This is a genomic window from Acinetobacter sp. WCHAc060042, assembly GCF_003231195.1.
GTDB lineage: Bacteria > Pseudomonadota > Gammaproteobacteria > Pseudomonadales > Moraxellaceae > Acinetobacter.
In genome coordinates, this window is the sequence record NZ_QKVN01000004.1 from 57,672 (window position 1) to 115,342 (window position 57,671).

At 39.2% G+C, this 57,671-nt stretch carries 55 protein-coding genes and 1 other RNA gene (1 of these 56 only partly in view); 21 read left to right on the forward strand and 35 right to left on the reverse strand.

Annotated features, from left to right (window positions below):
- Positions 1–114 precede the first annotated feature (114 nt).
- Both DPG01_RS02865 and DPG01_RS02870 read left to right on the forward strand, forming a co-directional pair.
- A complete protein-coding gene (locus DPG01_RS02865) occupies positions 115–654 on the forward strand; it encodes a PadR family transcriptional regulator (protein WP_086208224.1) in 540 nt (179 codons plus the stop codon).
- Between the two features lie 21 nt (positions 655–675).
- Entirely contained in the window at positions 676–1,587 is a 912-nt protein-coding gene (locus DPG01_RS02870; protein WP_110974128.1) for an alpha/beta fold hydrolase, read from the forward strand.
- A gap of 157 nt (positions 1,588–1,744) precedes the next feature.
- On the opposite strand, the gene DPG01_RS02875 is transcribed toward DPG01_RS02870, so the two are convergent.
- Genes DPG01_RS02875 through DPG01_RS02885 form a run of 3 tightly spaced genes read right to left on the reverse strand, consistent with a single transcriptional unit; the run spans position 1,745 to position 3,755 of the window.
- Positions 1,745–2,524 carry a glutathione S-transferase N-terminal domain-containing protein gene (locus DPG01_RS02875; protein WP_110974129.1) on the reverse strand — a complete coding sequence of 260 codons (780 nt, stop codon included), beginning with the start codon at positions 2,522–2,524 and terminating at the stop codon, positions 1,745–1,747.
- A 44-nt stretch (positions 2,525–2,568) separates the two neighbouring features.
- Positions 2,569–3,081 carry a ribonuclease E activity regulator RraA gene (rraA, locus tag DPG01_RS02880; protein WP_086207595.1) on the reverse strand — a complete coding sequence of 171 codons (513 nt, stop codon included), beginning with the start codon at positions 3,079–3,081 and terminating at the stop codon, positions 2,569–2,571.
- A gap of 8 nt (positions 3,082–3,089) precedes the next feature.
- Positions 3,090–3,755: a nucleoside-diphosphate sugar epimerase gene (locus DPG01_RS02885; RefSeq protein ID WP_110974130.1), complete on the reverse strand. Its 666-nt coding sequence runs from the start codon at positions 3,753–3,755 to the stop codon at positions 3,090–3,092.
- A gap of 213 nt (positions 3,756–3,968) precedes the next feature.
- Between DPG01_RS02885 and rpsT the strand changes: the two genes are divergently transcribed.
- Positions 3,969–4,235, forward strand: coding sequence for a 30S ribosomal protein S20 (rpsT, locus tag DPG01_RS02890; RefSeq protein WP_086207597.1), 267 nt, complete (start codon positions 3,969–3,971; stop codon positions 4,233–4,235).
- Between the two features lie 236 nt (positions 4,236–4,471).
- On the opposite strand, the gene DPG01_RS02895 is transcribed toward rpsT, so the two are convergent.
- Positions 4,472–7,108 carry a M66 family metalloprotease gene (locus tag DPG01_RS02895; RefSeq protein WP_110974131.1) on the reverse strand — a complete coding sequence of 879 codons (2,637 nt, stop codon included), beginning with the start codon at positions 7,106–7,108 and terminating at the stop codon, positions 4,472–4,474.
- A 464-nt stretch (positions 7,109–7,572) separates the two neighbouring features.
- Here DPG01_RS02895 and DPG01_RS02900 point away from each other — a divergent pair, with 464 nt between their 5' ends.
- Positions 7,573–8,013, forward strand: coding sequence for a hypothetical protein (locus DPG01_RS02900; protein ID WP_086208226.1), 441 nt, complete (start codon positions 7,573–7,575; stop codon positions 8,011–8,013).
- Between the two features lie 140 nt (positions 8,014–8,153).
- Here DPG01_RS02900 and DPG01_RS02905 read toward each other — a convergent pair whose 3' ends face one another.
- From DPG01_RS02905 to DPG01_RS02925, 5 genes are all read right to left on the reverse strand, one after another.
- Positions 8,154–8,885: a histidine phosphatase family protein gene (locus DPG01_RS02905; RefSeq protein WP_110974132.1), complete on the reverse strand. Its 732-nt coding sequence runs from the start codon at positions 8,883–8,885 to the stop codon at positions 8,154–8,156.
- A gap of 54 nt (positions 8,886–8,939) precedes the next feature.
- A complete protein-coding gene (locus DPG01_RS02910; protein WP_086207599.1) occupies positions 8,940–9,794 on the reverse strand; it encodes a 3'(2'),5'-bisphosphate nucleotidase CysQ family protein in 855 nt (284 codons plus the stop codon).
- Positions 9,795–10,210: 416 nt separating this feature from the next.
- Positions 10,211–10,447, reverse strand: coding sequence for a hypothetical protein (locus DPG01_RS02915; protein ID WP_086207600.1), 237 nt, complete (start codon positions 10,445–10,447; stop codon positions 10,211–10,213).
- 310 nt (positions 10,448–10,757) lie between these two features.
- A complete protein-coding gene (locus DPG01_RS02920) occupies positions 10,758–11,003 on the reverse strand; it encodes a hypothetical protein (protein ID WP_086207601.1) in 246 nt (81 codons plus the stop codon).
- Positions 11,004–11,228: 225 nt separating this feature from the next.
- Positions 11,229–11,822: a LysE family translocator gene (locus DPG01_RS02925; RefSeq protein ID WP_086207602.1), complete on the reverse strand. Its 594-nt coding sequence runs from the start codon at positions 11,820–11,822 to the stop codon at positions 11,229–11,231.
- 1,145 nt (positions 11,823–12,967) lie between these two features.
- Here DPG01_RS02925 and DPG01_RS02940 point away from each other — a divergent pair.
- Entirely contained in the window at positions 12,968–13,495 is a 528-nt protein-coding gene (locus tag DPG01_RS02940) for a GNAT family N-acetyltransferase (RefSeq protein ID WP_110974134.1), read from the forward strand.
- A 69-nt stretch (positions 13,496–13,564) separates the two neighbouring features.
- A complete protein-coding gene (locus DPG01_RS02945) occupies positions 13,565–14,209 on the forward strand; it encodes a GNAT family N-acetyltransferase (protein WP_162622318.1) in 645 nt (214 codons plus the stop codon).
- 203 nt (positions 14,210–14,412) lie between these two features.
- Here DPG01_RS02945 and DPG01_RS02950 read toward each other — a convergent pair whose 3' ends face one another.
- Positions 14,413–14,790 (reverse strand): MerR family transcriptional regulator, encoded by a 378-nt coding sequence (locus DPG01_RS02950; RefSeq protein WP_110974136.1) that lies wholly within the window; start codon positions 14,788–14,790, stop codon positions 14,413–14,415.
- A 95-nt stretch (positions 14,791–14,885) separates the two neighbouring features.
- Here DPG01_RS02950 and DPG01_RS02955 point away from each other — a divergent pair, with 95 nt between their 5' ends.
- From DPG01_RS02955 to DPG01_RS02975, 5 genes are all read left to right on the forward strand, one after another.
- Positions 14,886–15,965 (forward strand): SDR family oxidoreductase, encoded by a 1,080-nt coding sequence (locus DPG01_RS02955; protein WP_110974137.1) that lies wholly within the window; start codon positions 14,886–14,888, stop codon positions 15,963–15,965.
- A gap of 463 nt (positions 15,966–16,428) precedes the next feature.
- On the forward strand, positions 16,429–17,103 hold the full coding sequence (locus DPG01_RS02960; protein WP_086207607.1) for an HAD-IA family hydrolase: 675 nt from the start codon (positions 16,429–16,431) through the stop codon (positions 17,101–17,103).
- On the forward strand, positions 17,096–17,539 hold the full coding sequence (locus DPG01_RS02965; RefSeq protein ID WP_110974138.1) for an RNA-binding S4 domain-containing protein: 444 nt from the start codon (positions 17,096–17,098) through the stop codon (positions 17,537–17,539). Before DPG01_RS02960 ends, DPG01_RS02965 begins: the two co-directional genes overlap by 8 nt.
- A 114-nt stretch (positions 17,540–17,653) precedes the next feature.
- A complete protein-coding gene (gene recA, locus DPG01_RS02970; RefSeq protein ID WP_086207609.1) occupies positions 17,654–18,697 on the forward strand; it encodes a recombinase RecA in 1,044 nt (347 codons plus the stop codon).
- A gap of 108 nt (positions 18,698–18,805) precedes the next feature.
- Complete coding sequence (locus tag DPG01_RS02975; RefSeq protein ID WP_110974139.1) at positions 18,806–19,411, forward strand: regulatory protein RecX; 606 nt, start codon at positions 18,806–18,808, stop codon at positions 19,409–19,411.
- Positions 19,412–19,911: 500 nt separating this feature from the next.
- Here DPG01_RS02975 and ffs read toward each other — a convergent pair.
- Positions 19,912–20,008, reverse strand: an RNA gene (gene ffs, locus DPG01_RS02980) — signal recognition particle sRNA small type.
- A 274-nt stretch (positions 20,009–20,282) separates the two neighbouring features.
- Between ffs and DPG01_RS02985 the strand changes: the two genes are divergently transcribed.
- Entirely contained in the window at positions 20,283–21,137 is an 855-nt protein-coding gene (locus DPG01_RS02985) for a tetratricopeptide repeat protein (protein WP_110974140.1), read from the forward strand.
- 59 nt (positions 21,138–21,196) lie between these two features.
- On the opposite strand, the gene lpxA is transcribed toward DPG01_RS02985, so the two are convergent.
- From lpxA to rimO, 12 genes are all read right to left on the reverse strand, one after another.
- Positions 21,197–21,985, reverse strand: coding sequence for an acyl-ACP--UDP-N-acetylglucosamine O-acyltransferase (gene lpxA, locus DPG01_RS02990; protein ID WP_110974141.1), 789 nt, complete (start codon positions 21,983–21,985; stop codon positions 21,197–21,199).
- Positions 21,982–22,467, reverse strand: coding sequence for a 3-hydroxyacyl-ACP dehydratase FabZ (gene fabZ, locus DPG01_RS02995; protein ID WP_162900230.1), 486 nt, complete (start codon positions 22,465–22,467; stop codon positions 21,982–21,984). Before fabZ ends, lpxA begins: the two co-directional genes overlap by 4 nt.
- Positions 22,468–22,474: 7 nt before the next feature.
- The gene (gene lpxD, locus DPG01_RS03000) at positions 22,475–23,542 is read right to left on the reverse strand and encodes a UDP-3-O-(3-hydroxymyristoyl)glucosamine N-acyltransferase (protein WP_110974142.1); all 1,068 of its coding nucleotides are present in this window, start codon (positions 23,540–23,542) and stop codon (positions 22,475–22,477) included.
- Between the two features lie 4 nt (positions 23,543–23,546).
- Complete coding sequence (locus tag DPG01_RS03005; protein WP_110974143.1) at positions 23,547–24,041, reverse strand: OmpH family outer membrane protein; 495 nt, start codon at positions 24,039–24,041, stop codon at positions 23,547–23,549.
- 36 nt (positions 24,042–24,077) lie between these two features.
- Positions 24,078–26,552: an outer membrane protein assembly factor BamA gene (gene bamA / locus DPG01_RS03010; RefSeq protein WP_110974144.1), complete on the reverse strand. Its 2,475-nt coding sequence runs from the start codon at positions 26,550–26,552 to the stop codon at positions 24,078–24,080.
- A 45-nt stretch (positions 26,553–26,597) separates the two neighbouring features.
- Positions 26,598–27,953: an RIP metalloprotease RseP gene (rseP, locus tag DPG01_RS03015; protein ID WP_110974145.1), complete on the reverse strand. Its 1,356-nt coding sequence runs from the start codon at positions 27,951–27,953 to the stop codon at positions 26,598–26,600.
- Positions 27,954–27,955: 2 nt separating this feature from the next.
- Positions 27,956–29,152, reverse strand: coding sequence for a 1-deoxy-D-xylulose-5-phosphate reductoisomerase (gene ispC, locus DPG01_RS03020; protein ID WP_110974146.1), 1,197 nt, complete (start codon positions 29,150–29,152; stop codon positions 27,956–27,958).
- Entirely contained in the window at positions 29,153–29,977 is an 825-nt protein-coding gene (locus tag DPG01_RS03025; RefSeq protein ID WP_086207619.1) for a phosphatidate cytidylyltransferase, read from the reverse strand. It lies immediately after the preceding gene.
- On the reverse strand, positions 29,978–30,733 hold the full coding sequence (gene uppS / locus DPG01_RS03030; RefSeq protein ID WP_086207620.1) for a polyprenyl diphosphate synthase: 756 nt from the start codon (positions 30,731–30,733) through the stop codon (positions 29,978–29,980).
- 8 nt (positions 30,734–30,741) lie between these two features.
- Entirely contained in the window at positions 30,742–31,296 is a 555-nt protein-coding gene (gene frr, locus DPG01_RS03035) for a ribosome recycling factor (RefSeq protein WP_086207621.1), read from the reverse strand.
- Between the two features lie 79 nt (positions 31,297–31,375).
- A complete protein-coding gene (gene pyrH / locus DPG01_RS03040; protein ID WP_086207622.1) occupies positions 31,376–32,104 on the reverse strand; it encodes a UMP kinase in 729 nt (242 codons plus the stop codon).
- A 43-nt stretch (positions 32,105–32,147) separates the two neighbouring features.
- Positions 32,148–33,491: a 30S ribosomal protein S12 methylthiotransferase RimO gene (rimO, locus tag DPG01_RS03045; RefSeq protein ID WP_086207623.1), complete on the reverse strand. Its 1,344-nt coding sequence runs from the start codon at positions 33,489–33,491 to the stop codon at positions 32,148–32,150.
- A gap of 351 nt (positions 33,492–33,842) precedes the next feature.
- Between rimO and glnL the strand changes: the two genes are divergently transcribed.
- Together glnL and glnG are read left to right on the forward strand one after the other, a co-directional pair.
- On the forward strand, positions 33,843–34,952 hold the full coding sequence (glnL, locus tag DPG01_RS03050) for a nitrogen regulation protein NR(II) (protein ID WP_004696555.1): 1,110 nt from the start codon (positions 33,843–33,845) through the stop codon (positions 34,950–34,952).
- Complete coding sequence (glnG, locus tag DPG01_RS03055) at positions 34,939–36,420, forward strand: nitrogen regulation protein NR(I) (protein WP_086207624.1); 1,482 nt, start codon at positions 34,939–34,941, stop codon at positions 36,418–36,420. The genes glnL and glnG overlap by 14 nt, the downstream gene beginning before the upstream one ends.
- Before the next feature lie 54 nt (positions 36,421–36,474).
- On the opposite strand, the gene DPG01_RS03060 is transcribed toward glnG, so the two are convergent.
- A complete protein-coding gene (locus DPG01_RS03060; protein WP_086207625.1) occupies positions 36,475–36,801 on the reverse strand; it encodes a hypothetical protein in 327 nt (108 codons plus the stop codon).
- A gap of 62 nt (positions 36,802–36,863) precedes the next feature.
- Between DPG01_RS03060 and DPG01_RS03065 the strand changes: the two genes are divergently transcribed.
- Both DPG01_RS03065 and DPG01_RS03070 read left to right on the forward strand, forming a co-directional pair.
- The gene (locus tag DPG01_RS03065; RefSeq protein WP_086207626.1) at positions 36,864–37,307 is read left to right on the forward strand and encodes a phosphohydrolase; all 444 of its coding nucleotides are present in this window, start codon (positions 36,864–36,866) and stop codon (positions 37,305–37,307) included.
- A gap of 101 nt (positions 37,308–37,408) precedes the next feature.
- On the forward strand, positions 37,409–38,317 hold the full coding sequence (locus tag DPG01_RS03070; RefSeq protein WP_086207627.1) for a LysR family transcriptional regulator: 909 nt from the start codon (positions 37,409–37,411) through the stop codon (positions 38,315–38,317).
- 308 nt (positions 38,318–38,625) lie between these two features.
- Here the strand turns inward: DPG01_RS03070 and map are convergent, their stop codons facing one another.
- Entirely contained in the window at positions 38,626–39,420 is a 795-nt protein-coding gene (map, locus tag DPG01_RS03075) for a type I methionyl aminopeptidase (RefSeq protein WP_086207628.1), read from the reverse strand.
- A 350-nt stretch (positions 39,421–39,770) separates the two neighbouring features.
- Here map and brnQ point away from each other — a divergent pair, with 350 nt between their 5' ends.
- Together brnQ and DPG01_RS03085 are read left to right on the forward strand one after the other, a co-directional pair.
- Positions 39,771–41,057, forward strand: a complete 1,287-nt coding sequence (gene brnQ / locus DPG01_RS03080) for a branched-chain amino acid transport system II carrier protein (RefSeq protein ID WP_110974147.1) — start codon at positions 39,771–39,773, stop codon at positions 41,055–41,057.
- Positions 41,058–41,550: 493 nt separating this feature from the next.
- Complete coding sequence (locus tag DPG01_RS03085) at positions 41,551–41,787, forward strand: hypothetical protein (protein ID WP_086207630.1); 237 nt, start codon at positions 41,551–41,553, stop codon at positions 41,785–41,787.
- Between the two features lie 63 nt (positions 41,788–41,850).
- On the opposite strand, the gene DPG01_RS03090 is transcribed toward DPG01_RS03085, so the two are convergent.
- On the reverse strand, positions 41,851–42,309 hold the full coding sequence (locus tag DPG01_RS03090) for a hypothetical protein (protein ID WP_086207631.1): 459 nt from the start codon (positions 42,307–42,309) through the stop codon (positions 41,851–41,853).
- A gap of 123 nt (positions 42,310–42,432) precedes the next feature.
- On the opposite strand from DPG01_RS03090, the gene DPG01_RS03095 reads away from it, so the two are divergent.
- The 3 genes from DPG01_RS03095 to DPG01_RS03105 all read left to right on the forward strand — a co-directional run bounded on the left by DPG01_RS03095 (position 42,433) and on the right by DPG01_RS03105 (position 45,576).
- The gene (locus DPG01_RS03095) at positions 42,433–43,290 is read left to right on the forward strand and encodes an alpha/beta fold hydrolase (RefSeq protein ID WP_110974148.1); all 858 of its coding nucleotides are present in this window, start codon (positions 42,433–42,435) and stop codon (positions 43,288–43,290) included.
- Positions 43,291–43,509: 219 nt separating this feature from the next.
- On the forward strand, positions 43,510–44,874 hold the full coding sequence (locus DPG01_RS03100; protein WP_110974149.1) for an amino acid permease: 1,365 nt from the start codon (positions 43,510–43,512) through the stop codon (positions 44,872–44,874).
- A gap of 216 nt (positions 44,875–45,090) precedes the next feature.
- Positions 45,091–45,576 (forward strand): Lrp/AsnC family transcriptional regulator, encoded by a 486-nt coding sequence (locus DPG01_RS03105; RefSeq protein ID WP_086207634.1) that lies wholly within the window; start codon positions 45,091–45,093, stop codon positions 45,574–45,576.
- A gap of 174 nt (positions 45,577–45,750) precedes the next feature.
- On the opposite strand, the gene DPG01_RS03110 is transcribed toward DPG01_RS03105, so the two are convergent.
- The 9 genes from DPG01_RS03110 to DPG01_RS03150 form a co-directional block, all read right to left on the reverse strand.
- Complete coding sequence (locus tag DPG01_RS03110) at positions 45,751–45,972, reverse strand: hypothetical protein (protein WP_110974150.1); 222 nt, start codon at positions 45,970–45,972, stop codon at positions 45,751–45,753.
- Positions 45,973–46,123: 151 nt separating this feature from the next.
- Entirely contained in the window at positions 46,124–47,395 is a 1,272-nt protein-coding gene (locus tag DPG01_RS03115) for a PD-(D/E)XK nuclease family protein (RefSeq protein ID WP_110974151.1), read from the reverse strand.
- 72 nt (positions 47,396–47,467) lie between these two features.
- Positions 47,468–50,107 carry a bifunctional aconitate hydratase 2/2-methylisocitrate dehydratase gene (locus tag DPG01_RS03120; protein WP_110974152.1) on the reverse strand — a complete coding sequence of 880 codons (2,640 nt, stop codon included), beginning with the start codon at positions 50,105–50,107 and terminating at the stop codon, positions 47,468–47,470.
- Positions 50,108–50,400: 293 nt separating this feature from the next.
- Positions 50,401–50,670, reverse strand: a complete 270-nt coding sequence (locus DPG01_RS03125; RefSeq protein ID WP_086207637.1) for a hypothetical protein — start codon at positions 50,668–50,670, stop codon at positions 50,401–50,403.
- 119 nt (positions 50,671–50,789) lie between these two features.
- Positions 50,790–51,149, reverse strand: coding sequence for a hypothetical protein (locus tag DPG01_RS03130; protein WP_086207638.1), 360 nt, complete (start codon positions 51,147–51,149; stop codon positions 50,790–50,792).
- A 107-nt stretch (positions 51,150–51,256) separates the two neighbouring features.
- Complete coding sequence (locus DPG01_RS03135; RefSeq protein WP_110974153.1) at positions 51,257–51,691, reverse strand: I78 family peptidase inhibitor; 435 nt, start codon at positions 51,689–51,691, stop codon at positions 51,257–51,259.
- A 144-nt stretch (positions 51,692–51,835) separates the two neighbouring features.
- The gene (locus tag DPG01_RS03140) at positions 51,836–52,039 is read right to left on the reverse strand and encodes a hypothetical protein (protein WP_086207640.1); all 204 of its coding nucleotides are present in this window, start codon (positions 52,037–52,039) and stop codon (positions 51,836–51,838) included.
- Positions 52,040–52,237: 198 nt separating this feature from the next.
- Positions 52,238–56,752: a translocation/assembly module TamB domain-containing protein gene (locus DPG01_RS03145; RefSeq protein WP_110974154.1), complete on the reverse strand. Its 4,515-nt coding sequence runs from the start codon at positions 56,750–56,752 to the stop codon at positions 52,238–52,240.
- Between the two features lie 24 nt (positions 56,753–56,776).
- A protein-coding gene (locus tag DPG01_RS03150; protein WP_110974155.1) for an autotransporter assembly complex protein TamA crosses the window boundary here: on the reverse strand, positions 56,777–57,671 show its end. Its footprint extends 1,859 nt past the window's final position; only the last 895 of its 2,754 coding nucleotides appear in the window; its start codon lies off the right edge, out of view; its stop codon occupies positions 56,777–56,779.

A 57,671-nucleotide genomic window follows, 5' to 3' on the forward strand; every position in this document is an offset into this window, starting at 1 on the left:
AACTATTTAATGCAACAAGTTGCATACTTTTTATCTTTATAATCGAGATTTGTTTTTTATGCAACATGTTGCATAATGACTCTACGTCCATTTTATTTGCGAAATATTACCAAAATGTCATTAGCTCATGTTTTATTGACCAGTTTGATTGAAAAACCAAGTACAGGCATTGAGTTAGCACGTCGCTTTGACCGTTCAATGGGCTTCTTTTGGAATGCAACACATCAACAAATTTATAGAGAACTCAGCGCTATGCAGAGCAAAGGCTGGATCTCAACCATAGAAGAAGATGGTGCAACGTCTAGAAAAAAAACCTATCAAGTTGAACAACTTGGACGCACAGAATTGGCAGATTGGTTGGTAAAACAAAGTCCACCTGCTCAACTAAGAGAAGAAGTCATGGTGAGACTTCGTGTTGAAGCTCAGTTAGGTGGTAATGCTGTCTTACCTGAGCTGGAACGCCATTTAGCTCTACATAAAGAAAAATTACAGATTTACCAAACGATTTTTGCTAAAGATTTTGGGCAGGCAGATCCTCATGATCGAACCTTGTATATTCATAAAATGATCTTACAACTTGGGATCAATTTAGAGGTCGGCTGGATTGAATGGTTAGAAACCATTATTCCCACGCTTAAAACATTTGAAAAATAAAAATCATACAAAGGATTGACCATGCCACACTATACGATGCCCGATGGTGAAAAACTCTATGTTCGCGAATTTGGACAAGGCGAGCCTGTACTCGTACTTTCTGGTTTAGGCATGCAAAGCTGGCAATGGCTCCCTTTTTTATTTCAACATCGGAAAAAATATCGTTTTTATATTCCCGATTGGCGTGGCTTTGGTGGTTCAGCACAGTGTCGAATTCCAAAACTAGACGCTATCTCTAGCCATTGGCAAGATTTAAATTGTTTTTTAGAACAACAAACACATCATCAATTTCGTGTTATTGCCTATTCTATGGGGGCCACCACAGCTATGCATGGCCTGCAATACGGTCACTTTCAAAAACATGTACATAGTTATCTACACATTGACCAAACCCCTAAAATTTGCGTAGATGCAGAATGGTCACATGGTCTATTTGCAGAAAAACATAAAGATTTTAAAACCATCTTACAAAACATTACGGAACTTTTGGCACAAAATACTCAGTACAATTTGGTCTCTGAACTAAAGCCAACGACTCGCACACAACTGGTCGACTACTGGTTCGCGTTTATGCAACTGCAAGCCAAGCCATCTCGAAGCACAGTTTTATTTCAAAAAGCTTTTCAACAACCACGCTTACAGAAGTTTATGCTTCCTATTCAGCGTTTAGACTATATGGCTTGGTACATCCATAATTATCTTTACCATCAAGAAGATTATCGTCTCGCGCTGAGTCAGATTGACCGTCCCACCACATTCTTTATAGGTGAGATGTCTAAGCTCTATCCTTCGCAAGGACAAAAACTGATTGCATCAAGCGTACCTTATGCCAAAACAGTGATCTTCAAAAAGTCAGGGCACACACCGCTGTTAAGCGAACCGCTCAAATTTTCCAAAGAAATTATACGTTTCCTCAAAGCTGCGGATATTTAAATGTATATCGTATTATCAGTCAAATGATAAATATTTTTATAACAGCTGAAGATAAATACAATTAATCATTCCATTGTAATGACAAAAAAATCAGATCAACCTGATAAAACATCAATGCTTAGAAATCAAAAGAGGCATCTCTTTGAGATGCCTCTTTTTATGCTGCATAGGTCTGCTTGAGATAAGCAACAATATCCGCTGACTCAAACAATGCCGTGCCTGTATTCGGATCGACGAGATAAGGCACTTGAATATCACGCCCCATCACTTGCACAACTTGCTCACGCTTTCCACCTGCAAGTGGGACATATTTGCCTGGCTTTAAGCGTAGTACGGCAGGACCTTGATCTTGCCAACGTTCTTTCGGCACATTATTAAATTTAAATGCTAACTCCAGTTCAGTCAGCAAACCCCGCACAACACGTGTATATGGACTGGCTTCAAATCCCCACAGTTGAAGCAATTGTTCAGGTGCGGCACGATTTTTAATTTTTTTATTCAACCAAACACCACGCGCGCCATTTACCAACGTGCCCACATAAGCGACATAAGGTGTTTTAGGATAATGTGCATACTTTTTCGGCGTGTTACCACTTCGACCATACTGTGCAAATAAATAGTGAATGATGTCTTCTGACTCGTACAACTTGGTATCTGTATTTTCATCCACCAAAAATGGAAACTGAGTCTTACCACCTAACTGTTTCACTAGGGGACGATATTTAGTACCACCCTTAGGACATGGATAGACTTCATAATCCAAATTGAGCAAAGTCAAGACTTCACGCACACGGCGACAGTATGGCGAACCTTCAAATTCATAGAGCTTTAAAGCTTGCTCTGGTTGTTTAGGATACGGCGTTCCCGTTACACCACGCCCACCTTGAGTCAGTCCCGAAAAAAGAGCTTGAATCACTTTAATTTGATGCTTCACCATAATGTACGTCCCTATGTTGTATTCAGGTCACCATGAAAAAGTTTTTATACTTCTACTAATTTTTCTTTTGAAATCACAATACCGTTATTATCTGCATAGATATAGTCACCTGATTGAATGCTGACTCCACCAAAATGCAAGTCAATATCTACCTCACCTACACCTTTACGCTGACTTTTTTGCGGGATAGCTGCTAAGGCATGTACACCCAAGTCTAATTCAGCAATGGCGTCAACATCACGCACACAACCATAAATCACCACACCATTCCAATGATTTTTCACAGCCGATTCAGCAATCAAGTCCCCCATCAATGCGCAGCGCATCGAAGCTCCACCATCAACAACCAACACCTTACCTGCCCCTTCAGTTGCGAGAAGCTCTTTCACACGAGAGTTATCTTCAAAGCATTTCACTGTCACGACCTGACCCGCAAAGGTTTTGCGTGCGCCATAACTTTGAAAGAACTTACCATCCATGGATGGCGTTACCACTTGTAAATCAAGCTCAGGATGATCATCCAATAAATCACATGTCACAAATGCTGTCGTCACCACACTTCCCCTCATTTTGTCTTTTGTATGCGTAAATTATCATAGATTTCAAATTTATTGGTCTGCGTTTGAGCAGCCTCCACCATAGTATGAGCCACTTGCTCTGCTGTCACTGGCTTATATTTAAAATGATTCGGTATAAAGTGCGAAAGTTTCAAATAGCCTTTTTGGAAAATATCTTCAAGTAAACGATTTTCACTACGTTGGCCAATCAATAAAGACGGTTGTAATATACTTACTTTATCTAGCCCAAGCCCCCGAATCGTATCTTCAAGCTCGCCTTTGACTCGGTTATAGAACAGTTTTGAATTTGCTTGTGCACCTAAAGCACTAATCAACAAATAATGCGTTTTGGTTAAAACAAATAATTCAGCAAAATGCGCATTCACTACATAGTCTATGGCATAGAAATTTTCTTTAGAGCCTGCTTTTTTCAGTGTTGTGCCCAAACAACTAAAAGCATGACTAAAGCCTTGTACATCCTCATGGTTTAGCAAGAGAAAGTCATCCAGCTCAAGTTGCTGTACTTTATCGTACCGATCGAGCTCAACATTATGTCTTCTAACTACCGCTAAAATTTTGCTACAATCTTCGAGTTGCTGTAATTGTTGAATCAGGTTTAAACCCACTAAACCTGTTGCTCCAATCACAATCGCTTGTTCTATATTTTGTGTCATTTTTATACAAACTCCCATGTAGATGGCTAATCTTAACGTTTCTTTAAAATTTTTATGTATCTTAAATATGGTCAAGGCATGTCAAGACTTGACTTCATGGCGTATATTAATCAAAATATGGCACTTGTTTACGGGCTGGTGATTGTTCTTCTGATGTGGTTTTCAGTTTGAATTTCAGCCCGCCCAGACCAATTTAATTCAAGGAGTGCACGAGTGGCAAACTCTGCTCAAGCTAAAAAACGTGCTCGTCAAAACGTTAAAGCACGCAAACACAACGCTAGCTTACGTTCTATGGTTCGTACATACATCAAACGTACAGTAGCTGCTATCGCTGCTGGTGATCATGCAGTTGCTTCTGAAGCATACAAAACTGCTGTACCAGTAATTGATCGTATGGCTGATAAAGGTATCATCCATAAGAACAAAGCTGCTCGTCATAAGAGCCGTTTAAATGCACAAGTTAAAGCTTTAGCTAACTAATTTATGCATTAAAAAAAGCCCTTTTTAAAGGGCTTTTTTTGTATCTAATTTTCCCTACGGCCGCTCATATCACTTTTGATGCATGTATCTGATACATAAACCTGTCTATTTGTTCTATAGAAATAGAACATCACAGTTATTCAAACCCATCCAAATATTAACTTACAAAAAAAGCTCCCTGCCGAGAGCTCTCTTTTAATTTCACTTTAAAATACATTACCCACTTAACAACGTACTTAATTCACAGATCCAGTTTTTAAGTGTTTCACTAAAATACCAATATTTTTTGAGCTTGCTCCAGCCAAAATCAAACTTGTATTTTGGTTCAGCATCGTCCACCTTTGATTATTATTACCAGAGCAACTGTATCGAATTGCAATTTGACGATTATTCACCAAATTACCAGTATTCAAATCTAGGCATTGTCCAGCTTGCTTAATGGCAGAAGTCGATACATCCATTGACCACACTTGTGCTAAGTTATTCTTCACACACTCCGTGAGAGTTACTTTTGCACTCCCTCCATTGCCTGTTAAACACTGCCCGATTATAGCCTTATTATGAATACGACCTAAGCCATCATAAACCCATTGTTCCGTATCATCACCCACACAGCTCGATGGCCCACTAATATAAACATCTATATTCTGGCCAGATGTCAGCTCGGTTTTTAAGCAGTTTTTATTGTTTTTCAATAATGCACTTTGCTCAAGCGGGTTATCTTGTTGCAAGCCTAATTTCACAACAAAAGCATTCATTGCATCAACAGCTGCAGATACCTCTTTGGCTAAATCGTCATAGTAGACATTTATCCAACGGTTTAAACGCATCAATTTGTTTTCTTGCTCTTCATAACGCACCAATTGCTGTTGAGCAGCTACGCTCATTTCATTCTTATAAGACTTATAAGCTTGATAAAGCATTAAACCATTTGGAGATAAAACAATCATATTGTTTGTCGCTTGGTTAAGTAGCTCTTGTTCAAGCAGAGGCAACTCTAAATCACGTAAGGCTTTATAGCCTTGAGCCTTTCCAATTTTTACCGCAGGCGTAATCGCCGTAGCATATTGTGGAATCACAATGGTTGATAATAATTTTGCCTCCGCATTGGCTTGCTTACAGTATAAATCAACTTTTTGTGGCTGCTCCGCAAGCGCTAAGTTGACATGCAATTTATTGGCATTACTGCCTAAACGTGTCGGGGCTAGAGCGATATTGGTCACTGTCTTTGGATACTGTACATTTAACCAACATGCAGCCTGACCCAACGCCGTGTTGGCTACAGGTAAATCATAGACATTACCCCAGTTTGAGCGTGCTGCTGGATATAATAATCCAACTTGGGCTACCGGATCGTAACCACCTAAAATGGTCAATACAGGTTCGCCAAAGATTCGTGGACGTAGATAGTTTTGCTTTGGCTGATACCAAACAGGGGCAGTAGAATCTGGCATGATTGGCTGTGCCACATCCATCTGACGTGTGACTTCATTCCACTTTTTATAACCTGTAGGCGAGCTCTTATCCCAAACATAACGGTTAAAGTGTGGTTGAATTTTCAAGTAGGTACTATAACCCGTATAGTGGGTATAGCGTGAAACTGAGCTTGATGCATAACCACCAGACATGGCATCTCGACTATGTGGATATAAAGCCAAGAAGTTCGCAATTCCTGTGGAAGCCGCCCATAAGTCCTTGCTATTCCAAATCAAATTACCCCGCATCATATTCCGATACGGAATATAGCCCCAGCCACTGTCAGCATGATGAGAAGTCCAAAACTGATTCTCACCTTCCTGCCCTGGATAATGTCCAAGTCCATAATGATGCCCTATTTCATGGCTAAATTCGTTGCCAACCGAATCATATAAGGTCAGCATGCCATTCCCCCCACTTAAACCATGAGTACTTTCACCATTGGCATATTTCCCACGACTATGATGTGCAACCACCGTTTGAGTTAACTGAGGCTGACTTTGGCTAGCCATTGAGGCACTGGTGACACCCCAATTCGCCAAATTTATTCCTACACTAAAAGTCGATTTACCAACATTTTCACGCATGTCACCTTCATACACACCACCTTGATCCGCACTTGCTGTATTGTAAATAGTTCCATCCGCAATCATGACCCGATCAAGCTGAATATCATCATATTTTGCAATAGTCATTTCAGCAGCAGGGATTGTTTGGAAGTAATCCGAACCTGCACGTACTGGATCATTCAACATATAGTGCCCTGTAGCGACAGGCGGTGCAGTTAGCATCCCGATACGAATATTGTTTAAGACCAACTCTCCTGGAGAGGCAAAATCAATTTTATCTTGCGTAATTTGTCCTTGACGGCCAGTAGAGTCTTTCAGCTGAATACTCAACCCTGGACGAATTTCATCCCAATTGAGTCGCGCACTCCATGCACGCTGACTATATTGCACTCGAGCCCGATCATCAGTATTGGTCTGATCCGATGCAGGAATCTGTGTTGGGTCATCCAGCTCAATGGTTCTTAACCATTGGTTATTCATATAAATATCTGCTTTCAGACTCTCAATTTTCCCCATAGCATCATTTGGCGTAACTAACAACAACGCTTCTTTTTCCATCGTTAGACGTGGCATTTTTTTACTTTCATTGCCATTTGGATCAACCACATGACTCTGACCGAATTGCAACATAGCCTCAAAACTACCAGTTAAATCGTTACGGATTACGCGTGTATTCGCGTTTGCATCGTAATCAAAATAACCCAAGGTATTTGTGTCTGAAACATCATGTGTAGGCTCAGCATAAGGTGTTACGACAGGTGCTGTGGAATCTTCAACTCCTTTATCCCCATCATCATGACCACCGCCACCACCACATGCTACGAGCATCAGCGTCACAACACAGAGGCTTAACTTACAATATATAAACCCATTCGCACTTTTCACAACTTTCCCCCAAAATCATCACAAAAAAACTTTAATTTTTAAAATTTAAACATATAAATCAAAAACTTAATTATTAAACCTGATTTGGCGTTTATATTCAATTCACATCATCTGTTACATAGTGACGAATATTTTCAACTCTGGAAAATGCAAGTCCGAAAAATATAAATTATGTGATACAGCTTAAATTTATAAAAAAGAATGCTGAACGTTACAGCTAGATTCTCAGCAATTTAGTAGAAAGTTTTTATCAATCAATTTTAAAAATTTGAATCTTTTTTTAGCAGCCTGACTTGTCGGCCTCATTTTCAGATTCGTAGCGATTAAAAACATAATTCCATAAAAATAATATGGTATTCTGTTTTCCTACAATGAAACCAGATAAAACCTGCACCTGGGGGAATAAAATGATCAGCAAATTTCTGCCAACACTTGAAAAGTTTCAACCTACAGAACAACAATATATTGACTATTTTAATACCAAAGGTGAAAAAGATGTTCTCGCCAAAGTAATTTCAAATATGCGTGGTACTGCTGAAATTCAAGCCTCACAAGGGGTCGATGCATGGCTAGGTTATGGTGTGTATTTACCAGCCATTGAACGTATTTTTGCTTTGCACCAAGGCGAGACTGAAGCTGAATTTTATGCGCGTACACAATACCCTGTCGATGTTGTGAATGCATACACGCTTGCCAATCATGAAATTGCAACACTCATTGCTGCAGATAAATACAGTCGAATGCATCAGCAAACTGTGGCAGTTAATACTTCTTTATGGCCGTTGAATGATGAAGGACTAAGTATCGACTTACATGACTTCCCTAACCGACTGAAAGCAAAAATTTAGTTTTTTACACGACAGTACATGCTTTGATTAGCATGATAATAGCTTGCCATCTCGTTGATTATTTTCAATATTAAATTTAATAAAATCAATGAGATGCAATGAATAAGCAACAAAAATATCTATGTTTTTAAACCCCAAACTTAAAGCTGCTGAAACTCTTGAATATTCAGCTCATGAATTTCACCGCGCCAAATCCATTTTAATTTAGATTCCAAAAACACATCGCCCTCAAACCAGACAAATAGACCTTCCATCATTTTTGGCCAATCTTCTTTGGTTACTATAGTACGCCCCGAAATCACTGCCAAAATTGCAGCTAAGATCGTATCGTGGCTAACAGCAAGGCTCAAACCATAAGGGGTGCTCGGATGAGTGTTATATATGAGTTCCAAGACATCAACCACACCATGAATCGGATGCTTCATACCTGGCAAGGCATTATTAACAAAACTATTAATAAAACCCAATGCGCCTTGCCGCTGAAAATAAGGACCTGCTTGTTTAATGTCTAACACAAAGCTTCCGGGTTCAACCAATAAACCCTGCTCAATAATTTCTATGCGGTGAGTATTCGGTTCAAGCGTTTGCGCATCTGCCCCCTGAATCATTAACGCAGCAGTATCAATACAACGCTGAATTGGGCTAGAAATACAGTGTTGAATAACTCGGTCAGTATTATCAATTAAATATGAGCCCCAAGCTTCAGCCAAATCACGCCCTTGATGGGTCAATTGTAAATCATAGCCTGCAAGACCCTGACCAGTGACAACTTCACGAATAGAATGACGTGTAAATAACGTCACCGGCGTTTTTGCATCGGGCAATAAGTCGATGGCTTTCAGCATACTAGGCGGGAGCAAGTCTAAGGCCATAATCAACAACAACTCAATAATTCAAAAAACACTATAGCACGCTTAATTTTTAGCTCAAGCCAATGAAGGCATTAGTTCAAGTGCTTGTAATGCGAGTTTTTTCATATCGTTATTTCGATAAGCAATAAAACCGCCATTTAATAAACTCGCTCTTTGGTTATATACGAATGGCCGTCCCTGAAAATCAATCAAGCCACCACCGATGCGCTCCAACAAGCATTGACCTGCACTGGTATCCCATTCAGACGTTGGGTGGAACCGTGGATAAATGTCTACACGATCTTCAAGCATCATACAAAACTTGTAAGCGCTTCCTGCACGGTATTCTGTAATTTCAGTCAGCTTTTCTAATTGATCTAAATAAAGTTGATATTGAGGCTTGCTCTGGCTACTTTGGCTTAAACCGACTTGTACGGTGTGTTGCTGTTCCGATAAATAATATTCAGACCATACATCTTTTTCAATAGCGTATTTTAAAGGCTGACCTTGCTTTGGGCAGAAGTAAATTTGTTGCTCACATGGAATTGCAAGCACGGCAAAACTTGTGTGTGCTCCATCAATCAAACTCAAATTGATAGTAAATTCGGGACGCTGATGTAAGAACTCTTTAGTACCGTCTAAAGGATCAAGCATCCAAAAAGACGTCCAGTGCTGTCTATGTGTATGCTTCCCTTCTTCAGACAAAATAGGCATTTGAGGGAATATTTTTTCTAAAGCCTCTGTAATGTATTGATTAACACGATAGTCCGCTTGCGTCACAGGCGAATCATCTGTCTTTTTTTCAATGCTAAAATCATCGCCTGCAACATACGCTTGGTATTCTGCACGCAAAATTTCACATGCCTGAGTCACAATAGGTACAAGTTGCTGAATTAAAGCATCTTGCGGTGCAATGATTGTTCTGAACATGCGATACCCTTTTTTATTGAATCAAGCAACTCAAAAAATTTTCAACACTTAAATGCCGATACATACCCATAAAGACGCTCTAGATCTTAGAGTATCTTTTCAAAAAACATTATACGCTGATGATACTAGAAAAATGTAAAACGATTGTGCAGCCTTAACCAATCTCTACTTGGAGCCACTACATGACATGATCATTTCATCAAGCACATCTCATGGGCAAATGTTTACATGATCACTGATGACAAAAATTTTGAGCAAAAAAAATCCCACGCATGGAAGCGTGGGATATAAAACGAGAAAAGCTACAGCACTTTAATTTCGTGACACAGTATAAACCTATATTTTGAATACATCAATTAAAAATGCAAAATCCGACACATTTTTATGCATTTTGTACAGACCGCTGTTATTTACTATTAATCTGCACACTTTACTTCAAGCTGATACTCATCCTGTGTCACTTTAATTTTAATTTTTTGATATTTTCTTTTATTCGGATCCATCGCAGAACCCGCGACTTCAGATAAGAACTTCCGATCATTCATTAGTTCACTATAAGCTTTATATCCAATCAAAATTTTTTCGGGTTTTTTATTTTTGGAAATTAATGCGTTCAGAATGTCGTCTAGTTCATTTGCAGTAACAATTGGCATATAAATCAACTCAAAATAAAAAAGAGTATCTATGAACAATATGATGAAATGATGTCAAAACAATATTTTGAAAAATATAAATTAAAAATAAAGCCCGATCACCACAAAAATAGATAGGGCTTTTGTCTAAAAATCAGACCATAAAATTATTTTATTTAACAAAAAAGCCTGTTTATCTCTCTCCAAATAAACAGGCTTAAACTACACATACCGCATTTAATCATTTAGCATTTATATTTATGACACAGATACTACAGCTTAAATATTTCAAATTGATGAAGCTGAATTGCTTTTATAAAACCATGCCGACTCAATCGTCATTTCTTAAAAATGTGAGCTCGTATTCATCATGGGTAATTTTAATCTTAGTGTTCCGATAGGTACGCTTTTTCGGGTCTAGCGAAGAATTGATGACGTTATCTGCAAATTTCGGATTCGACATAAATTTTGCATATAACATATAACCGATACGAATCTTCTTAATTGCTTTTTTCTTTCCTTTTGCCTCATATTTATCTAGGGTTTCATCTAAAAAATCTAAACTGAGTTCACTCATTTATTCATCTCTATTTTATTGTCATTCGATCCATGTTTTACCTGATTCTAAGTTAAATAACCAGTGCAACATCTTTATTTATTAATCATTCTGATCAATCACCAACATCATTTTCTTAGCATAAGTCAGCCAATTTTTATCTACTTTTGCTACACATATACAAAAGCCACCTTAAAGGTGGCTTTGATTTTAACAATGCAAAATGAAAATCTGATGAAAATCACATTACATAGACATAACTGCAGAATAACTCAGCGGAATTGAAAAACTAACCAAAACTAAAGAAGCTGTACGCTGCAAGTTTTTTTGATTTAGCCATGAAATTCTATTAGCAACCAATACAGAACCAATAAATATCCAAAATAACGCAATTGGAGTAATTAGACATAAAAATAACCCCATGTGCACCGTATATGATTGAAGACTTGACCATGCGGCAATTGGAAAAACGGCTGAAGCAAACAACAGAGCTTTTGGATTGAGCATTGTCGCGCAGAAAAGTGACTTGGCTGTAATTGAGGGTTGGTTTAAATCTGCATCAACTGTAGAAGTTTTCCATAATTTAAAGGCTAAATAAATAATATAGGCTGCACTGCAAAGTTTCAGTACTGGCGGTAAAATGGGGAGAGATTCAGCAATTGAGTCAATTAAAACGCCCCATACGGTGATTGCAATAAAGTAGCCTATCACTTCAGCAGGAATCAATTTAAGGGATTTTTTGACACCAGTTTCAATACCTGAAGACGCTAAAAGTGTATTCGTTGGTCCAGGTGTTAAGAGGATGGTAATGACCAAACTTATAAAAAGCCATGAAAACATTCACTATCCTTTTCCTTGTAAATTTGGCCAAATCTTTCAATATTTCGTTTTATTTGTCGACATTTTAAATGTAAGAAAAAATTTAATACAAAAATAAATACTAAAAAAGTAATTACTTAATATTCAATTCATCTTGCTTTCAGCATATCCCTTGACTGACTCAAAATGACCTTTTTTGTTCACCAAAGTTTCTATAATTTAGATTAACATTTGAAGTGCAGCGCCATACTCTTAAAAATCATACTTGACTCAGACGTCTAAAGCCGACTCCTTTTCTTGGTCGGTCAGATAGTATTGAACCAATATACTTTCAAGAATACACATGGCGATCTGTTTAGCTTTAGCGGCCGTAAACAGGTCATCAAACACTTACCGAGACTCACGCTGCTAAAACCGCAACAACCTGTTTGCTTTCAATATTCACCAGTAGCTAAAGATAAAAATGGTTTTTTTCTACTCACCAATCTTCACTAAACAGCAACATACGCACTATCTCAAATAACACTCCCAATTCATACAGGACGCAGAGACAGTCGCACAAAATGGTAGCAAGCGCATGTGCGCTGAGAGCTTGATACATCGCATACCTTTTACATCATCATTAATTTTCAATGCAGATCTGGTATAATTAATAATGATTATTGATTACACTTTATAAAATATAATATGCATGATTCATCAACAAATTTTAACGATAACCGCCCCATCAAATCTTGGTTTGGATTTCTTTTAGGATTGTTCTGCGTTGTAATGAGCATAATAGCGTTATTTGAATCTGTGAGTTTACAAAGCATCCTGAGAACTTTAGGTTTTCTATGCTTTTGGTATCCATGGAGTCAATTACAAGTTAAGAATCGTCCTCTCTCAAAATTTTTCAGTAGTGGAATAGACGACGACAAATTAAATAAACAAGCAAGCATCCTCGCAATTATTGCTCTGGCTCTACTCATCAGCTCTACAATTTTGTTTTATATGAGTTAGTTTGAATAGCAACCCGCTTCTTGATTGGCTGACATTACTGATTGAGAAAAAAGTTCAACCATAGTAATCACACCGACAACTATTGCTGATTGAAAGAGCTTGATGAAGGCTTATATTTGTTTATGTATTATGCAAATTTATCAAAATCATAAGGTGTCTTTAAAGTGAGAATACATATTGATAAGTTAAGTATTCGTTCGACCACCGAAGAAGATTGGGAAATATTAAAAACTGTGCGCTTAGAATCTCTCTTAGAGAGTCCTAATGCATTTTCTGCAACATACTCTACCACTGAGCTGTATAGTGAATTGCAATGGCGTGATCGTGCAGCACATAAAACTCAATATCACTATATCTTAGCTCTAAATGGACAACGCGCTATTGGTATAACTGGTGGAAAACAAAGTACTGAACTAGAGTTTGGCTTGATCGCCATGTGGGTCAATCCAGAGTTTCGCGGTAATGGTATAGCAGATATGCTGATCAATGCTATAAAGAAATTAGCAATTTCTAAAGGGCATTTTAGAATAGCTCTGAGTGTTTCTCAAGATAATATTCGGGCAATAAATCTTTACTCTAGGCACGGTTTTTCATGTATAGCCGACTGGGAAAACTCATCTATAAATGCTCGCCCAAGAAATCAAAAAATGGAATGTGTCGAATTAGACAGAGTGATACCCAAATTTGCATAAAGCTTACTTGTAGGTTCAATGGTATATCAGGGCACTTCTTTACAAGTCTATATGTTTAAAACATCAAAAATGACTGACTTATACAAAGTCAAAAAAGTGAATATGATTTTTCAAATACTTGAGAAATGTATTATTTTACTAAATAAAATTAGGCGTATAGAGAGTAAGTTAATGAACCACCCTGAGTCTAAAATTGATGATATACAGATTGTAGGTTTACAACATTGCAAGTCGGAAAATTTAGTTCATTTTTATATAAAAAATAAAACTCATTTAGCCGATGCAATGCCCCTTAGAGATGAATCTTTTTATCAGTCTCACTACTGGGACGAGCAGATTGCTGATTATGCTCAATTATTTAAAGAAAAGTGCGCGATTAAATTTGTTTTACTCAAACATGGGCAGGTGATTGGAACCATTACATTTGATCAAATTTGCTATGGTGCCTTTCGTTCTTGTTATCTTGGATACTTGTTAGACCAAGATTATCAAGGAAAAGGCATAATGACTAAAGCTTTACAGTTTTGTTTAAGCTATATAATTAAAGACCTCAACCTAAATCGTGTAATGGCTAATTATGTTCCTGAAAACCTTCGTAGTGGAAAACTACTCCGTCAGTTAGGATTTGAGCGAGAAGGCTATGCCAGAAAGTATCTTTTACTTAATGGTGTATGGAAAGATCATATTTTGACCAGTTATATTAATGACACCTAATATTAACCAAATAAAGTTCCAGTTTAAATTTTCGTCTGCAAACCAATTAAAAAAATCGCATCTACCCAGAGGATTTTCAATTCACACTCTTAAGACAGACAGTGATATGAGCGTTTCTGGAAAGCGAGTCTAGGTTACAAATAACAATTTCACACAGACCGTTTAAAGCAACGTGAAATTTTTAATTTAGTTGGGAGGATTGATTACCCAATATCCCCTATTTCACACCCACTCCTTAAAGGGCAAGGTTCACCATCCAATAAGTTTTCAAGCATGCTCTGCATCTGTAGCAATTGAAATATTTTCTCCTGTATCACCCCTAGTTTTTCCGACAAAATCGAACGAAATTGTGTAGCCGGAATTTCATTCTCATTGATTAGTTGAGTGATTTGCCTTATCTCAGCCAGTGTAAAACCTAGATTTTTAGCCGTCTGGATGAGTTTCAATTGTTGCAGCGTCTGTTCAGGATAATCCTTATAACCATTATTACGGACTAAAGGTTGAATTAACTCCATTTTTTCATAAAAACGGATGGTATCTCGACTCAAATTAATCTGTTGTGATAGTTCACCGATCAACATATCTCATTTCCATGCATATTTTTAAAACCCTCTTGACCATGGAGTATACTCCATGCTTTAGCGTAAGCAATGACTAATGAATAGGAGTTAGTTCTATGTTTACATCACCCCAAACCGCCTTAATAGTCGGCTCAACTGGATTTATTGGTAAATTCCTTGTCGCTCGTCTGCTCCGTGATAATGCACGGGTCTTTGCTCTCTGCCGTAATATAAATGAGCAACCGCATAAACTAAGATCTTGGCTAACACAACAGGGAATTGACTATCGCCAACTTAGTTTCATTCAAGGTGATGTTACCCTTCCCCATTTAGGTCTATCACCTCAGGATTGGGAAACATTAAAAGAAGTTAACTATCTCTACAATACGAGTGCATTGTTTAAATGGAATCTCTCCATGGAGCAAGCTAAAGCAGTAAATGTTGATGGGCTGACCAACCTGTTACATAGTGTATGCAAGCATTGTCATTTAGAACGTGCAATACACTTGTCTGGCTATATGCTAACTCTAGACAAGCATTTACAGGCAGCAGGCATCTATAGAAAGAATATTGAAAAAACGGATTGGCCCAAAATTTATGACAAATTGGGTGCTTATGAAGCCTCAAAGATCCAAGGGCATTTTAACTGGATCAAGCAGGCTGACACTCTCAATATCCCATGGACAGTCATTCACCCTGCCACAGTAATAGGTGATGAAATGAGTGGAGAAATTCCTGCAAACCAGCCGATTGCCACCCTAATTCAACAGCTCAAACAAAGAAAAATGAAGGCACTGCCCGGGACACCTCAGCATTCACTGCCTCTAGTATCCGTAACAATGCTTGTGAATGCTATTTTCCATGCAGGCAAAGATACCCAAACTCTAAAACAAGAAATTTTAGTAGCCAACCCTGAACAATTATCCTTACAGACTTTGGTCAGCATTATTGCTAATGCTATACAGGTCAAAGCTCCACATCATTTTGTATCACTCTACTTTTTAAAATGGATTTTAAAATGGCATTGGTTGGCAAAAAAATTAGATATGTCTGGAGAAATGCTAAATTTTATTAGAACTGAACAGATTGACCTGAGCTTATTCAACCAACTCAATCAAAAGTGGGAAATTCCACCGACCGTACTACTAGAAACCATAGAAAAGACTGCAGGATGGGTGATTAAGCAATCGAAATAAAACAATACTAAGCATGGGCAATATTGAGTTACTCAAGATGGGGACTCTCCTCTCTAAGTTTCAGCAGTCATGGATTTATTCACTTATTCAGTTCTGATTTATATTTGCATACTTGTGAGCAAGCATCTGTTGTTAATCCAAGTAATGGGTAAGTGCATAAATCCATCTATTGAGTTATTGGGAGTAAAGGAATACAAAATTGGAAAATAATCTTACCCTTAGGTAAAACCCTAATAAAAAAACCTTCCGATCCGTAGCCATCAACTTCTTATCTCAAAGTTTTCTGTTGCTAGATTTAAGCTAACTATCACTTAATGCCATTCGTTTTTTTCAAGCTAGTTGTTTTATACTCTAATGCTGCTATGTACAGATAGAAAATATGTACACAGATATGTACATCATTTTTCTTGAAAGGTTTTTCTATAAACTTTGTTGAACTTGAAAAAACATTGGAGATTTTTAAATGGAAAAACCGCTTATTATTTTTGATATGGACGGTACATTACTGGATCTTGCTTACGATGATTTTATTTGGAATCATCAACTTCCAATTCGTTATGCGGAACAGCACCAGTGTTCTTTAGAGCAAAGTCGACAGGCTTTGTTTCAGTTCTATCAAACCCATAATCACACTTTAAATTGGTATTCAACCCGCTTTTGGACAGCAAAAGTTGGTGTAGATACGCTGGCTTTACAGCACGAGTTTAAGCATAAAGTCAGCCTCCGCGAAGGTTGTATTCAACTTCTCGACTACTTGAAAACCAATGGTTATCCTTGTTGGCTTGCAACCAATGCGGATTGCGAAGGCTTAAAATTTAAGCTTGAACACACTGAACTGGCCTCATATTTTGATGTCATCATCAGCAGTGAAACACTTGGTCATGCCAAAGAATTTACCGAGTTTTGGCAACATCTTCATAAGCACCATCCTTTTAACCCATCACACTGCTATTTTATCGACGACACAGAGAAAGTGCTTAAAGGTGCTGAAAGTTTTGGAATTCAAAACTTATTTACCATTGCTCAGCCCTCATCACTGGGACAATCTAAAGTATCGAGCTCTTATCCCATATTAAATCAACTCACCGATTTAATTCATTATTTAGAGCAAGCTGAGGTCACTACAAAATATGCGTAAATCCGCTTTAGCTGAAGATGCTGTAGGCATGCGTATTGATAAATGGTTATGGGCAGCACGTTTTTTTAAAACGCGCTCGATTGCCAAAAATGCCATCGAGGGGGGTAAAGTCCACCACAATGGCGAACGTGTCAAAGTATCACGTGAAGTCCGTATTGGTATGGAACTCACGATTCAACAAGGTATTGATAAGAAAACCGTGGTAATCAAAGAGCTCTCTGATGTTCGCGGTCCTGCACCAGTCGCACAAAAGCTTTATGAAGAAACCGAAGTCAGTATTACACGACGGGAATTGATTGCAACCCAAAGAAAGTTGCATAATCTAGCTCGACCTGATCATCGCCCGAGTAAAAAAGATCGACGAGATATCAGCAAGTTTAGACAAGAAAATGATCAACAATTTGACCAATACTGGTCTTATAATGATGATGAATGACATGCGTCATATTGTGTCGTACACGATATGACTTTTATAGAAGATACGGACTAAATCTGTCACTATAGTGATCATATTCAGTAACTATCCGTGACATCGTTTTGAGGTTGTAAGATGGATGATAATAAAAGCAAGGCGCTTAATGCTGCGCTAAGTCAAATTGAAAAACAGTTTGGCAAAAACACAGTAATGCGCCTTGGCGATAACACCGTACAAGCTGTTGAAGCGGTATCGACGGGTTCTTTAACACTTGATATTGCGCTTGGTATTGGTGGTTTACCTAAAGGTCGTATCGTTGAAATTTATGGTCCTGAATCTTCAGGTAAAACAACGATGACTTTGCAAGCGATTGCCGAATGTCAAAAAGCAGGCGGCACTTGTGCATTTATTGACGCCGAACACGCTTTAGATCCTCAATATGCACGCAAACTAGGTGTAGACATTGATAACCTACTGGTTTCACAACCAGATAATGGTGAACAAGCTCTTGAAATTGCAGATATGTTAGTTCGCTCTGGAGCGATTGACCTGATCGTTGTCGACTCAGTAGCTGCATTAACACCACGTGCAGAAATTGAAGGTGAAATGGGCGACTCTCACATGGGCCTACAAGCACGTTTGATGAGCCAAGCATTACGTAAAATTACAGGTAATGCAAAACGTTCAAACTGTATGGTGATCTTCATTAACCAAATTCGTATGAAAATTGGTGTGATGTTTGGTAGCCCTGAAACCACAACTGGTGGTAATGCGCTGAAGTTCTATGCTTCTGTTCGTTTAGACATCCGCCGTGTAGGTCAGGTCAAAGAAGGCGATGAAATTGTTGGTTCTGAGACCAAAGTCAAAGTTGTTAAAAACAAAATGGCACCGCCATTCCGCGAAGCACTCTTCCAAATCCTCTATGGTAAAGGTGTGAACCACTTAGGTGAGCTTGTAGACTTGGCTGTTCAGCAAGAAATCGTACAAAAAGCCGGCGCTTGGTATTCATACCAAGGCGACAAAATCGGTCAAGGTAAAAACAACGTGATTCGTCACCTTGAAGAAAATCCTCAGTTGGCTGAAACCATTGAGAAAATCATCCGTGATCAACTGCTTACTACTTCAAATGCTGCACCCGTAGAAGAGAATGAAGAAGAGCCAGACTTTTTAGATGCTTAATTTAAAGCATCTTTCTAAAGAATAAATGTGATTACACAACATTTAGGCTTACACTAAGAAACGCCCTACGGGGCGTTTTGTTTATTCAGATCTATTTCATAGCCGATTATGCCTAATTCAAAATTTCCCAAACTTCTTGACTATGATGCTCTCAAACAACAATTTGGTGAGGAAGAATCCCCTGCTACTCAATACAGCCACACGCAGGTAACACAAGAAACGGTTGATGCCTTAGATTTTGATGAAGAGAATCAGCCCAAACCCACAGGTTTAACAGGTTCTCGTCTACGTTCTTATGCATTTGCTGTACTGACACGTAAAGAGTATTCAAAAGCAGAATTGATTGAAAAATTAACCACATGGGCAAGGTACCGCGAAGAAGTGATTACACTGGTTGAAGAGCTTTCCGCACAAAACTACCAAAGTGATCAACGCGTTGCCGAAATTATGCTATCGAGCCAAAAACGTAAGGGCAAAGGCCCTAACCGTATCAAAATGGCGCTAAAAACAAAAAAGATAGATACAGGGTTAATTTTAGAAGAACTGAGAGAAACCGATTGGGTCGAACAAGCCTATCAACTCAAAATTAAAAAGTATGGAACTGAGGTCGCAACAGATCCAAAACTCAAAGCCAAACAAATCCGTTTTTTAATGTATCGTGGCTTTGAAATGGATGCGATTATGAAAGCCATTTCGAGAAAAATGGAAGATTGAATCGTCATTTAACACTCATATCATAAGGAATTTAAGGCTGAGATACATCACTAAAACTTGAGCATACGAAGAAGTCTTTGAGACTTTAAATACAGATAAAACCCTCAACTTACTGCAATTCATAACTAGACCCAGTAATGCCTAAGTTACTTTTATGTAGTGTCATCTTATAAGCACCATCAACACTTGTATTATAGTAGTCACCTGATCTAGCCTTGATCCTCTGATCTCGCCATTAGACATCCGTACATCTAAATAATAATGCGAAATAATACACATAGATAAAATATAACCATACCTATGGAGATATAATTTAAAAAGCCATTTGAAATAAAATATAAAATCAAGAAATAGATAAAAATAATGGTAATTACAAAAAAGAAAATAAAAAGTAAAACACTTTTAATTTTTTAGAGGATTCAATAGTAACGACTAAACCAGCATCAATGCCATAATAATCTTTCATTTTTATTCTTTTATATTTATAAAACTGGTGGCAACCCTACCAGCAAGCCTTCGGCACATCATATTTCTACTACCGTTGCTACCTTCCGGTCCTGGCGGGGTTCGTAGAGTACAATTGCGAAGTAACCGGCAGGGCTACCATTGCAAGAACAGAGTATAGAGATTTTCTCCCAAGTTGCAAGCCTATAAATGCTTTTTAAGTAAGCATTTCATTCAATTGATTATTTATAAAACAAACTGAGAAAAAGACATTCTATTTTAAACAACATCGGTACTACAATCCTTTACCTAAATACACGACAACAATGTAAAAGCTTATTGCATTTCAGAACATTGCCGTTTTTAATGGGGTAAATAAATTTTGTTTGATGTGTCTACATCAAAAGCATGACAACACGGATATTTCATGATGCTAAAGAAGCATAGCCTATGTGCCCTCACCCTACTTTGCACAACGTCTGTTTTCGCCAACGTTCCAATTGAATCACTAGGCTTAAGTCAAGCCAGCAATAACAGTGTCAGCTCAACTAGCTTAGCTGTAGATACGGGTGCAGGAGCCACTGCAACCAATATCAATTGGCAAATCATGCAAAAAAACCAGCAACTAGAAAATGATTTGCGTATCTTGCGCGGCAAGATGGAAGAACAGGATAATGAAATTGCTCAGCTTAAACATGAATTAGAAAACCGCTACGCTGACCTAGATCAGCGTTTAGAATTACTTCAACAAAAACTAGACCCTGAAGCAAGTAATGCAGCGGAGGATAATCAACAGGATATTACTCCCAGCACCAACACAACCAACACAAGCTCCGGGAACAACACAGCCCCCCCAGTAAACCCAGCAAATAAACCGCCTGTGGTTGTCAGCACACAGAATACGTCTGAACCATCGGAACTAGAAAAAGCAGCCTATACCGTAGCTCTAGATGCGTATAAGCAAGGCGGTGCAAAGAAAGCGATTGCACCTATGCAAAATTTTATTAAGAACAATCCCAATAGTGTTTATATTAGCAATGCCTATTTTTGGTTAGCAGAGTTCAACTTAGCCGTTGAACCCACCAACTATGCAGAAGCAAAGAAAAACTATGGTATTGTGGCGAACAAATACCCTAACTCCTCGCGTGCACCACGCGCTGTTTATCAGCTCTATAATATTGCCAAAGAAGTAGATAAAAACACAACTCAAGCCAATCAATATAAAGCCAAGCTACTTAAACAATATCCTAAGTCTGAAGAGGCTTCTTTCTTTAAAAAATGATTTTCCTATAGATATAAAAAAAGACACGCGAAGTGTCTTTTTTTATATTTAGAATGAGCTTAACGCACAATGCCTCGTTCTGACTGTTCTAATGAGTCGATGAGCAATTGTACCTCAGCAACTTCAGGCAAAATTTCTGCACGGATACGTTCTAAAGCCTGCTCTGTCGTTAGACCTTCTTTATAGATCAATTTAAATGCTGTGCGTAAACCTTGAATCACATTTTTAGACCAACCTTTACGACGCATGCCTTCAACATTCATCGCAAAAGCATGTGCAGGGTTACCAGAAACCATTACATAAGCAGGTACATCTTTCACGATCAAGGACGCACCACCAATCATACTGTAAGAATCAATCTTACAGAACTGGTGTATCCCTGAGTTACCGCCGACAATCACATAGTCTCCTACATGAACATGACCAGCCACACCAACATTGTTTGCAAAAATATTATGATTACCTACCACACAGTCATGTGCGATATGTGTATTAACCATCAATAGATTATGGCTACCAATCTTAGTAAGACCGTGATCCTGAACCGTACCACGGTGTAAACTACAATGTTCACGAATTTTATTATGGTCGCCAATTTCTAACCAGGTTTCTTCACCTGCATATTTTAGATCCTGACATACCTCACCCACGCTTGCGAATTGGAAAATTTCATTCTGCTCGCCAATACGCGTATAACCACCGACCACCACATGTGAGTGTAACTGTGTACCTGCACCAATGGTGACATTTGGACCAATAACACAATACGGTCCAATCTTTACATCTGCTGCAATCACGGCAGATGCATCGATAATTGCTGTAGGGTGAATAAATTCGTTATTGCTCATGATTGCTCTATTTTCTGATGCGAAACCATAATTTCCGCAGATGCTGCTACTACACCGTCAACGGTGGCAATACAATTATATTTGTAAATACCACGTTTCTGCATAACCAATTCTGATTTTAACACCAATTGGTCACCTGCAACGACTTGCTTTTTAAAGCGAACTTTCTCTGCACCTGCAAACAAGAACAAAGAGCCTTCACTCGGTTTTTCATCATTCATGATAAAACCAAGAATGCCTGATACTTGTGCTAATGCTTCGACAATCAAAACACCTGGCATAATTGGATAATTGGGGAAGTGTCCTTGAAAAAATTCTTCATTAATAGACACATTTTTATAAGCCACAATACCATTTTCAGTCACATCAACAACACGATCGACCAATAAAAAAGGATAGCGGTGTGGCAAGTATTCACGGATCGTTTGAATTGTCATTGGCAATTCAGGTTTCGTGAAACTAGTAGAATTCGACTCAGTCATCATATTTCTATTTACGCAATTTAATTGTTGATTCAAGGGACTCTATTTGAGTCTGCATATGATCAATTTTTTTGACCAGTTGGGTCAATGGCACATCTGCTAATTGTCTTAAACGCACAACCGTACGTTTCCACTTTTGATTTTCAAAAAGCCCTATGCCTGAAGAATAAGTTCCAGCCACAGAAATATTATTTGTGACCATTGACATTCCTGTTAACGTCACATTATCAGCAATATTTAAGTGTCCAGCAATTGCAGAACCACCACCAACAATACAATTTTTGCCAATGGTCGTGCTACCTGCTACAGCGGTCTTTGCAGCAAATGCGGAATTTGCACCGATTTTAACGTTATGTGCAATTTGCACAAGGTTATCAATAATGACACCATCTTCCAAAATCGTGTCATCCAAAGCACCTCGATCGACACTACAATTCGACCCAATTCGCACATCATTTCCAATAATGACAGAACCCAATTGTGCAATGCGATGCCATTTACCTTGGTATGGAGCGAAACCAAAACCTTCTCCACCTATTGCAGTATTGGCATGGATACGTACACGATCGCCAATTTTACATGACATTAAATTTACATGCGATTCAATCAGACCATTACGTCCAATTTCAACACCATCATGAATGGTGACATGCGACTGGATAATTGTATGATCACCAATCACACAATTTTCACCAATCACAACATAATGACCAATATAGGCACTATCCGAAATAATTGCTGAGGAATGAATCTGTGCAGTACTTTCGATACCCTGCTCAGTATGCTTAGCCTCAAAAGCATGCGTTAAAATTGCAAATGCTAAATAAGGATTAGCAACAATAATAAAGTTTTGATGTTCAACCAAGTGATCTTTCAGAGCTGCTGTAACAATGAAGGCTCCAGCTTTAGACTGTCGTGCTTGATCTAAGTATTTCTCACTATTCACAAAAGCAACATGTCTAGACTCAGCAGAGTCTAGACTAGCCAATCCTTTGAAGATCAAGTCTGCTTGACCTACGCACTCACCCTGAACTAAACGAGCAAGATCTTCTAAGCGATATTGTTGAGGATTCATTGGATTACTTAATTGCGTTAACCTTTTGAATCATTTTATCAGTTAAATCATACTTAGCGTCATAGGCAAGTGCCGAGTTTTTATTCAAAACAACATCTAATTGATTTTCTTTACGCAATTGTTCAGCAACTTGCTTCACTCGCGTATCAAAAACTGAACGAACTTGTTGAATAGAACTTTGTACACTACTTTGCATTGTTTGCTGTAAAGCATTGAACTCTTTCAGCTTCGTTTGGTATTGAGCCACTAATTTTTGCTTTTCTGCATCGCTTAATTTATCGCCAGTCTGCAAACGCTGTTGCAAGTCCTGAAGCTCTTTACCTAGTTGATCAAGCTTAGTGCTTTGTGGCTGTATTTTTTGTTGGAAGCTTGAGTTTTGTTGTTTTAAATATGTGCTATTTTCAACTACACGCTCAAGATCCACGACACCATAACCTGCCGCATTGACTACTGTTGAAGTTAAAGCCGTTAAAACCAATGCTGTAAAAATTTTTTTCATGATTTAATCTGTCATATAAATAAAGAAAGGTCGACCTTAGAAGGTACGACCAATTTCAAATTGAATGCTCTTCGTCTCATCACCGTCTTTATCATTCAGTGGGAACGCATAGCTTAACGATAATGGGCCAATCATTGTAATCCACGTAAAGCCAACACCAACACTATAGCGCAAATTACTTAGGTCAAAACCATATTCATCTTTACAAGTTTTTCGCTCAGTTTCTGTAGAAAATACATCACATTGCGTATCGAAAACCTGACCACCTTCAGCAAAAATCACTGGGCGAACTTGACGCGTCCAATCGCCTTTAAATGGTAAAGGTAATGCCAATTCCGTACCAAATTGTACAAGTGCGTTACCACCCACTTCTTCAGGAGAAGGATCATTTTGACCTGTTTCAGTATAATAAACACCATCGTATTTAGGACCCAATGTACTTGTGTCATAACCACGAACCGAACCAAAACCTCCAGCATAGAAGTTTTTGTAGAATGGAAGGTCATTACCATAACCCAACTTACCATAACCACGAAGTACGAAGTCCTTACCTAATGGAAGATACCCTTGTGCATCATAGGTAATTTTTTGATATTCAACATCACTACCAGGTAATGCAATTTCACCATTCACACGATGCGACATACCTGATGTTGGGAATACTGGACGGTTTAATGTATTATAAGACCAACCAAGGTTAATATTATAAGTAAAGAAATCGCCTTGATACTCTGAACTATATTCTTGGGTTGAAATTTCATTACCATCATCATCAACACATACACCATCGCTCCAAGAACCAGAACAATATGTGCCTGTGCCAGTTTTCTTACCGCCATGCGCTAACAAATAATCACGCACATAGGTGGATACGTATGGACCAGTGGTTACTTTAGTTTTATCAATCGTTAAGCCTGCACTAATATTTTGGTTTTCATCAATTGGATAACCAAAAGTCAGACCACCACCTAAACTGTCTGTAACATAGTTGTTGACGTTATAGTCATCATCAAGCTTGGTTTTACGGTAATACATGTTATAACCACGTTTTACACCATCAATGGTGAAATACGGGTCAGTTACACTTAAATTATAATAGTCTTGCGTCTCTGAGCGTGTTAAATCAATAGCAACCGAATTACCCGTGCCCAAGAAATTCGTTTGACTTAAGCCTGCTTGGAACGTGACACCACCACTTTGCGAGAAACCAACAGCTAATGTTGTTGTACCAGAATGTTGTTCTTCAACATTTACATTAAGATCGACTTGGTCTGCAGTATTCGGTACACGTGCTGGTTTAATATCAACAGTTTTAAAGAAACCTGTACGCTCTAAACGCACTTTAGATAAATCAATCTTTTCATTGCTCGCTAATGCACCTTCCATCTGACGCATTTCACGACGTAAAACCTCATCCGCAGTCTTGGTATTTCCTGCAAAGTTAATACGACGAACTGTCACTTGTTGACCCGGATTAATATAATAATTTAAGCCAACCAAGTGGGTTTCTTTATCAATCTGAGGCACTACATTAACTTCGGCATAGTAATAACCAGCATTGCCGTATTTACGTAGAAGCAATTGTTTAACTGCATTTACTTTTTCTTGCGAGTAAATATCGCCATCTTTATAAATTTGTAATGCTTTTAGTTCTGAAGGTGTATATAAAGCATCACCTAAGAATTTGGTTTCGCCAAATTTGAATTGCTCACCTTCATCAACAGAAACTTCAACAAAAATATTCTTCTTGTCTTCACTTAAGTTTAAGCTTGAGTGATTAATATTAAAGTTGATATAGCCTTTGTTTAAATAAAGTGCACGCAACGACTCTAAGCTTGCGGCCATCTTTTCACGTGCATAACGATCATTACGCGAAATAATAGAAGTCCAACCACTCTCTTTTACTGCAAACGCTTGTTCAATTTCGCTTTCTTTAAAAACGGTATTACCAATAATATTGATATCTACAACTTTTGCAGCTTTACCTTCTACAAACTCAATCGTCAAATCTACACGATTGTTCGGCTTTGGTGTACTGACAACTTTTACATCAGCATCATAACGACCTTGCTGCATGTACTGTTGTTCAAGTTCAGACTCAACAGTTTGTAAGGCTGATTTTTTCAGCACTTCACCTTCTGTAATACCCATTTTTTTGAGACCTTCTTCTAAGGCCTCTTTAGGGATAAGCTTATTTCCTTTAAATTCAACTTTAGAAATAAGAGGACGTTCGACAACCTTGAAAACCAGCGAATCGCCCTGCTTTTCAGTTTTAATGTCATCAAATAAACCTGTTGCATACAAACTACGAATGGCATTGGCAAGCGCAGCATCGCTCACACGATCTCCACTGTTCAACGGAATCATTCCATAAACATTTGCTGGCGTTAAACGAACAAGTCCATCAACCTTAATATCACGTACTATATAATCTTCTGCTGCATATACTTGTTGTACTGTTGCCATAGCACTAACGAGCGCCAGAGGCATAAATAAATGTGTGTGCTGCATGCCAGTCTTTTCCGATGTAAAATTTAATTCCGTATCTACGCTTTCTTACAAACGCATAAAATCATTGAATAGTGCCAGAAGCATCATACTTCCGAGCAATACCATACCAATTTTCAAACCAACCAATTGTATTTGTTCAGAAACAGGTTTACCACGTATCAGTTCTATAAAATAATAGACCAAATGTCCACCATCAAGCATAGGAATAGGTAATAAATTTAATATACCTAAACTAACGCTCATCAGCGCCATAAATGAGATGAAAGTCTGCCACCCCATTTCTGCACTTTGTCCCGCAACTTTGGCAATGGTAATCGGCCCAGATAGGTTATCTAAACCAATCAAACCGCGTACCATTTTCATAATCGAGTTTAAAATCATACTCGACAATTGACCAGTTTTGTCCACCGCCATCATGAAGGCTTCGGCAGGATTATATTGTATCGTTTGTTTATATTCTGTAGGAATACTGATCTTTCCTGAGTCACTTTGTACACCCAAGACACCAGAAACCTTACCCATATTGTCGCGTTTACCTTGTGGCATCACCTCAAGCTGTACCAACTGATTATTGCGAAGCACCTCAATTTTTAACAACTTTTCAGGCGATGCTTGAACGACCTGCACCACATCAAACCAGTCTTTCATTTTGACGCCATCAATTGCAACAATTTTATCTCCTTGTTGCATGCCTTGACGAATAGCTGCGCCATCTTCACTTAGCTTTGTAACAACGGCTGGAATTTTAGGCCTGTATGGCATAAAACCAAGCACGTCAAGTGGAGACTGTGTTTGATCTTTCAGAAAATGCTGTATAGGCAGATTAAAAGTCTTGATCTGACCATTCCGTTCGGCCTGAATCTGAATTGAACCTGTTTCACCCACACGATCAACCAAAGCAAAATTCAACTTTTCCCAAGTCGGTGTTGTTAAACCATCAACTGCGGTAATTTTATCGCCGACTTGCATTTGAACTTGCGCCGCGGGGGTATTCGGTAACACTTTACCCACACGCGTATTCAATTGCTCTTGTGCAGGTAAAAAGAGTATCCAGAACAAAACTATTGCTAATGCTAAATTAATCAACGGGCCAGCTGCAACAATCGCAATACGCTTCCACGGATGCTGACGATTGAATGCTTTAGGCAAGTCTTCTTCAGATACATCGCCTTCACGCTCATCAAGCATTTTGACATAACCACCCAATGGCAGTGCTGACAGTTGATACTGAATGCCCGATTTTTTAGAAGTCCACTTTAAAAGCGTTGGACCAAATCCAATAGAATAAACTAAAACCTTTACGCCCAATTTACGCGCAACAAAATAGTGCCCAAACTCATGTATTGCAATAAGTGGGCCTAAAAGCAAAATTGCCGCAACAATAATAAACAAGGCGCTCATGCTTAAATTCCTATATTCACCACATATTGCTGAGCAACATGACGTGCGTTTCGATCTGCTTCTAAAATAACATCAAGTTCTGTTGCAGCTTGATATTGGATAGTATTTAAAGTGTGTTCAACAATAGCAGGAATATCCATAAAACCAAGCTGTTGATTCAAAAATGCAGCAACGGCTACCTCATTAGCAGCATTTAAAATCGCTGGAGCCGTACCACCTGTTTTCATCGCTTGACGCGCTAAACCCAATGATGGAAAGCGTATAGTGTCTGGTTCCTGAAAATCTAACTGATGATTTTTAAATAAATCCAAAGCAGGTACATGTGTTTCAATACGCTCAGGCCATGCTAAAGCATGCGCAATCGGCGTACACATATCTGGGTTACCCATTTGTGCCAACGTTGATCCATCCACATACTGCACCATGGAATGAATGATACTCTGTGGGTGCACGACTACTGTAACAAAATGTTCTTCAATTGAAAAAAGATGACACGCTTCAATCAATTCCAAACCTTTATTCATCAGCGTCGCTGAATCTACTGAAATTTTTTGCCCCATCGACCAGTTCGGATGCTTACACGCCTGCGCAGGAGTTACCTTTCGAAGCTCATCTAAACTATGCTTTAAAAAAGGGCCTCCTGATGCTGTAAGCAAAATCCCCGAAACGCCAAGTTTGGGTTGTCCTGAACGCTCAGTATCTAAATAACTGTGTGGAAGACACTGGAAAATTGCATTATGTTCAGAATCAACAGGAAGCAATAATGCCTGATGATCATGAGCAGCCTGCATCATGATGTCACCAGACATTACCAAAGCTTCTTTATTTGCAAGCAGTACCCGCTTGCCTGCTTTAACCGCTGCCAACGTCGGCATTAAGCCTGCTGCTCCAACTATAGCAGCCATCACAATATCAACTGCGGGATGCTCAGCAACTGCAATCAATCCCGCTTCATCAGCTAGAATTTCAATATCCGGTAAATTGACTGCAACTAAAAGCTGACGCAACTCATCAACTTTAGTTTGGGGAACCACCACAATTTTAGGATGAAACTGTTGGCATATTTCAACAAGCTCACCAAGTCGACTGTGAGCCGTAACCGCAAATACTGAATAGCGTTGAGCATGTTGCTGCAATATTTTTAAGGTGCTCTGTCCAATTGACCCAGTAGCACCCAAAATACAAACTGATTGTGACATTTACAAATCTACGCCAATGAGTTTTAACACATATACACCTGCTGCAAAGATTGGTGCAGCAGCGAGTAGGGAATCAATACGATCGAGCACACCGCCATGCCCTGGCAAGATACGGCCTGAATCTTTAATTCCAGCACGACGCTTGATCATGGACTCAAACAAATCACCCAACACTGAACTAAATACTGTCACTACAGATAAAATAAGAAACAATAAATGCTGTGCATAAGTTAAGTTTAAATAGAGGATTTCAACTGCAACCACGATGATCATGGCAGTAATCACACCACCATAAAGACCTTCTAATGATTTATTTGGGCTGACTTCAGGTGCAAGCTTACGCTTGCCCAGTTTTCGCCCAACAAAATATGCTCCACTATCAGCACCCCACACCAACAAAAACAGATACATGAGCCACCAAGGCGACATTTTCCATAATGCAAAAATAGCGGTCACTGCAGAAGAAACAAGTACGATCCCAATAACATTTAGTGTTGAGTTATACCAAGCATCGTATTGCGGATAAGTTTTCACCCAATAAAGACTTAGTAGCCAACAAAGAATAGACGCCGCCCAGAGCAACAGTGCGATATCATTAAAATATAAAGCCAAGGTTGCTAAGCCTGCGGTTAACAGACCAAAGCCCCATGCAAGAGGCTTATTTACATTTTTTGTTGTGCGGGGCATGAGTTTAAACCACTCATAGCCTGCAACCCCTGCCGCAATAATCATCAGCACAAACATTGGATAGTGTGACTGGGTTGCAAACATACAACTCAATACAACGGCCACCAAAACCAATGCGGTTATAATCCGCTCTAACATTTATTTTTTCTCAATTTTATCTTGTAGAATTTGTTCAGTCGTTTTTCCAAAACGACGTTCACGACCACCAAATACAGCCAAGGCGTCATCAAACTCTTCCACACTAAACTCCGGCCAAAGCGTTGGAGTAAAGTAAAGCTCTGCATAAGATGCTTGCCACAACATAAAGTTCGATAAGCGAAAATCCCCACCTGTTCGAATCAATAGATCCACAGCGGGTAAGTCACTCAAACTGACATATTTTCCAAACAATTGTTCATCAACTTGCTCAGGATCTAACGCTTGAGATTGAACAGCAAGTGCAATTTGCTTGGCAGCATGTGCCATATCCCACATCCCACCATAACTGATAGCAATGGTTAAAGTCATGCCCTTGAAATTAGCAGTCTCTTGTTCAGCATGCAACATCAAGTCACGCAATTGCGGGGATAATTTTGCTCGATCACCAATAAAACGCAAAGACATTTGATATCTATGCATACGAGGCAGTTGTTCATGAATAGTATCTTCCAACAACTTCATGAGCAAATCGACTTCAGCTTGGGGGCGCTTCCAATTCTCACTTGAGAAAGCAAAAACGGTTAATGCTTCTATATTTTTTGTTCGACAATGCTCAACAATCGGGTCTAGGACATTCTTACCTTCACGATGACCATCCCCCTTTTGTAAAGCATTTTTTTTGGCAAAACGATTGTTGCCATCCATAATGATGGCAACATGTTTTGGAAGAGAAAGGTTGTCTTCTGAATCGGTCATTATAAAGTTTAGACCTTCAACAACTCAGCTTCTTTAGTCGCAAGACGTTTGTCCACTTCTGCAACAAACTTATCTGTGATTTTTTGAATATCATCAGATGCACGGCGCTCATCATCTTCAGAAATTTCTTTTTCTTTCAATAATGCTTTGATATCACCCAGTACATCACGGCGAATATTACGAATTGCAACTTTTGCATTTTCTGCTTCGTTACGTGCAACTTTCTGCATGTCACGACGCGTTTCTTCAGTCAACGCCGCCATAGGAACACGAATCGCATCAGCTGTAATTGGGTTTAAACCCAAGTCTGATTCACGAATCGCTTTATCAATTGCTGCAACCATTGTGCGTTCAAATGGCTGAACCAACAGTGTACGTGAGTCTTCAACACCCACGTTTGCCACTTGGTTTAATGGCACGTCAGAGCCATAGTAAGGAACCATTACACCGTTTAAGATAGATGGATGCGCACGGCCTGTACGAACCTTAGCAAAACCATGCTCTAACGAGTCAAGTGACTTGTTCATACGGTCTTCTGCGTCTTTTTTAAGATCGTTAATCATGTGATCTTCCTTACTTAATTCGAAAAGATATAAATTCTAAAATAGTGTGTAGTATAGAGAGCTTTCAAGGTCACGTACATTAGTTCGTTACGTGAGTACCCTCTTTTTCACCCATAACCACTGAAAGCAGTGAACCTGCTTTATTCATATCAAAGACTTGAAGCGGTACATTGTGGTCACGACATAAGCAAATCGCTGTTAAATCCATCACACCCAGTTTTTCATCTAGCACTTGATCAAATGTCAGACTGTCATATTTCACTGCATCATCGTATTTACTTGGGTCTTTGTTGTAGACACCGTCAACTTTCGTTGCTTTCAAGATAAGGTCTGCTTCGATCTCAATACCACGTAAACATGCTGCTGTATCTGTAGTAAAGAATGGATTACCTGTACCTGCTACAAACACACATACTTCACCTTGGGTCAGGTGGCGAATTGCATCACGGCTTGAATATGATTCAACCACTGCACCAATTGGAAGTGCTGACATTAAACGGGTTTTGATGTTACGACGCACCAAAGCATCGCGTAGAGCCAAACCATTCATCACGGTTGCAAGCATACCCATTTGGTCACCCGTTACACGACCAACCAAACCATCTTTCTGTAATTGACTACCACGATACAGGTTACCACCACCCACAACGATTCCGACCTGCACACCCAAACCAACTAAGTGAGCAATCGACAAAGACATCTGATCAAGCACTTGAGCGTCGATCCCCATATCTTTATTTCCAGCCAATGCTTCACCAGAAAGTTTCAGCAAGATGCGCTCAAAACGTGGTTTTTTAGAATCCAACATCGTAATAACTCCAATATCTAAATTTTAAAATTTTATTTGTGTCTTAATTCGATTTAATCGAAATCAATTGTGCATACAGATCATATTCATCTGCATCGGTAATTTCGACTTCTAACAAATCACCTGATTTAATCTGGCTTTTATCAATGTCTTCCACAAATACATTGCCATCAATTTCAGGAGCATCTGCGTATGAGCGTGCAATCGCAACTGGGAACTCTTCGTCCAGTTCATCAACCAGCACCGTCATTTTCTGACCAACACGCTTTTGAAGTTTTGTAGCAGAAATCGCCTGTTGCACTTCCATAAAGCGTTCATAACGCTGTTGCTTAATTTCTTCAGGCACATGATCTGGCAAGTCATTTGCTGTTGCACCTTCAACAGGTGAATAGGTAAAGCAGCCTACGCGATCCAGTTGTGCTTCTTTTAACCACTCAAGTAAGATTTCAAAATCTTCTTCAGTTTCGCCTGGGAAACCCACAACGAAGGTTGAACGAATCACCAAGTCAGGACATTTTTCACGCCATAACTTTAAACGCTCAAGGGTATTTTCACTATGTGCAGGTCGTTTCATTAGTTTTAAAACTTTTGGACTTGCATGTTGGAATGGAATATCCAAATAAGGCAAAATTTTGCCTTGTGCCATCAAGTCAATCACTGCATCCACATGTGGATATGGATAGACATAGTGTAAACGTACCCAAATACCCAGTTGACCTAAGGCCTCACACATGTCATAGAACTTTGTCTTAACAGGTTGACCATTCCAGAAGTCTAATTTGTATTTGGTATCGAGGCCGTAAGCAGAAGTATCTTGGGAGATAACGAGTACTTCTCTAACACCCGCACGTTTCAGCGCAGCCGCTTCCTCTAAAACAGAACCGACTGGGCGAGACACTAAGTCACCACGCATGCTTGGAATAATGCAGAAGGTACAACGATGGTTACACCCTTCTGAGATTTTTAAGTACGCATAATGCTTTGGGGTTAAACGAATCCCTTGTTCTGGAACAAGGTCAATAAATGGGTTGTGTTTTGGTGGCTCAGGCACGTATTGGTGCACAGCTTCCATCACTTCTTGATATGCTGCTGCCCCTGTCACTTTTAAGACATTTGGGTGCATTTGGCGAATTTTGTCTTCGTCTTTACCTAGGCAGCCCGTAACGATTACACGACCGTTCGCACTCATGGCTTCGCCAATGGCATCTAAAGACTCTTGCACTGCAGATTCAATAAAACCACAGGTATTTACAACGACTAAATCCGCACCATCATAATCTGATGCCACATCATAGCCTTCAGTCTTCAACTGAGTTAAAATTCGTTCGGAATCAACCAATGCCTTAGGACAACCTAAAGAAACAAAACCGACTTTGGGGGATTTCATGAATCTGCGCTCCACTAGAATGCGCGTATTGTATGTCTTTTCTGTTTATAAAAATAGGTCGATTCCATACTCTTTGTGCAATGCACTAAAATAAAGCCAATAGTGTAGTAAAATTTAAATAACGCACCATTTTAAACCACTTTCGGTTTACTTGATTTTTAGAATCCGCTATATCTTAAGCCAATCGTTCATTTACAGCGCATTCCGCAAAAAAAGTGTGCTCATTCCACTATACAAAATCAAAGTTGGCGTGCATTTTGCTTAATTTGCATCAATTCAGTCCGCTATTTGGAACGCTTAATGCTTTATCAAGATGCCATTGCGCTATTTTAATACAGGATACATTCGCTAATGGATCACCCTATTTCTATCGACTACCGACTTTTAGTGGACAATTTGACCACTGCGATTTTATTGGTCGACAGTAAATTAAATATTTTTTACTTAAATTCCTCTTGCGAAGCATTATTTGATATCAGTCTTTTACGTGCCTCTGGCCAACCTGCGCTTAATTTACTCCATGCGCCCAATGATGAGTTCAATACAGAAGAAGCACTTCTCAATACTTTAAACTCGGGACAACACTACACCCGTCGTGAAGCCATTATAAAGGTTAACTTTAAAGATATTCATGTTGACTATACAGTGTCACAGCTGAATTCAAATAAACCCTATCACCCTTTACTTTTAATTGAGATCAATCCGATTGATCGGATGCTCAAAATTTCCAAGGAAGAAAATTTCCTACAACAACATCAAGTCGCACGCCAACTCATTCGCGGTGTTGCACATGAAATTAAAAACCCTCTGGGCGGGATTCGTGGTGCTACACAACTGTTAGCACGTAGTCTCAATGATCCGCAATACAGCGAGTTCACTGATATTATTATTAGTGAAGTCGATCGCTTACGTAATTTAGCAGACACCATGCTTGGTTCTCGTCAGCTCCCAAGTTATGAGTTGGTGAATGTACATGAACCCTTAGAGCGTGTTCGCTCACTCATTACCAACCAAACCAAAAAGAAAATTAAGATCACCCGTGATTATGATTTGTCATTACCTGAAGTGATGGCCGATCGTGATCAACTAATCCAAGTCATGTTGAACATTAGCGTCAATGCAGTGCAAGCCATGACTGAAAATAAAGAGTTCTTTGTCGACCACCAACCTGAACTCATGTTACGCACCCGTATTCAACGTTTAGTGACCATCAATGGTGTACTGCAACGCTCCGTGGTACGGATTGATATCGAAGACAATGGTCCAGGCGTTCCAGAAGAAATTTTAGAATCCGTGTTTTACCCACTGGTCACGGGTCGTGCTAAAGGCACAGGACTGGGTTTAAGTATTGCGCAAAATATTATGCATCAACATAACGGAATGATTGAATGCCAATCTGTTCCCGGAAAAACAACTTTTAGCTTATATATACCTTGGGAGTTAAACCATGTCGCGAAATAAAATATGGGTAATTGATGACGATCGCGCCATGCGCTGGGTGCTGGAAAAAACGTTCAAAGAAGAAGGTTTTGACGTCACAAGCTTTGAAGAAGCTCAATCCGCTTTAGACCAACTCAGTTTAGATGCACCCGATGTGATTTTGACTGATATTCGTATGCCCGGCATTGATGGCTTAACTTTTTTAGCGAAAGTTAAAGCTAACTATCCTGACCTACCTGTCATTATTATGACGGCTCACTCCGATCTGGAATCTGCTGTTTCAAGTTATCAAACAGGTGCATTTGAATATTTACCTAAGCCTTTTGATATTGATGAAGCCTTGGCTTTAGTGAATCGTGCGATTTTGCACATCACTAAAATGCAGCAGCAAGAATCAGCAAAAACGGTACAACCGATTCAATCGACCGAGATCATTGGCGAGTCTCCTGCCATGCAGGAAGTTTTCCGTGCGATTGGTCGTTTGTCTCAGTCACACATTACCGTGCTGATTAATGGTGAATCTGGTACAGGTAAAGAGTTGGTTGCGCATGCTTTACACCGTCACTCACCACGTAGCAGCAAACCTTTCATTGCGCTCAACATGGCCGCGATTCCAAAAGACCTGATTGAAACAGAACTTTTTGGTCATGAAAAAGGTGCATTTACAGGAGCAAATACACAACGACAAGGTCGCTTTGAACAAGCCAATGGCGGAACGCTGTTTTTAGATGAAATTGGCGATATGCCTTTTGAAACTCAAACGCGTTTACTGCGGGTGCTGGCTGATGGCGAGTTCTACCGTGTCGGTGGTCATATTCCAGTAAAAGTAGATGTCCGTATTGTCGCAGCAACACACCAAGACTTAGAAAAACTGGTACATGATGGCCGCTTCCGTGAAGACTTATATCACCGTCTGAACGTGATTCGTATTCACATTCCAAAACTGGCACATCGTAGCGAAGACATCCCAATGTTGGCGCAGCACTTCTTGGCACGTGCGGGCAAAGAATTAGGTGTAAGCCCTAAAATCCTTCGCCCAGAAACGCAAGAATATATGCAACAGTTACCTTGGCAAGGCAACGTACGTCAGCTCGAGAACACCTGTCGCTGGCTAACAGTCATGATTACAGGACGTGAAGTCTATCCTGAAGATCTACCATCAGAACTGAAGCAAATTCCAATTACACGCTCAGGTGAAGATGCGCAGTCCGCACATAATCTAGACCGTATTGCAGTTCATCATTGGGATGAGTTATTGGGTCAATGGGCTGTACAGAAGCTAAAAAATGGCGAGATGAAAATTCTCGATATCGCCACCCCGATGTTCGAACGCACTTTAATCATTGCTGCGCTACAACAAACCCGTGGCCGTAAACGGCATGCGGCTGAGTTACTCGGTTGGGGGCGTAACACTCTCACCCGCAAACTCAAAGAACTCGGTATGGATACCGCAGATGATGAAAGTGAAGAAGAAGCTTTAGAAAACTAAAAGCAGCTTCATAACTGACTCAAAATAAAAGCGCCACAATGGCGCTTTTATTGTTTAAGCCGTGAAGCCTAAATAGCGTGAATAACCTTCAACACCCAATGGTGCTTTTAATATAATAAATTTCGGGTAACTGGCTTGCGTTAACTCTTCAAACATAATGACTTGATCATCATGTGCATGGAGATCATCAACACTGCGCTGCATAGTCACTTCAAACTCATCTGTGATATATTCAAAGCCAATATCCATTGCAATAAATAAGGTATGTTCACAGGGCTGAACATACTGTTCTTGTGACCAATCAATCACCTGTTGTTGGCAGTGTGGACACGCTACAGGATCTGTCGCTTCACAGTCTAATGAGATCAATTGGTAAGTCATAATTTAGTTTTTAAACAAAGATGCTGCGAAGTTTAGCATAGGATAAAGTGCCTAGAACAATCATGTCGACTTTGGAAAATGCCATTGTATTGGCTACAACTCAACATGCAGGACAGCTCGATAAGGCTGGACAACCTTACATCCTGCATCCACTACGCCTCATGTTGCAATTTTCCAATCCCACCCTACAAATCATTGCTGTGTTGCATGACATTTTGGAAGATACCGCAACGACTGCTGAAGACTTAAAAGAGCTTGGCTTCAGTACCGAAATTATTCAAGCCATACAAGCCCTCACCAAACAAACAGGCGAATCCCGTTTGGAAGCAGCCAAACGCACTGTATTAAACCCTCTTGCAACCCAAGTCAAATATGTTGATGTGCTAGACAATATGAACCTTGCGCGCATAAACAATCCAACATCTCGCGACTTTGCACGTTTTGAGGAATATAAAATGGTACTTGAGATACTCGAGCAAGCAAAAAAACACAGTGAAACACCTTGAATAATTAAGTCTTTTTAATTGAATCTCTACAATTTCAAAATTGACAAATCGCAACGATCACTTTTTAATTAAGCACATCGTTGCACAAATGGACATGGTGAATGTTAAGCGATTTAGATGATTTTTATTGTTTTGCTCAAGTGGTTGAACATGGCGGGTTTAGTGCAGCAGAACGCGCAACAGACATTCCCAAATCCAAGCTCAGTCGACGCGTGTATAATCTTGAAGAACGCTTAGGGGTCCGTCTCATTCAACGCAGTTCTCGACATTTCGCAGTGACCGATATCGGGATGAACATTTACCGTCATGCGCAAGTGATGATGAATGCTGCACAAGCCGCACACGACTTGGTCGATCATCTCAGCTTACAACCCCGTGGTGTGATCAAACTCAGCCTACCTGTCTCAATTGCACAAAATGAAATTGCACGCATTCTTCCAGGATTCTTAAAAGCCTACCCTGAAATCAAAGTACAAATGATGGTGACCAATCGCCGAGTTGACATTATCAATGAAGGTTTTGATATTGCCCTTCGTGTCCGCTCCAACTTAGATGATGATCCAAGTTTAGTGATTCGCAAATTTGAGAACATCGAACAGCATTTATTTGCCAGCCAAGCGTATTTGAATGAATTTGGCGAACTGAAACAACCCGAAGATTTAAGCCAACATCATATTTTGAGTATGGTCGATGAGCATTTAGATCAACATATCATCGTACATAATGATGCACAGCAACAAAAGAAAATACGCGTAAACCCTGTAGTGATGGGCTCTGATTTGAGTATGTTGGCTCAACTAGTCCGTAAAAACTGCGGTATTGCCTTACTTCCAGACAGCATCGTACAAGATATGGTAAAAAGTGGTGAGCTGGTTCGTGTCTTGCCCGACTGGAAAGCACCGCATGGTATTTTTCATGCAGTATATCCTTCACGTCGTGGTTTACTGCCTGCTGTACGCGTGTTTATTGATTATTTAATTGATCAATTGAGTTCAAATAAGTCCCTTTAAACCAAGCCAATATAGACTCAATGCCTAAAAAATAAATATTTTTGGGAAAAAAAAGAGCTTAACCGAGGTGGATAAGCTCATAAACTTTCAAAAATAAGAAACTACAGCGAGTATCTTGGAAACTATTTTAGTGAAAACATAAAGCCCAGACCAATAGCTTACATGTATAAGTTTTAATCAAAAAGCATCAAAGATACGACAAATAAAGGGGCTTAGAAATATCAGTTATTGCTTTTAAGACTTAATTTAGCTTTTAGACCACAAAGCTAGACCAAAGTCTAAAATTTAACCGCACACAAAACATCGAGTTAAATTTCTGGATAACTGCCCGTGCCTTCAGGCCAAGGAGACAGCAACTCAAAACCTGTTTCAGTCACGAGTACCATATGCTCCCACTGCGCAGTCAAAGAGTGATCTGCTGTAACAACGGTCCAACCATCCTTAAGTTCTTTGACATGTGCTTTACCCATATTAATCATCGGTTCAATGGTAAACACCATGCCCGCTTTAAGTTGCATTCCTTTACCTGGTTGACCATAGTGCAATACGCTTGGCTGTTCGTGATACACCTTACCGATACCATGACCACAATATTCACGTACCACACTATAGCCTTCACGGTGCGCAACTGTCTGGATGGCATAACCAATATCACCCAAAGTGGCACCTTGCTTCACAGCATGAATACCTGCAACCATCGCCTCATAAGTCGTATCAACTAACTTTTTAGCTGCTGGCTTTACTGTACCCACGTAATACATACGACTAGTGTCACCAAAGTAGCCATCTTTAATAATCGCCACATCAATATTAATAATATCGCCATCTTTCAATACAACATTCGGCGATGGGATGCCGTGACAGACCACTTCATTTGGTGAAATACAGGTAGTCTTGGTATAACCGTGATAACCAATATTGGCAGGCGTTACTTTTAGAGTATTTACAATGAAGTCATGACAAATATCATCTAGATATTCCGTCGTAACGCCTGGCTTCACATGCTCACCAATCATCGCTAAAACTTCGGCAGCCAAACGACCAGATATACGCAGTTTTTCTACATCTTGTTCAGTTTTTATGCTCACATTTAAGCCACGCATTGAAATACCCTCAATTATGAAGTCGCAAGTATAGTCCTTTTCACATTGTTTTTGTTCAAACTTAAATCGTCTTACGATAGTAAAGCCTCATATTGAAAATAATTTGTATAGTTTTAAGCCACTCAAACTACAATATTGGATGATCAAAATATTAAAACCCAAGCTTTTAATATTTATAATTTTTCTATTTTAAAATGGATAATCAAACACATATATCAACCCATTTTTTACGTGTTGATATATTCACTTTTCATCTTATAAAAAAATTTAATACTACCCATGAAATAAATTAGCCAAAAATACACTTATGCACTAAAATCGTCCCCTTTGTTCAACTCGATCTCCCTTTTATGACAAGTCTCCGTACTCGGGATATTGTTGCTTTGGGTTTTATGACTTTCGCACTCTTCATTGGTGCGGGCAACATTATCTTTCCACCGATTGTGGCTCAACAAGCGGGTGAACATGTTTGGCTAGCAGCGTTTGGTTTTCTAATCACCGCTGTAGGCTTACCTGTCATCACTATTATTGCGCTATCTCGTGTCGAGGGTTCGATTCAGATTTTAAGTTCGCCATTGGGTAAAATAGCCAGTCTCATTTTAACCATTACATGTTACTTAACTGTCGGACCACTGTTTGCAACACCACGCACAGCAACCGTTTCCTATGAAATAGGTTTTTCATCTTATCTTGGAACATCAAGTAGCAGCTTGCTGATCTATAGTGCAATTTACTTTAGTGTCGTCACTCTCATTGCACTGTATCCAAACAAGATTTTAGATACGGTTGGTTATGTACTTTCTCCGTTAAAGATCTTATCTTTAGCCACCTTAGGTATCGCCGCAATGGTGATTCCAACAGGTTTTGTTCCACCAGCCATTAACAACTATATTGATAGCCCTGTTTCTGAAGGTTTTGTCAATGGTTACCTGACCATGGATACTTTAGGTGCACTGGTTTTTGGTATTGTAATTATTCAAGCCATTCGTTCACGTGGGGTCAGCAACCCTAAGCTAATTACACGTTATGCAGTGATTGCAAGTATTATCTCTGGTATTGGCTTAACTTTAGTTTATCTAAGCTTATTCAAACTTGGCCTCGGAAGTCACGAAGTCGCAGCAAATGCGAGCAATGGTGCAGTGATCCTGCATGCATATGTTCAACATGCATTTGGTGACTTAGGTTCATTTTTCCTGTCAGGTATGATTTTCATTGCGTGTATGGTTACTGCAATTGGTCTAACCTGCGCATGTGCCGAATATTTCAGCTCAATTTCTAAAATTGGCTACAAAACTTGGGTCTTCATCCTGATTGGCTTCTCTTTTGTTATTTCCAATTTAGGTTTAACCAAACTGATTGCCTTTTCTGTGCCTGTTTTAAGTGCAATCTATCCACCAGCGATTGTGGTGATTATGCTGAGCTTTGGCTGGAAATACTTTAACCATCCTAGACGTGTAATTGCACCAGTTACAGCTATTTCATTAGTCTTTGGTATTCTTGATGGTTTAAAAGTGGCCAACTTTGAACTTCCTTATGCCCTCACTCACCTGCCACTTGCGGAACAAAATCTTGCATGGCTAATTCCATCACTCATTGTATTTATCATTGCAGTTGTGATCGACAAAGTGAAAAAGTAAACACAAACTGATGTCATTAAAATCTTGTTTTACCCAAACCTGATTTTAATTATGATCAATATTTGTCACATTTTATCCAAATGGACATATATTGTTTCATTTTAGCTCACATCAGTTTTTGTACATTTCTATACATAAACCATACACCGCTAAAGTCGTATACCAAGCACTTCATATCTCTTATAAATTTAGAATTAGAAAACAAAAAACGCGTTAAAGCCCATCCTATCATGCCATTCATGGCATCAATATTGCTTTATACAATGGGCATATAAGCTTAGGCAGAACATTTATTTGCTATCTTATACCGTACGGAAATACTATTTATTCGCAAAAAAAATGCTACATACTTATATTTTGATTGGTATAGCATAATTTTTCTGAAAAATAGTTTGTTTTGCTCTTGATCAACTCAAATTTTAGCAGTACAACAGTATGAACTAACCCGACTAAACACATTGGTTTTTAGTCAAAAACTCAAGGAGGGATGGAGATGTTATCATTACATTTCAACAAGCAAGTCTTCATTAGCGCTCTGAAGGCAAACAAGAATATGGTGACGTATTTAAGTACCACCATTGCCCTGATGGTTATTATGATCATGCATGGCTTAATTCAAGGTAACCTTAAAGCTGAATATTTTATTTATGCTATTGTCGTTTCACTGGCCTTTTACTTATGGGCAGTTGTCGACCAAAAATTCCGAAAGGCCACACAGTCAATTGACTAGCAAACAGGTGGATGATCAGTCATCCACCTTTGTAAAAGTACCAAGACTAAAAATCATAACAACTTAGAATAAACCTAAAAACATACCCCATAATAATCCAAAAGTTGCCACAATTTCCCCTACAACCAAAGCCATCATTGCCATCACCATGACGGATTTGGGTAAAATCCATTTGCCTAAAATGTGCGGACTACGAAACTGGTTATTGGTATCTTGTAATACACCATGCACAATATAGCTCAGTATCGAAAAGCTAAAAAAGAATAGATTAATTGCCACAAACAACATGTTTACAGGCTCTGACCACACTGAAATGACCGCCATGACGGCAATGATTAAGCTAGCAGGTGCATATAGCAAACTACTACGATGTGCAATATCAACATAATAATGTGCGCGAAATTGTGGTGAATGGCGAATTTGAGCATATTTCCACACCCCAGTTAGCATGCCTACAAATAGAAAAATTGCACTGAATAAAAGTGCGAATTTAACTGACATCTCTAATTCAACAAACTGCATGTGTTTTCCTTTTTATTTTCGACCCATTCTATACAAATCCGCTTGACTTTAAAGTCATAGATTTGACAAGTTTCTTTTTGGAACTCAAGTAAAGTATGAACAACTTAAATATCTACGCCAACCATGCAGAATTACGAAACGCTCAACATCACCTGTTCCGACCATTATTTACTCAGTGGACGCTTTTATACTGCCCAAGCTACACAGCAAACTTTTCCTATTTTAATCTGCCCTGCAACTGGCATTACCCAACAGTTTTACCACCATTTTGCATCGTGGCTTGCTGAACAAGGTTATGCTGTTTTGGTTTTTGACTTCCGTGGAATTGGGAAATCTCTGCACGAACCACTTAAACAGTCAAAAGCGAGTATTGTACAGTGGGGACAATTGGATATTCCTGCTGCAGTAGATGCTCTATTAGATAAAACCCAAGCAACTCAAGTGATCTTGCTCGGGCATAGTGCAGGTGGGCAACTTTTAGGTATTAATCCCAACTTTAAAAAAGTGGCAAAGGTGGTAGCTATTGCTGGTTCTACTGGACACGTTAAAGACTTAAAGGGCCGCACCAAACTACTCGCTCCAGTCATGTTTAAGCTAATCTTCCCAATTGCTCGATATACATTAGGCTACGGCCCAACTCAAGCCATCGGGATGGGTGAAAACTTGCCTAAAGATGTGGCACGTGAATGGGCACAGTTTTGTAGCAAACCTGGTTATGTCATGAATGCCATAGGAAATACAGTCCAAGTGGACTTCCACCATCAAATTCGTTGCGCCATTACCTCAATTTGGGCATCGGATGATGAAATTGCTACTCAAGCCAATGTCAAAGGACTGCTTAACCTCTATCCCAATGCACAAACAGGACATATTGAATTAAAACCACAGGCTTATGGACACAAAAGCATTGGTCACATGGCCATGTTTAAACGTTCCCACCAAAACTTATGGCCCGAAATTGCAGCACAACTGCAGGCTTAACCTCATATAAATCACGACCTCACGTATTACACCAGTTCAAGCACTCAATGTCTGAACTGGTTTAATTCTAACCAGCAAGCGCTATATTTAACTAAAAACCACACGCATTGATAAATTTAGTTTTATTAATTGATAAATAAATATTATATTTCCATCACAAATTTTTATTAAGTCATAGTTCATGTGATGTCTATCGCATGTGCTAGAGATGGATGAATCATGTCTGCACAACAGCAACGTCAGCTTAATCATGGGCTGAGCAACCGCCATATTCAGTTGATTGCTTTAGGTGGCTCTATCGGTACGGGTCTATTTTTAGGCATTTCTCAAACCATTAAACTGGCGGGTCCCTCTGTCATTTTAGGTTATGCACTTGCAGGTTTAATTGCCTTTTTTATGATGCGCCAATTAGGTGAAATGGTGGTTGAGGAACCAGTGAGTGGCTCTTTTAGCTATTTCGCCTATAAATTTTGGAGCCCTTTTGCAGGCTTTATGTCGGGCTGGAACTATTGGGTGCTCAATGTCTTGGTCTGCATGGCAGAGCTAAGTGCCATCGGCCTCTATGTCCAATATTGGTGGCCTGAAATTCCAACGTGGATTTCAGCACTTGGTTTCTTTGTACTGATCAATGCCATCAACCTGCTGCATGTCAAAGTCTTTGGCGAAACAGAATTTTTATTCTCCATGATTAAAATTCTCGCGATCATTGGCATGATTGCTTATGGGGCTTGGTTGCTTACCAGTGGGCAAGGTGGCGAAACTGCTTCCATTTCCAACCTATGGGCTCTAGGCGGTTTCTTTCCTAATGGTCTTTCAGGCTTAATCATGGCAATGGCCATCATTATGTTTTCTTTTGGTGGAATTGAATTGGTCGGTATTGCTGCGGCAGAAACCAAAAATCCAACGACAACTATTCCTAAAGCCGTAAACCAAATTGTCTATCGTGTTTTATTGTTTTATGTACTAACCATTATTGTTCTGCTTTCCTTATTTCCATGGAATCAAATTGCAGAAGGTGGTAGTCCTTTTGTGTTGATCTTTGACTCATTGGGCAGTCAAGGCGTTGCAACTGTACTGAACTTTGTAGTTTTAACTGCAGCCATCTCGGTATATAACGGCACCAGCTATGGCACCAGTCGCATGCTTTTGGGACTTGCTGAGCAAGGCAATGCACCACAGTTCTTAAAGAAAATTAACCAGCGTGGCATCCCTTATGCTGCTATTTTATGCTCTGCACTGGTGACATTGATCTGTGTGGTACTGAATTATATTTTTCCAGAAAAAGCCTTTAAGTTGCTGATGAGTCTAGTGGTTTCAGCCATTGTAATTAACTGGATGATGTTGGCACTGACTCATTTAAAGTTCAAGCAACACATGCTGGCTTTGAAAAAGCCGACTTTATTCCCTGTGCTGATGTATCCGTTAAGTAATTACATTTGCATTATATTTATGCTAGGGATTTTAGTAGTGATGTGGCTGACACCTGATATGCGTATTGCGGTGGCATTGATCCCACTCTGGATTGGATGTTTAACGCTTACCTATTGGTTTAAGCAAAAACGCATGAAGCAGAAGATACTGTAAATAAGTGCGTAAATAACACCATGTAAAGGCACCCTTCCCTTAAATGGTGTTATTTACAAATCAAAGCCAATCTCCCAAATGACTTTGATTGAATAAGTTTATTGTAATCAGAAGACACTTCAATAGTTTCTCTATTATTTGCTTGTTTCAAAGTATTTTTGAGAAATATTTTCACATAAAACCATTTATAAAGAAAATTATTAGCAGGAATTGCACATGAATGACAATCGCCATGTTTTAGATAAAATTGACCGCCGTATTTTGTCAGAACTTCGTCAAGATGGGCGTTTGACTGTGACTCAGTTAGCTGAAAAAGTTGGTCTTTCCTCCTCCCCTTGTTGGACACGGCTTAAACGTCTTGAAAATGCAAAGATTATTGAAGGCTATACTGCCAATATCAATCCCAAAGCGATTGGGATTAATGAGTTGTTTTTTATTGAAATTACACTTGAGCGCCATGATGATGAAATTTTGGAACAATTTAGTGAAGCACTGGCCTATATGCCCGAAGTCGTTGAGGCGCACTTAGTCACAGGTGATTATGACTACTTACTCAAAGTCGCTGTAAAAAATGCAGAGCACTATGAACGCTTTTTACGTAAGAACTTATACTCCATGAAAGGTGTGCGCCATACGCGGTCTATTTTTGCCTTACGTCCATTAAAACTTGAAAACAAAGCAGATTTAACCCTCATTGAATAAGAGCTGAAAATATTTAAGAAATATGCTTTAATATGCTCAGTATGAGATGAGCCTTATATGAGTATGGCGCGAGCTATACGACTAGCCCCTGAAAAATGGGGCTTTTTAATGTCTATTATTTAACAACATCCGTGTGTCGTATTCTTTTTTTGGATTTTTCCAAATGAATCGAAATTAATTGGGCTCAATGTCATAAACCCAATCCCTAGCTTGTTGCTCTGTTGTCGTTTCACACACATAGTAGTCATGGTCCCATGCGTCTTGATGGAAAATTTCCATTTTTCGATAAGTCACGTTTTTAGCGTTTTCGACACAGACAAAGCTGTCGCCTTGATCTTTGACTTGTGTTCCATTGAGGAAACCACCAATACAGAGGAATCGAGATTGTTTAGCCATTTCTACATCAACTTTTTAAATCATTTAACAATTCGTGGATTAAACGATTTCTTAGGTGGACTGTAAAGCAGAACCAATGAAATGCGTATAGAAATTACAATAAGACCATGCCAGACTTTATCTAAAATATTAAATCCATTTAAAATTCCAATTATTTAGTTTTGGAAATTCCAGAATATTCCAAGTTTAATAGTCTATCCAATATCTCTAAATCATTAATTCGATCATTAATAAAACTATCTAAAAAACGATTATCTAGACCTAGCAACTTAAAAGTATCTTCGGAAAATTTTCTTAAATTTCCAATATCATGACTAATCCACTCATATTTTATTTTTTTCCAAACTGGTCGTATCTTCCAAGTTGGAAAATTTTTAGTTATTACTTTTAATTGTTCAGAACTTATACCATCTAAAACTATTCCATAATGCAGATCGTTTGTTGCCACTATAAATAGAAAAATAAGCTTTGCATTTTTTTTAAATTTTAAAGCACATCCTATTACATTTCTTTTAAGCGCTGGATTTTTTGTGCTAACTTGCTCAAACCACGCCGCACAATTTTCTTTAGTGAACAGAATATCTTCATAGTCATCCGAAATTATAAAATTCCCACTATCTATAATTTTTTTCTGGACACTGTTAAATAATTGAAAAAGTAGATAACCACGATATTCGCTGCTATCAAATTGTCGTGAAATGAGTTTTATTGCCGCGAGTTCTTCTGAGTTTAAATTTTCCAGCATCATATTAAGTTCCTTACCTCCGGTTATCACCTTATCAGTCAACAGCTTCAATAAATTTACATATTGACTTATAGCTGAGACCAAATTGTTGCTCAATTGAACTTCAGTTAATACACTCTCAAGCCAATTAATAATATTTTCGGCATAACTTATACAACGTAAATCCACAATACGCTGCTCATCATTTAACACAATTACATATTGATCATTTAGTTTTTTTATTACACCTAAAGAAGACACACTAGGCTCGTCCCCATTTAATGTTAAATATATAATTAATGGATGCTTTTTTTGCCCAATACAATAATTATAGTATCTATTTAATTGCTTATTTTGATCTTCTGCATAAATTTTATTTTCTATGATCATCGCTTCATTTTTATTTTGAATGAGTATATCAATTTGTCCATTTTCACATCTAAATTCTTTTTTTATAGACACATATTCATCTAACTGAAAATCCAAACCTAAATATTTTATAAAACTTTTCAAAAAGAATGCTTTTTGTCCATGCGAACCATTTGGATCTAATAGCTCTTTTAATATTGGAGTATGGGTAAAAACCTCACTACTACTAACTCCAGCAATTTTTAATAAATTAAAATAATCACCATGACTTTTATTCTTATGAATTATTTCTATTGTCTGCTTAATCAAACTATCTACATTTCTTTCCATATTATTCTCAAAAAATAAGGGCTGATTACTCAGCCCTTATCTTATACCGCTTATTGCTTAATTAACAAAGAATTAAGTCAACTGAGCAGCAGCAATTTTCTTCGTATCAATCTCAGATGCAGGTTTAGTATAGTCTGTCATCTTGTCGAAGCTTAAGTATTGGTAGATGTCAGCAGACATGCTATCAATCTGAGCTGCATACTGTTGGTATTCTTCTGGAGTTGGTAATTTACCAAGTACAGCAGCAACAGATGCAAGTTCAGCAGAAGCTAAGTAAACGTTCGCACCTTGACCTAAACGGTTCGGGAAGTTACGAGTAGAAGTCGATACACAAGTAGTGTTCGGAGCTACGCGTGCTTGGTTACCCATACACAATGAACAACCTGGCATTTCAGTACGCGCGCCAGCTTTACCATAAGTATTGTAGAAACCTTCTTCCATCAATTGACGTTCGTCCATACGCGTAGGCGGAGCAATCCACAAACGAGTTGAAAGTACGCCACCAGGAACTTTCTCTAACAACTTACCAGTTGCGCGGAAGTGACCGATGTTAGTCATACATGAACCAACGAATACTTCGTCAATTTTCACGCCTTGAACATCAGAAAGCAATTTCGCATCATCTGGGTCATTCGGGCAGCAAAGAACTGGTTCAGTAATTGTCGCAAGATCAATTTCATACACTTTCGTGTATTCAGCGTCAGCATCAGCTTTAAGAAGTGATGGGTTCGCTAACCATTTTTCCATGTTCTCTACACGACGAGCCATCGTACGCGCATCGCCATAACCTTCAGAAATCATCCACTTCAACATTGTGATGTTTGATTTCAAGTATTCAGCAACTTTCTCTTCAGAAAGTGTAATAGAACAACCCGCAGCAGAACGTTCAGCAGACGCATCAGAAAGTTCGAATGCTTGCTCAACAGTGAGGTCAGTTTCCATTTCTGTTAAGTCGATCTCAAGGATACGGCCAGAGAAGATGTTTTTCTTACCTTTCTTCTCTACAGTTAAGTCACCTTGCTGAATCGCAACGTAAGGAATTGCATGTACAAGGTCACGTAGTGTGATACCAGGTTGCATTTTACCTTTGAACTTAACAAGTACAGATTCAGGCATATCTAGTGGCATAACACCAGTCGCAGCAGCGAATGCTACAAGACCAGAACCCGCTGGGAATGAAATACCAATTGGGAAACGTGTATGTGAGTCACCACCAGTACCAACGGTATCTGGAAGAAGCATACGGTTTAACCAAGAGTGGATAATACCGTCACCTGGACGTAGAGATACACCGCCACGGTTCATGATGAAATCAGGAAGCGAGTGTTGCATTTGAACGTCAACTGGCTTTGGATATGCAGCTGTGTGACAGAAAGATTGCATAACTAGGTCAGCAGAGAAGCCTAGGCAAGCTAAGTCTTTCAATTCGTCACGAGTCATTGGACCAGTGGTATCTTGCGAACCAACAGTTGTCATCTTAGGTTCACAGTAAGTACCTGGAAGTACGCCTTGACCTTCAGGAAGACCACATGCGCGACCAACCATTTTCTGTGCTTGAGTGAAACCTTTGCCAGTAGCAGCAGGTTGAACTGGAGTACGGAATAACGTAGATGGAGCAAGGCCTAAAGCTTCACGTGCTTTAGCAGTTAAGCCACGACCAACGATTAGGTTGATACGACCACCTGCACGTACTTCGTCTAGAAGTACTGGAGTTTTAAGTTCAGCATCAGCAATGACTGCACCATCTTTAGTTGCAGTTACTTTTGCAGCAGCATGATCAATGTTAAGAACGATTTCATCGCCCATGTTCATATTTGCAACATCAATTTCGATTGGCAACGCGCCAGCATCTTCCATTGTGTTGAAGAAAATCGGAGCGATTTTAGAACCTAAGCAGTAACCACCGTCTTTTTTGTTCGGGATGTGCGCAATTTCGTCACCGAAGAACCAAAGTACAGAGTTCGTTGCAGATTTACGAGATGAACCTGTACCAACAACGTCACCAACGTATGCAACTTGGTTGCCTTTTGCGATCAAGTCTTTGATTTGGTTTAATGGACCAACTTCACCAGGAACTTCTGGGTTGATACCGTCACGTACGTTTTTCAACATTGCATTTGCGTGCAATGGAATGTCTGGACGACTCCAAGCGTCTTGTGCAGGTGACAAGTCATCAGTGTTGGTTTCGCCAGTTACTTTGAAAACTGTAAGTTTGATTTCAGTAGGAACATCTTTACGAGTCGTGAACCATTCAGCGTCAGCCCAAGATTGCATAACCGCTTGTGCATTCGCGTTACCCGCTTTTGCTTTATCTGCAACGTCATGGAACGCATCAAATACAAGAAGCGTTTTCTTGAGTGCTTCAGCTGCTAATTCAGCAAGTTCAGCATCATCAAGAAGTGCAACTAAAGGAGCAACGTTATAACCACCAAGCATAGTGCCTAGTAAGTAAACCGCACGTTCTTTAGAAACTAATGGTGAAGTCGCTTCGCCTTTAGCCAAAGCAGCTAAGAATGCAGCTTTAACGTATGCAGCTTGGTCAACACCCGCTGGAACACGGTTTTCTAGTAAATCAACTAAAAATGCTTCTTCGCCAGCTGGTGGGTTTTTTAATAATTCAACTAATGCAGCTGTTTGAGCATCGTCAAGTGGCTTCGGTGGGACTCCGAGTGCGGCACGTTCTGCAACGTGTTGGCGGTAAGCTTCTAGCACGGTGTTATTCCTCTTTTTTAAAAAATTATTTACGTATTCCTGCTTTAATTAAAGCTACGTAAATAATATGGACTGCTAAATTTTACTAAAATTCCAGTTAAAAGTTAATGCAAGCAGCGTGTTTCTTCGTGATGCCCATTATTTTCTAACTAAATGATGTTCATACCGATTGCACAATGAATACCACATTTACTGCTATTTGCTCAGTCTTTAACACATTAACTTTGGACTGGTATTTAAAAACAAAAAGGCAACTCATGTTGCCTTTTTTTTCAAAATATAAGTATTCAACCTTAGTGTACTGTTGTGGCTTGAATATATTGCTTAAAACTTTCCCGACATCCTTCAAATTTCATCTGAATTTCGTCGTCATGTAAGTTTTGGTGCGCCGAACCGGCAAATGAAATTTGAACCAAAAACCGTGTAGGTTCATGTTCAAGGGCTTGTTTAAAGTAAACCTGATCACCCAAGCTAAGGACATAGTGCCCTCCACCAATCACGGCCACGCCATTTTCATCTTCCAAGAGTAAATCTGCTTGATTTAAATAGCCGACAACTTCCATTTTCTGCTCCTCTCGTTTTTGTTCTCTTTTCATTATTCTTTATTTTTATATGCTTTTCTATATATATGATTTAGTGTTTTGTCACAAAAAAATACCAACTTAAAATAAAAAACCGTTCATTAGAACGGTTTGTAATCTGGCATGTCTTTATGAGGGGTCGCTATACATTTTTCAGTGTATGCTGCACGAACTTTTTCTCGTGCCCCTTCAATATCGCTCTTAATGTCCGCTTCAGGCAAAGCATATACATGCTCAATAATATCTAAGATAAATGCTTTGGTCGTCGCATCTTCTACCTTATTGGCATGTTCAATTGCTTTGTCTTTTTCAATTGCATTTTGACGATCTAGCATAATCGAACGTGCTGCATTTCCTACACTTTTACAATAGCCATGCCATTGTTCTTCTGGCGTTAACGGTTTTTTTTCTGCACAACCCACCAAAGCAATGGCAGCAGCCAAAACAAATAACTTTTTCATTACAACTCTCCTATGTGCCCTATCATAATCAAACTTTTAAAAATGAAGAACCATTCCCCTGCTTTAAATGTAAAAAAGCCCAGATTTGGGCTTTTTGACTGAGCAAATTAACCGCAGTTCGCTTGAACTACTTTATTGGTCTTTGGATCAACCGTTACTGTCACTCGGTCTTCACGATAATCCATCGTGACTGGCTGCCCAGGTTGGACTAAACGCACTATCTTCGCACTGGTTTTTTGCTTAATCTGCGCTTCCGTTAAATTCGACTGACCAATCAAGGCTGTCGCTTGCTCTGCGACACATTTGCTCTGGCTAGCACGGAACAGTGCCCACTCTTCAATAACTTGACCATTGGGCAAATGACAATATCCCACTTCACCATTCGCTTCTTTTCGAGTCTCTAATTTGCCACACTGTTCAATACAAAAAGTACTGGCAGGATTTGCCATACCAATATTGGGCTTTTCTGCTTCATTCTTTTGTGCAGTACTACAACCAGACAAAGCTGCCACAATCAATCCGAGCATTACAGTTTTTTTCATAAAGGGGATTTCTTTAAATAAAAGATCAACATAGCAAATAAGCACGAATGAAACTGTGCTAGTTTTGCAAAATATTGAACAAAAAAGAAAAGCCCATCAAAAGATGGACTTCTTATACTTAAAACTTGCCTTGTTAAGCCTGTTTTAGTTGACTGAATGGATATCCAGCTCTTCATTTTTCGCTAAAACGACCGAAGCCAAAATTGGCGTACCTAAAATGAATGGTACGGAAAAAATCCAAAAAATCACGGTATAGTGAGGATCAAAGAAAAATTGAATAGCAAGTGCCACCAAAATTAAAACGGAAAATAGAATTGCAGCAAAACGCATTACAAATTTGATTGGCATTATGATCTTCACTCTTAATTTAGCTAGTCCATTTACTATACACCTACTTTTAATATGGCTTAATTGATTTTAAGTATCTTCTGTCTGTTATTTATAGATTTTATTCATCTACACAAAGACTATTTATTCTGAAAAATAATGCGCCATTTGACCGAAGATAAGCCCACATCAATGTAGGCTTATCTGGAAATAGATGCGTTAGAACTTCCAATTATAGAACAAGTCTATTGCACGCTCTACTGATTGACTCGCCTCTAAGTACATTCGCTTATTCATTTGATAGCGTAAAGTCAATTTATTCACAGGAGTAAACACCCCCACACCATAACGAATATACAAATCAGGAGTGATATAACCCGTCAGACTCACTTGAGTATCATCGCCAGTCCCTTGCGCATCTAAAGCCAAACCACTTAATCCAAAAGTACGCCCAAGCTGGTTGGTAAATGCGCGTGTTCCTCCCAGACCTAAACTAATTCCTGCAGCAGCAATAGTATTATTAACATCCGATTTAAAGCCTTCAGTTTGGCTTAAGCTACTAGAACCTTCATTAATTCGTCCAGTAAGTAATGCATTTAAAGCTTCTTGCTCAGACAAACCAGCATCATTATACACTTGAATATTCGGGGAAGTTGCCGTACCTGTTACGCGCACTCCAACCGTACTGCCCTGTACGGCTTTGTTTGCATCAATATCTAAAGTTGGGTTACTTAGAGCGCCATTGAAACGCGCAATTGCACGGTTTAAATCTAAACTTTGACCATAGGCTTCAATTTTAACCCGTTGACTAACCCCAATTGCGCCATTGGCACGCATAGCAGTTTCTGCACCACGCTGTGACAAATACAAACGTCCTAATAATGGAATGCGACTGTTAAAGCCTTGGAAAATGACCTGATTACCTAAGCCAACCATGACATCAGCACGGATGTCCCAAGGCTTCGTGCTGTTTAAGATTGCTAACTGATTTTGCCCCTCTTTGACTATACGAACATCAGAAGATACATTCACCACAGGTACAGATGCCTCTGGCATTGAAATTAAAGCGCGCGGAACTTGAATTTCACCATTTAAAGTGAGTTTCTTACTTAATGGTAAAACATCAAGCGTAATTTTAGGTGTTACCAATGCCGTAATTAAAGGCGCTTGACGAATAAGTAAATTCTCACCATTCAGCTGTAACTGAATACGCGGATCATTCTTCCAGTCCACAGTTCCTGTTAATTTGCCAACCCCACGCCCACTATTAAACGCACCGTTGATTGTTGCTTGGTCTTGACGAATTGCTGAATAAAGCTGGATATTGGTCAAGTTCACTGGTAGTGAAATCATGCTAATTGAACCATCTTTTAAACGGACATCCCCCGTCAGTAATGGAGCTTTCAACGTACCATTGATTTTACCTGCATAAGAAAGTGTCCCCCCCATAGAACGCACATCGGCTATGAATGGCTTAAAAACTTTGAGCTGTACTTGATCAAATGCAATTTCACCACGCATAGGCATGTTGTCACGGTATGGATCAATAACCACATTGGCATATCCCACGCCAATTTCAGGTGTTTTGACATCCAATCGGATTTGTAGACCTTCTGCCACACTTTTTGCAACCAAAGCCACTTGTTCATATTTTAGCGTTGAACCTAAGTCTTGTGGGTCATCTGCAGCTAAGCCAATCACCCCATCACGAGTGACTAAACGAGCATCAATTTTCGGTTTAGCTCCTTGTGCCCAAACCGCTTTTGCATGCCCATTTAACTTACCTGTAATCGCTAGACCTTCAGGCATAAACGCAGCAAAATCATTTAAGTCTAAGTTTTGTGTTAAAAATGAAACATTACCACGCGTTTTGCTCACTCGAATTGGCTGATCAAAACAAAGTTGGCTTTGCTGACTCATCCAACAATGCGCACCGATCAGCAAATCTGTATTAGAGCTACTATAAATGACTGAGGCATTTTGGCGCTGAACCAAACGCGCGCGCACAGAGTCAAAATCACCCTTTTGAATTTGCCCTAACCAATCATTTTGACTATTAAAGCCACCAGCAAGTTGCACATAAAATTTAGACTTTTCATTTTTCGCAGTAACTTTTAATAAATGTGCTTTACGTGTTCCTGCAAGTGAAATTTCACCTTGTTGAATTTCACGATTACCACTACGCAAACTTTCCATTTTTGCCGTCATAAGTGACGGTGTCGTTTCTGATGTCGGCAACTGTCCAATAATACGCAATTTACGCATATCAATTAGATCTTTAAAGCCAAAATTATCCACCGCTAAGTTTGCTGTTGCTCTTAATCGGGGTTGGGACTGAACATTTAAATATCCGTATGCGCGACCACGCAAGCCTGCATAAATTTCATACAGCGCAGGTGCATTAATATTCAGTCTTAAATTTTGCGCATTACCAGTCGCTTGAATTTGGTTTTTAGCATAAGCCAACAGCAAGTTATTCGCTTCAAACTGCTGAGGTAAAAAGCCTTTTTGATTAGAATTTAATACCAAAGCCAAGTTACCTGTACCACGTACAGGTTTGTTATTCAGCATACCCGCCAGATTTAAACTTTCGATGTTAATTCGTTTTAAAGCATCCGACCATGTACCTTTCGTCTTCACGACACCTGACAGTTCACCTTGGACACTCGATGCAAAATACTGTGGTTTGAAACGAATGAATGCTGCATTTACATCCCAAGTGATGCCATGAATAAAGTGCACCAAACCACTGGCATTAATTTGACCTGCAACTCCGTTATGCTTCAGTTCAGTTATTTTAATAAACTCAGGTGTTCCTGATAATCTTAGGTTTAATGTACCTTGACTGGCCTCAAGTTGACTGGCTTTTAAAGCTCCGTCATAGTTCACAGCATAACCTTTAAAGCCACCACCTGCTTTTTCATCATTAAATAATAATGCGGCGGTTGACTGACCAGTTAAGTGAACCGTTTCATTGTTGCTAACCATTTTTCCAGTCAGGTCAATACCTTGTAATTGAATAATCTGTTGATTTGGTTTGGCATACCCACTAGCCTGAAGTTTGCCATTCAATAGATTAATCGGTGCTGCTTCTGTAACAGTTTGCGGATTAAAGTCTTTTGCGTTTAAAACGGCTTTCCATTTTAATTGACGTTTATCACTTGGAAGCTCAACAAATGCATTACCCGTTAAACTTCCTTGGCCTGCAACATAGCTAAAACTTGGAACATTTAAGTTATTATTTTTAAGATTTAACTGTGCAAGGTAATGACCCGCAGGTAAGGTCGCTTTTTCATGTTTACTCACAACAGTCGCAACATGAATATCTTGCTGACCTTCAACTAAAGCCAGTTTTACATCACCTGAAGCACTACTTAACCAGCCAACATAAGGTACGGCGCGATCAATATTTTTCCAAGAGACATCCATCAACATTGGCTGGACTTTATTATTTTTCTCTGGATTTTGGTCTAGCGCAAGATGCCATGATTCATAACGATCAAAGTCAAGATTTGCAGTTAAATGCAGGCCTTTTTCAAGTGTCCCCTTCGAGGAAATTTTGGCATCTAAGCTGGGCGGTAAAAAATCAGAAAGAACTTGAGGCAATACATCATCTTTAGGATTTAGTTTATCCAAACGACCTTGTAAATTCCAAGTAATATGGTCTTTCCAACTCACCACACCACCGACATTAACAGAACCTTTCATCAACTGCGCATTTAGGTTATCAATGTCAAGTTGATGAACCAAATCGGTATGCATCAAAGCAGTGTATTGGCCTTTAGGAATGTCTTTACCACTCAAATCTGTGTTTAAGTCGATATCCAACCGCTGAATATCACCTGCAAATTTAGCAACACCTTTTTCAGCATACAATTTGTAATCGCTGAGCAGTGGCACATGGTAATGATTAAATTTGAGCTGTCCTTGCATCGGCACATGTTTACGTACGGGATGTATAATCGCCCAACCTGTTAGTAAGTCAGGCGTTCGGGTCGCAACACCCGCTTGAATGGTATCTAAGCTACCTTTGGCATGAACGGCAATATCATGTACGTTTAAACTGTTATTTAAGGAAGGGATGTTTGCAATTGCTGTCGCTTCAAGCGGATATTTTCCTGAAAATTTCATTTTTCCAGTTGCATTACGTACAGCCAAATAACCCATATTCATACTTGACTTTTCAAACTCAAGCTCTGTACCCGACCATAAGGCATCATTTAAATGCACATCATAAAAATCAACGTGCGCACCTGTCGCAGTTTTAATATTTAAATGATCAACATCAGCTGTATCTAAGCGCAGTACAAAAGGAAGTTTAATTTCATTAAACTTAAATGGTTCATCGCTTGGCTCACCTTTGGTGATAATTCTAAGGTTACGAACATCAGCTTTGCGTAAATGAATTTCTTTATCTAATATAGCACGCCACCCTAAACTGACATCGGCACGATCAATTTTGACATCAACAGGCTTTAATGTGACCACTACATTTTTAAGAATAATACCTTTCCATAGATTACCGCTTTCATATTCATAGTTAATAATCTTTTGGCGTTCTAATACTTGGTCGAGTAAAAACTTACTGCCTCTATCTGTAGAAAACATAACTGCAAGTGATATCACCAACAAGATGAGTGTCAACATCAGCGTCAAAATGACACTTCTAAAAATGCGCCGCTGTTGTTTTAACGGCGTAGGTGTTGGTTCTTGCTGCTGCTCTACTTCAGCCATAATCTTCCCAAAAAATGCTAAATTTTATAATAATGAACCGATAAAGAAATGTAGACGGATAGGATGACTGTCATCTGAAATCCCTGATGCTACATCAATACGAATTGGACCAATCGGTGATGCCCAACGAATGCCTAAACCAACACTGTACTCGGTGTCATTGCTAAAATCTTTATCATACGCATTACCAAAGTCACTAAAAATCGCTGCACGCCAGCCTTCCTTAAATTGATAGTTGTATTCCATTGAGCCCACAGCTAAGGCTTGACCACCTACTTTAAATCCGTCCACAGTTGGAGATAAACTCTTATAATCAAAACCACGAATACCTTGGTCGCCGCCCGTAAAGTAACGTAAGTTATATGGTACTTTACTAAAGTCTTGAGTAAAGATATAACCGAGATCTCCACGTCCTACGAATTGGTGATTATCATTTTCACCCAATGAATAAATAAAACGCCATCCTGCATTCGCAATTGCCATGTCTGCATCTGAGAGTAGGCTTTCACTGCCTAGTTCAAGCTTATAAGTTTGTTTAATGCCCTTACTTGGATTGACACGTTTATCGCTATCAATTCTGGAAATTTCATAACCAAATAGCAGTGACTCTTGCTCAGGGTCGTCATTTGCAATAAAGGCATCTGGAATATCGTCTTCATCTGCAACCCCTTTTTGGGTTAAACGATCTAAACGATAACGCACACCATAGGTATGTTGCCAATTTCCCATCGGATTTTTAATAACACGGTCTGCACCAATAACTGCTGATTCAGTTTGTAAACTTACGCCCTGTCCAACATCATCTTGTTCTTCACGCTCATATCCTCCCACAAGGCTCACATAGTCATTCAATGGATGCTTGTAGGGGATGTTATATCGACCATCAATAGACTGACGGATTTGTGAAAGTTCTAAGTTC

Coding starts and splice junctions, on each gene's coding strand:
- DPG01_RS02865 (WP_086208224.1), top strand. CDS start 115: ATGTCATTAGCTCATGTTTTATTGACCAGTTTGATTGAAAAACCAAGT.
- DPG01_RS02870 (WP_110974128.1), top strand. CDS start 676: ATGCCACACTATACGATGCCCGATGGTGAAAAACTCTATGTTCGCGAA.
- DPG01_RS02875 (WP_110974129.1), bottom strand. CDS start 2,524: ATGGTGAAGCATCAAATTAAAGTGATTCAAGCTCTTTTTTCGGGACTG.
- DPG01_RS02885 (WP_110974130.1), bottom strand. CDS start 3,755: ATGACACAAAATATAGAACAAGCGATTGTGATTGGAGCAACAGGTTTA.
- DPG01_RS02895 (WP_110974131.1), bottom strand. CDS start 7,108: ATGCTCGTAGCATGTGGTGGTGGCGGTGGTCATGATGATGGGGATAAA.
- DPG01_RS02900 (WP_086208226.1), top strand. CDS start 7,573: ATGATCAGCAAATTTCTGCCAACACTTGAAAAGTTTCAACCTACAGAA.
- DPG01_RS02905 (WP_110974132.1), bottom strand. CDS start 8,885: ATGGCCTTAGACTTGCTCCCGCCTAGTATGCTGAAAGCCATCGACTTA.
- DPG01_RS02910 (WP_086207599.1), bottom strand. CDS start 9,794: ATGTTCAGAACAATCATTGCACCGCAAGATGCTTTAATTCAGCAACTT.
- DPG01_RS02915 (WP_086207600.1), bottom strand. CDS start 10,447: ATGCCAATTGTTACTGCAAATGAACTAGACGACATTCTGAACGCATTA.
- DPG01_RS02920 (WP_086207601.1), bottom strand. CDS start 11,003: ATGAGTGAACTCAGTTTAGATTTTTTAGATGAAACCCTAGATAAATAT.
- DPG01_RS02925 (WP_086207602.1), bottom strand. CDS start 11,822: ATGTTTTCATGGCTTTTTATAAGTTTGGTCATTACCATCCTCTTAACA.
- DPG01_RS02945 (WP_162622318.1), top strand. CDS start 13,565: ATGACTGACTTATACAAAGTCAAAAAAGTGAATATGATTTTTCAAATA.
- DPG01_RS02950 (WP_110974136.1), bottom strand. CDS start 14,790: ATGTTGATCGGTGAACTATCACAACAGATTAATTTGAGTCGAGATACC.
- DPG01_RS02955 (WP_110974137.1), top strand. CDS start 14,886: ATGTTTACATCACCCCAAACCGCCTTAATAGTCGGCTCAACTGGATTT.
- DPG01_RS02960 (WP_086207607.1), top strand. CDS start 16,429: ATGGAAAAACCGCTTATTATTTTTGATATGGACGGTACATTACTGGAT.
- DPG01_RS02965 (WP_110974138.1), top strand. CDS start 17,096: ATGCGTAAATCCGCTTTAGCTGAAGATGCTGTAGGCATGCGTATTGAT.
- recA (WP_086207609.1), top strand. CDS start 17,654: ATGGATGATAATAAAAGCAAGGCGCTTAATGCTGCGCTAAGTCAAATT.
- DPG01_RS02975 (WP_110974139.1), top strand. CDS start 18,806: ATGCCTAATTCAAAATTTCCCAAACTTCTTGACTATGATGCTCTCAAA.
- DPG01_RS02985 (WP_110974140.1), top strand. CDS start 20,283: ATGATGCTAAAGAAGCATAGCCTATGTGCCCTCACCCTACTTTGCACA.
- lpxA (WP_110974141.1), bottom strand. CDS start 21,985: ATGAGCAATAACGAATTTATTCACCCTACAGCAATTATCGATGCATCT.
- fabZ (WP_162900230.1), bottom strand. CDS start 22,467: ATGACTGAGTCGAATTCTACTAGTTTCACGAAACCTGAATTGCCAATG.
- lpxD (WP_110974142.1), bottom strand. CDS start 23,542: ATGAATCCTCAACAATATCGCTTAGAAGATCTTGCTCGTTTAGTTCAG.
- DPG01_RS03005 (WP_110974143.1), bottom strand. CDS start 24,041: ATGAAAAAAATTTTTACAGCATTGGTTTTAACGGCTTTAACTTCAACA.
- bamA (WP_110974144.1), bottom strand. CDS start 26,552: ATGCAGCACACACATTTATTTATGCCTCTGGCGCTCGTTAGTGCTATG.
- rseP (WP_110974145.1), bottom strand. CDS start 27,953: ATGAGCGCCTTGTTTATTATTGTTGCGGCAATTTTGCTTTTAGGCCCA.
- ispC (WP_110974146.1), bottom strand. CDS start 29,152: ATGTCACAATCAGTTTGTATTTTGGGTGCTACTGGGTCAATTGGACAG.
- DPG01_RS03025 (WP_086207619.1), bottom strand. CDS start 29,977: ATGTTAGAGCGGATTATAACCGCATTGGTTTTGGTGGCCGTTGTATTG.
- uppS (WP_086207620.1), bottom strand. CDS start 30,733: ATGACCGATTCAGAAGACAACCTTTCTCTTCCAAAACATGTTGCCATC.
- frr (WP_086207621.1), bottom strand. CDS start 31,296: ATGATTAACGATCTTAAAAAAGACGCAGAAGACCGTATGAACAAGTCA.
- pyrH (WP_086207622.1), bottom strand. CDS start 32,104: ATGTTGGATTCTAAAAAACCACGTTTTGAGCGCATCTTGCTGAAACTT.
- rimO (WP_086207623.1), bottom strand. CDS start 33,491: ATGAAATCCCCCAAAGTCGGTTTTGTTTCTTTAGGTTGTCCTAAGGCA.
- glnL (WP_004696555.1), top strand. CDS start 33,843: ATGGATCACCCTATTTCTATCGACTACCGACTTTTAGTGGACAATTTG.
- glnG (WP_086207624.1), top strand. CDS start 34,939: ATGTCGCGAAATAAAATATGGGTAATTGATGACGATCGCGCCATGCGC.
- DPG01_RS03060 (WP_086207625.1), bottom strand. CDS start 36,801: ATGACTTACCAATTGATCTCATTAGACTGTGAAGCGACAGATCCTGTA.
- DPG01_RS03065 (WP_086207626.1), top strand. CDS start 36,864: ATGTCGACTTTGGAAAATGCCATTGTATTGGCTACAACTCAACATGCA.
- DPG01_RS03070 (WP_086207627.1), top strand. CDS start 37,409: ATGTTAAGCGATTTAGATGATTTTTATTGTTTTGCTCAAGTGGTTGAA.
- map (WP_086207628.1), bottom strand. CDS start 39,420: ATGCGTGGCTTAAATGTGAGCATAAAAACTGAACAAGATGTAGAAAAA.
- brnQ (WP_110974147.1), top strand. CDS start 39,771: ATGACAAGTCTCCGTACTCGGGATATTGTTGCTTTGGGTTTTATGACT.
- DPG01_RS03085 (WP_086207630.1), top strand. CDS start 41,551: ATGTTATCATTACATTTCAACAAGCAAGTCTTCATTAGCGCTCTGAAG.
- DPG01_RS03090 (WP_086207631.1), bottom strand. CDS start 42,309: ATGCAGTTTGTTGAATTAGAGATGTCAGTTAAATTCGCACTTTTATTC.
- DPG01_RS03095 (WP_110974148.1), top strand. CDS start 42,433: ATGCAGAATTACGAAACGCTCAACATCACCTGTTCCGACCATTATTTA.
- DPG01_RS03100 (WP_110974149.1), top strand. CDS start 43,510: ATGTCTGCACAACAGCAACGTCAGCTTAATCATGGGCTGAGCAACCGC.
- DPG01_RS03105 (WP_086207634.1), top strand. CDS start 45,091: ATGAATGACAATCGCCATGTTTTAGATAAAATTGACCGCCGTATTTTG.
- DPG01_RS03110 (WP_110974150.1), bottom strand. CDS start 45,972: ATGGCTAAACAATCTCGATTCCTCTGTATTGGTGGTTTCCTCAATGGA.
- DPG01_RS03115 (WP_110974151.1), bottom strand. CDS start 47,395: ATGGAAAGAAATGTAGATAGTTTGATTAAGCAGACAATAGAAATAATT.
- DPG01_RS03125 (WP_086207637.1), bottom strand. CDS start 50,670: ATGGAAGTTGTCGGCTATTTAAATCAAGCAGATTTACTCTTGGAAGAT.
- DPG01_RS03130 (WP_086207638.1), bottom strand. CDS start 51,149: ATGAAAAAGTTATTTGTTTTGGCTGCTGCCATTGCTTTGGTGGGTTGT.
- DPG01_RS03135 (WP_110974153.1), bottom strand. CDS start 51,691: ATGAAAAAAACTGTAATGCTCGGATTGATTGTGGCAGCTTTGTCTGGT.
- DPG01_RS03140 (WP_086207640.1), bottom strand. CDS start 52,039: ATGCCAATCAAATTTGTAATGCGTTTTGCTGCAATTCTATTTTCCGTT.
- DPG01_RS03145 (WP_110974154.1), bottom strand. CDS start 56,752: ATGGCTGAAGTAGAGCAGCAGCAAGAACCAACACCTACGCCGTTAAAA.